We start from the raw sequence: 45,516 nt of genomic DNA on the forward strand, positions 1-45,516 counted from the left end.
ATGGAAGCGCTAAGGGTTGATGCGCGTGAGCGGGATGTCATTGTCACATCCGAAGAAGAACTTCAGGACAAGTCGGGCAGATACTATTTCGAGGTGGCAGAAACCCTGCGTCCGGGGCAGGTATATGTCAGCAAGCTCGACCTGAATGTTGAAAATGGCGAGATAGAACAGCCCCTGCGTCCGACCGCACGACTTGTCGCGCCAATTACAACCGACGAACAAACCATTGTCGGGTATTTCGTCGTCAATCTGGATATGGCCACACCCCTTGCAACATTTGGTGTGGCAAGGGGGGGTGACACCAGAACGGAGCTTTTGAACCCCGAAGGATATTGGCTTGCCGGGGCGCAGAACGATCTTAATTGGGGCTTCATGCTTGAAGCAGGGACGACGCTTGCCCGGTCAAATCCGGATCTTTGGCGTCGTATCGCGTCGGTCGAGGCACAAGCCGGTTTCGAATTTGAAGACCGTCTTTATGAGGTTGAAACCCTACCGGTTGAAAAGCTGCTTTCGAGTGTTTCCGAGGGAATTGTCCTGGCCGAAGAGCCGCGTTTGCACTTGATTTCAAGTGCGCCATCTTACCAGGCCTGGTCGGGAAACATAACGGTCATGCTTGGTTTTGTGACCTTCATGCTGGCATTGATTTTCGCGGTGTCGGCCGGGATCGGTTTCCTGATGTTGCGTCGTCGCCAGGCCGTAAAGCTTCAGGCCCTGTTGACACGGGATCTGATGGTTCAGGGTCGCCATGCGGCCCTTGGCCGGATTGTTGCCGGTGTTTCACATGAGATGCGCACACCGCTTGGCAATGCGCTGACGGTCAGCACAACCATGTCTGGGGACCTTGAAGAGCTGCAACAACGCCAGATGAAGGCAGGTGACGTTGATCAGGAACGCATGGAGATGATTGAAGCATTGTTGGATGGCAACAGGATCCTTCAAAAGAACATCCAGCGGACCAGAGATCTTTTGAAACACTTCAACCAGACAGCAACTGATCAAATTGTGCATACCCAGCGTGTTTTTGATCTGACCAAGGTCATCACCGATCTGGTCAGAACGCTGCGCAATCAGCTTGAAAAAACCGGTGTGCAGCTGAGCACGACTTTGCCCCAAACTGCGCAAATGAAAAGTTATAGCGACGCGGTCGATCAGGTAATCCTCAATCTGATCATGAATGCCCATCAGCATGCGTTTGTCGGGCGTGAAAAAGGTGTGATCAGTATCCGGGTCAGCGCGCGTGACGCGGAATATTACCTTTTGGAAGTTGCCGATGACGGGATTGGCATTTCTTCGGAAGATCAGGACAGGATTTTCGAGCCGTTCTATTCGATTAACGCGTCAAGCAGTGGCACGGGCATGGGGCTGGCGATCGTGATGAATGTTGTGCAAAACACGTTGGGGGGGCAGATCAAGGTTTATTCCATGCCAGGGGCTGGGACGGTTTTCCAGATTACCTTGCCAAAAACAGCCCCGACACGGGCGGTAAAACAGGAAAGTCCGTTTGCAGTTGAAGAAGAGCCAGCACTGACATCGCCAAATCCAACCGGGACGGTTTGATCCGTGATTGGTCAGGTGGCGGGAACTTCTTTTTTGACTGAGACGCGGCGTTGCTTTGCCTTGGCGATAACGCGCTTTTTGTTGCCGTCGCTCATGCCCATCCAGGCGCCAATTTCATCGCCGGTGCGATAACATCCCATGCAATAGCCCGATTTCGGGTCGAGCACGCAGGTGCCAATACAAGGGGATTTGACGGGCATGATGGTCGGCCTGTAAGCGGGAAAAAAAGATCTCAGATGCATAAAAAGCAGTTTCGCGCGCCCGGATCAAGGGGGGGATGATCCAGACACGCGAAACGAACCGGGGGGATGTCCGGTTATGGCTTAAATCACATCCTTTAAAGGCGATTGAACCATTCGCGGACCTGACGGTCGGCTTCTTCGCGTTCAATGCCATAAGCTTCCTGAATGCGTCCGACCAGCTTGTCCTGCTGGCCATCAATGGCATTGACGTCATCGTCGGTCAGGCGACCCCATCGTTTTTTGACGTCACCGGTAAGCTGTTTCCAACGTCCTTCGATTTGATCCCAATTCATGGTTATCTCCTGCTTTTGTTGACGTTTTGCTCGTTTGTTTGGCGTTTTGCCATCTGTGAGAGTCAACGACAGAGCCGCAGTCTTGTTCCAAATCAATTTGGGGGCGTGCCGATCAACAAAGCCCGGGGTGTGCTTGCCTTATCCTGCTCAGGGGGGTATAGCCCCATGCAGTTTCTGTTTATGGAGTTGTTTTCGCACTTGCCGGAGTTGGCGTTTTGGTGCGGCACGGAGGAAGATATGCGCGGCTATTTCGGGATTGGAATTGAAGGGGCAAGCAAGCCTTTGAATGTGGGCACCCTGTTTCGTTCTGCCCATGCCTTTGGCGCAAGCTTTGCGTTTACGGTGGATGCAGCCTTTCGTCAGGAACGCTCAAATATTACCGATACGTCAAAGTCGGGCGAACAGATGCCCTACTACCACTTCCCGGATCATGAACATCTGTTTCTGCCGCAAGGCTGCCGGATGGTCGGTGTTGAACTGACCCCCGATGCGATTGAACTACCAAGTTTCAAGCATCCGTCGCAAGCGGCCTATATCCTGGGGCCGGAACGCGGGAACCTGTCCGATGAAATGCAGGAAAAGTGCGATTTCATCATCAAGATCCCGATGAGTTTTTGTGTCAATGTGGCGATTGCCGCCAATATCGTGATGTATGATCGCGTGATCAATCTGGGCCGCTTTGCCCCGCGCCCGGTACGCGCCGGCGGCCCGACCGAACCCAAGCCCGAAACGCATTATGGTGGCTGGATTTCGCGCACGGGCGACAAACGCAAAGGCGATCCGGAAAAATTCCGTCAGGCCCCGCCGCCGGATTACTCCGTCATTGATGGTTCACTGGATGATGACGACGCCTGAGTAAGGCGATCGATACCTGAAAAAAAGAAGCAACGGCCGTGAGGGAGGAGCACGGCCGTTGCTGTGTGTGATCTGCGGGGATTGCTATGCCTTTGACAGGGGGGGCTTGGCACGCATCGCAGATCAGGGTGCAGGTATCGCTATCAGGCGGCCTTGGTGTCGTTTGCGGCCGCGCGCTTGTTTGTCGTGTTGTCCTGTTCTTCGGTTTCTTCGTCTGGGCGGTTGCCATGCGGGTTGCGCAGAAGGTTTGCGATCATGCGCATGCCGACATCGCCCTGCAGGGTCAAAAGGCTTTCAGGGTGGAACTGCACGGCACTGATCGGAAGTGACTTGTGGCGAATGCCCATGATCACCCCGTCGTCACTGCGCGCTGTTACCTTGATGTCGGCGGGCATTTCAGCGGCCTTGGCAAACAGGGAATGATAGCGCCCGACAACGATGTCATCAGGCAGGCCATCAAACAGCGGATCAGTTGTATCGAGTTTCACCTTTGACGGTTTGCCATGCATCGGTGTGACAAGTTGACCCAGCGAGCCGCCAAAGAATTCGACAATTCCCTGCAGACCCAGACAAACCCCGAATACCGGCAAGCCGGCGGCAAGCGCGCGTTCGATGCTGTCACGCAGGTGATAGTCATCCGGTCGCCCCGGACCAGGGGATAGGAACACCAGATCGGGTTTGAAATCCTCAAACGCCTGATCGGGGAAACCCGGACGCAGGGTCAGGGTTTCGGCCCCGGTGGCGCGGATATAGCTCGCTAGATTTTGTACAAAGCTGTCTTCGTGATCGATCAGAAGTACACGCTTGCCAATGCCCGAGATTGCTGGATCAAGGACAACCTCGTCCTTGGCATCGCGGGTGACAGCATCAATCATCGCCGATGCCTTCAGCACGGTTTCGGCTTCTTCGGCATCAGATTCACTATCAAACAAAAGCGTCGCGCCAGCGCGGACTTCGGCGACACCTTGTTTGAGGCGCACAGTGCGCAGGGTCAGGCCGGTATTCAGATCGCCATTGCACAGAACCGCACCAATCGCCCCGCCATACCATGCGCGTGAACTGCGTTCGACAGACTCGATATGTTTCATCGCGGCACGTTTCGGCGCGCCGGTAACGGTAACCGCCCAGCAATGGGTCAGGAAGGCATCAAGCGCATCAAACCCATCCCGCAGGCGGCCTTCGACGTGATCAACCGTGTGGATAAGGCGCGAATACATTTCGATCTGACGACGGCCGAGAATACGGATGCTGCCCGGTTTGCAGACGCGCGCCTTGTCGTTGCGATCGACATCGGTGCACATGGTAAGTTCTGATTCTTCCTTGGTCGAATTCAGCAATGTGCGGATGTTTTCGGCATCCTCGATCGCGTCACGTCCGCGCGCAATGGTGCCCGAAATCGGGCAGGTTTCGATGCGCTGTCCCTTGACCCGGACATACATTTCCGGCGACGCGCCAATCAGATGTTCGCCGCCCCCCAGATTGATCAAAAAGCCATACGGGGCCGGGTTGCGACGTTTCAGGCGGCGGAAAATTTCCGATGGTTTGGTATCGCAGGCAGTGCGGAAGACGCGGCTCGGCACGACTTCAAACAACTCACCACGTGCAAAGCGGTGTTTGGCGTCCTCGACAATGGAAGCGTATTCGCCTTGCTTCATGTCGTTTGCGATTTCAGCATTGTTGCCGCGTGACGGCGGGTGGGGTTGGGAAATGCGTTCCAGCCCGGCGGTGCTGCGGCCATCGGGGGCGATGAATTCATAATCGATCCGGGTCGCAACACGTGACGCATGGTCGACTGTGGCCATCTGATCGGGCAGATAAAGGTGGATGTCCTTATGATCCGCCGGGCGATCCTGTTTCAGGTTGATCTGTTCGAAATGAAGGGCGATGTCATAGCCAAACGCCCCATAAAGACCAAGGCGTTCATCCCCCTTGTGACCAAACAGATCGCGCAAAGCCCGGACAACGGAAAACAGGCTGGGCTGCTGACTGCGTTCTTCTTCGGGGAACCAGGAGGCGGGTTTTTTGATCACGCCATAAAGCCCGTCTTCGCCATTGGTCAGGCTTTCGACATGCGGGTGGTTTTCAAGGGTTTCGGAAATGACATCCAGCAACACCTGCCCGCGCCCATTGAGGGCATGTACGGCAAAGCCGCGTTCACGCCCGACAATTTCCAGCGGCGGGGCATCAAAGCCCATATCCCAACGTGAATAGCGCCCCGGGAACTCATAGCTTGAAGACAGCAACACGCCCTTGGTGCCATCAAGGGCATCAATCAGGCCTTCGGTCGCATTTTCGTACGGCATTTCTGTCATGCGGCGAATAATGGAAACACCGCCATCGGTGGTGTAGCGGTATTCGCTGCTGTCGGTCGAAATGCCGGTTTCGGTGGTCGGGGTCGTCACGTTTGTTACTCCTGTTTGGTGCCGGGCACTGCAGGAGCGGTGTGATCGTCAGAGAAGGAAAGAGGTCTGAAAACACAAAGCCGCCTGCAAGAATGAGGCGGCCGGTATGTTTAGGGCATGATTTTTGGCCGCCCGCTTAAGCGAGCCACCACCAACGATTTGCAATAAGGGTCGGGTTCATGCCGTTTGTTTTCATGCCCCAACCATGTGCCCAAAAAACACGGGCGTCAAGACTTTTGCGGCGAGGGTGTGGTTTCGGCGTCGCGCAGCTCAAGATGAAGCGGCTGATGACAATGCGGACAGGTCAGGATTTCGTCGCTTTCATTGCGGTGGACATCGCGGATGTCCTCAATGATCCATTGCGCCTGTTCTTCACTGATGCCGAGCTCTTCCTGATGGGAGCGCAACTTGTGACGGACCCGTTCGGTCAGGCGTTTGCCCAGCAACTGACGGGTGGCCTGATGGCGGTATTCGCTTTCGCGGCGGCGCAGTTCGGCGTTAAAGGCCGAGGCGAGAATACCGGCAGGCACCGCCACAATCCCGATCCCGGTCAACGAGATCACGCTGGCGAGGAACTTGCCAAATGGCGTAACCGGCACAACATCGCCATAGCCCACCGTGGCAAGGGTGATGACGCTCCAATACAGGGCATCAAGAAGGTTGCCAAAATCCTCGGGTTGGGCCTGATGTTCGGCGATATAGATGGCCCCGGCACTAAAGACCAGCATACAGGCAAGGGCGGCACTGGCGGCGCCAAAAATGCCAAGCTGCTGGCGAAAGACCAGCATCATCAATTCAAGCCCGGTCGAATAACGGGTGAATTTCAAAAGCCGCAACAGCCGCACGATGCGGATAAAGCGCAGATCGATGCTGGTAAAGAACCACAGGAAGATCGGCAGGATAGCCAAAAGATCAATCAACGCCATCGGGGTCAGTATATAGCGCAGCCGGGCAAACGGCCCGTTAAAGCGCGGATTGTCCGGGGCCGACCAGACCCGCAGGCCGTATTCGATTGCAAAAATCAGCGTGCAGATGATTTCGATGGCGGCAAACAGAATGAAATAGCGTTCGGCAAAGGCTTCGACCGAATCAAAGATCACCGAGACGACATTGATGATGATCGCACTGGCCAGAACCAGATGCACCAGAAGCGAAAAGCGCGAGCCCCGGTCAACACCGTGCAGAAGTTTCTGGGTTCTTGATCGAAGAGTCGGTTTCATGGTGCGCGCTCGGTCCGGGCAATGGGGTGCACTATTACACAGTTGCCCGGTGAGTTTTGCGCCAATCATTTCAGAAAAGGTTAAACCAGTCGACCGGAGCCAATCCGGGTGATCAGTAACCCTTTGCCGCGTGGATGAAGTCAGCAATTTTGCGGGCATCCTTGACACCCTTGCTACGCTCCACGCCTGATGACACATCGACCCATGGTGCGCCGGAAATCTTCACCGCTTCGGCGACGTTGCTGGGATCAAGACCGCCTGCCAGCATCCAGTTGCTTTGGAAGTTCTGGCCGGTCAAAAGCGTCCAGTCAAAGGACACGGCATTGCCACCGGGCAGGACGCTGTCCTTGGGCGGTTTGGCATCAAACAGCAGGAAATCGGCAACGCCGTCATAGTTTTTCTTGGCGTTTTCGATATCATCGGCGGTGCTGACCGAAATGGCCTTCATGACCTTAAGGCCAAAGCGTTCCTTGACCGCAGCCACGCGCTGCGGGCTTTCCTTGCCATGAAGCTGAATGACATCAAGGTTGCCAGCGGTGATCGCATTTTCCAGCGCCTCGTCACCGGCCTCAACAAACAGGCCGACCTTATAGATGCTGTTGGGGACGCGTTCGGTCAGTGTCTTGGCACCCTTGAGCGATATATGACGCGGGCTGGGTGGGAAGAAGACATATCCAAGGGCGTCAGCCCCGGCACTCATGGCAGCAATCGCGGCATCTTCGCTGTTAATTCCACAGATTTTGACCATGCAGCTCATCGGGGCATCCTGTTCTTGTCTTCGCTCTAATCTTGGCAACAAGGGCTTGTTGCATCTGATTGACTTATCAGAAATGACCACGATCCAACAGGATATTTGCGTTTTGGCGTGGCTTTCCACTGGCAGGATAATCATTGCTGCGCTATTTTCCCGCCCATGAGCAAGAACACAGACCCTGCCGCGGGCGAAACCGGCGAAAACACAACCCATTTTGGTTTTCGTGATGTTCCCGAAAGCCAGAAGGCATCCATGGTGCGCGAGGTGTTCGACACTGTCGCCTCCAAGTATGACCTGATGAACGATCTGATGAGCGGTGGGGTGCATCGCTTGTGGAAAGACAGCTTCATCAACGAGCTCAAGCCGCGTCCGGGAATGAAGCTTCTCGACGTTGCCGGGGGCACCGGGGATATTGCGTTTCGCTTCCTGAAAAATGGCGGTGGGTCGGTCACGGTATGCGACATCAATTACGAGATGCTCCATGTCGGACGCGACCGCGCGGTCGATCACGGGCTTCTGAAAAACATCAACTGGACCGTTGGCGATGCGCAGAAATTGCCGCTGCCTGATCAGTCGGTTGATGCCTACACGATTGCCTTTGGTATCCGCAATGTGACGCGCATCGACGAAGCGCTTTCGGAAGCTTATCGTGTGCTGCGTCCGGGCGGAAAATTCCAGTGTCTTGAGTTTTCCAAGGTGGTCGTGCCGGGCTTTGACAAGCTGTATGACACCTATTCATTCAAGCTTTTGCCGGAAATCGGCCGCTTCATTGCGGGCAATCGCGATGCCTATCAGTATCTGGCCGAAAGCATTCGCCAGTTCCCCGATCAGGAAACCTTCGCATCGATGATCCGGGCTGCCGGGTTTGAACGTGTAAAATACCGCAACCTGTCTGGCGGGATTGCGGCCATTCATTCCGGTTGGCGGATATAAGGGCGTTTGACGCATGATCCGTTTTGTTCGTAACAGTTTCCGCCTGCTTGCCATGGCGCGCACCTTGGCGCGCTACGATGCACTGTTTCCGCTCGCCCTTGTGCCGGGCGGGAAGTTTGTCGCGTTTCTGGCCCGCCTGACGGCACCCTTTTCACGCCGATCTGATCAGCCGCCTGGAAAACGCCTTGCCCGCGCGCTTGAGGAACTTGGTCCGGCCTTCATCAAACTGGGGCAAACGCTTGCGACCCGGTCCGATCTGATTGGCGATGATGTCGCAGCCGACCTTTCATCGCTTCAGGATCGCCTGCCGCCCTTTTCAGCCAAGGTTGCCAAACGCATCATCACCGAACAGTTAGCAGAGCCGTTTGACGTTCTGTTTGCCGAGTTCGATGAAAAACCGGTGGCGGCCGCATCCATCGCACAGGTGCATTTCGCCACCACGACCGATGGACGTGAAGTGGCGGTCAAGGTCCTGCGCCCCGATATTCGGTATCGCTTTGCGCGGGACATGGACCTGTTTTACTGGATTGCGGAGATTGTCGAGCTGACGCAACCGCGTTTGCGCCGCCTGAAACCGATTGAAACGGTCAAGGCGCTTGAAGACAGCGTGCATCTTGAGATGGATTTGCGGTTTGAGGCCGCAGCCGCATCGGAATTTCGCGATAATTTCAAAGATGATCCGACCTATTACATCCCGCAGATTGATTGGGAACGTACCGCCGAACATGTGATGACCATGGAACGGGTCAAGGGGGTGCGGATTGATAATGTCGAGGCGCTTGATCGCATGGGCATTGATCGATCCGACTTGCTTGCCAAGGCAGCCGGCGCGTTTTTCCAGCAAGTCTTCCGCGACGGTTTTTTCCATGCCGACATGCATCCGGGTAACCTGTTTGTCGATGAAAATGGCCGGGTCAGTCTGGTTGATTTCGGCATTATGGGCCGGGTGGACAAGCAAACGCGGCTTTACTTGGCCGAGATGCTTCTGGGCTTTTTGACGCGTGATTATCACCGCGTGGCCGAGGTTCATTTTGAAGCGGGCTACGTGCCACGCAATCAGTCGCTTGAAAACTTCCAGCAGGCCTGTCGTTCGATTGGCGAGCCGATCCTGGGCAAGGAACTGGCCGACATTTCCGTCGGGCGGTTGTTGGGGCAGCTTTTCCAGATCACCGAACAGTTTGGCATGGAAACCCAGCCACAGCTTCTGATGCTGCAGAAAACCATGATCGTTGCCGAGGGGCTTTCACGTATCCTTAGCCCGAACGAGAATATGTGGGAATTGTCGCGTCCGCTGATCGAAGACTGGATGCGCGAAAACCTTGGCCCGGAAGCCAAGGTCAAGGAAGCAACCCTTCAGGCCGGCACCATGTTGCGCCGTCTGCCCCGTGTGCTTGAAGCCGCCGAGCAGGCCTCATCGGTCCTGACCGAGCACGGCTTGCGTCTGCATCCTGAAACGGTTGCCGCGATGCGTGGTAAGGCGAGCAGCGGGCAAGGAAAATCAGGTGGCGTGTCACGCCAGACACTGGTTCTGTGGGTGGCGATCGCGGCACTGGCCGTTGCGGTGTACCTGAAATAACCCAATCACCTTACCGGGAAGGTCATGATGGCGGCTGTCGGTAAAACCATTGAAATCAGCCTGGATCGGTCGCGACTTGATCTTGAATATTGTTATGACTTCATCGCCAATTCCTATTGGTCGGGTGGGCGTACACGCGGTGAATTTGACCGGTCTGTGGAAATGTCATTTCCGGTTGGGGCCTATTGCGAGGGGCGTCAGGTCGGCTTTGCCCGTGTGATCAGTGATCAGATCGCCATTGCCTATGTTGCCGATGTCTTTGTGGATCGCGAGTATCGACGCATGGGGATTGCAGCAAAGATGCTGGATGCCTTGCATGCCCATCCTGATCTGGCCCGGGTAAAGCGATGGATGCTGGCAACACGCGACATGCAGCCACTGTATCGCCAGCACGGGTATCAAGACCTGGATGACAAGATCATGATGCGCCTCGATGAATACGCGCAAAAACGCGATCCGTTACGCTAAGATTTCGCCATTTCCAGCCTGCTTTCAAGCAACAGTGTGACCGCGTCACTGCCCATTTCCAAATGTCCGTGATCGGGTTTGATGGTGGCCCCGGCATCAAGCAATGCGGTCACAACCGCGATATAATCGCCGTTTTCCCGAGCCGGGCAATGTGATGACCCGTGAATCGCGGTGCCCAGCGTATCACCGCCAAACATATTGATCAGATCAAGCTTCGCACCCGCACGGATATACAGATCGACAATTTCGGGATGTCCCCACCATGCGCCTAAATGGATTGGCGGGCTGTCACTTTCGCCCTTGAAATTGATATCAAAGCCAAGCTCGACCATCAGGGCCAAAATCGGCAGGGATTCGGCGCGCATGGCAAGTTCGGTTTGCCGTGACAGGTCATCTTTCGACAGGGACGTTACAAGATTTGGCTGATCTTCCAGCAACGTATATGCGCCAGCCCTGTCGTTGGCACAGATAGCAGCCATTAGTTCTGCTGCCGGGTCAAGCGCGGTGATAAGCCCAAGACGTTCAAGAAGCCTGGCGGCATCCTGATTGCCGCAACTTTTGGCCAGTGCATAGGGGCTGCGCCCGTTGAAGGGCTGGGTTGCATCAGCCCCGGCGGTGATCAGTAATTCGCAAACCTTGGCGGATCGGCCGCGGATGATTGCGTGATGCAGGGCATTGCGTACATCCATCGGTTCAGTCGTTGGATGCTGGTATAACGGTGCATTGGGATCTGCGCCGTGATCGAGAAAAAGCTTCACACCATCGATGGTTTCGCGATCAAGCAGGCGATAAAACGCATTGGTATGCCCGACTTTTGCGCCATAACGGAACAATAACCGAACCCCGTCGAGGTCGGGCAATTCCGTTGCGTGATACAGGCTTTCATTGTCATTGGGGGATACGCCGCGATCCAGCAATGCTGCAGCCAATTTCAAGTTTCCAGCATGACCAATTGCACCATACAGCAAAGACAATCCGTGATCTGATTCAGGCTCTGCAGGCACCATTGTTTCAAGTGAGGCGCCGTGATCAACAAGCAGATCAAGTATTCTGATCTGGGTATCTGAAATATTGTGAGGGGCGGTGTCACTCAGATGCCACTTTGAGAAACACAAAAGCGAGATGACGGGATAATTTTCAATCGTCGCCTGGGCCGCCTCGGGCTGCTGTCTTAGATAGGCGTGAAGGTGTTCTTCACGGCCAAATGCCGCCATCAGACCGGGATGCGTGTCCATCAAGTCATGATCGAGTTCCAATAGCCGCTGAATCATCAGGAAATTGCCGTTGATCACCGCACGGACGAGGGATGATACGCGCTTTTGATGATTCATTGCTGCGGTTTCGATTGCCATTTTCAGGCGTGGCCAGCTCGGTGCACCAGACTCGATCGCGATGACGTGCAGGCAGTCCGCGTGATTTGCTTGATGTGGTGATTTGCGTTCGCCAAAAATTGAAGTATAGCGCTCCAGGGCCGTGATATCAGCATCTGCCAAGGCACGCTTTAGCTGTTTGGCATCGCGTTTGGCATGTTCGATATCGGTGCGGGGGCGCATCGGATGGTTTGTATTCGCTGGCTGGGTAGACTGTGCCATATCGTCATTCTCCCGTAACACCCATAAGTCCACCAGTTGGGCGGGATCAGACGTTGATCACTTTCATGTATCGGTTGGTCGAGCCTTTCCGTGGACGGGAGGCATACCGCAATGCCTGATTACAGGCTACGTGAGCCTTTCACGAAAGACAAGAAACGATAAGCAAGACAAGGTCCTGAGCGTAGTGGCACTGAATGCGCGAAAACCAACAAGAATAGTCTGCTTGATATAGTGAATATTTCATCCCCATAAACCACATGAAGAAATCCACTTATTGGTAAGGGTTTTTTGCTAAATTAGGACCTTTGCAAATAGGGCTGCGTCTTGCCGGAACGTGCGGTAAGGGGATGGTCCGTCTTTTGAAATGCCTTTATGGGGCGATGGCTTTTGTCTGATGCGGGCAGAAGCACAGGGGAACGCGCATGGCGAAAGCGGCAACAACACGCAAGAAACGATCGGCAAAGAAGACCTCGAAATCTTCGGCGAAAACCAAACCGATCGATCAGGATGATACGACGCGCACAGCCAGTGATGCCGCCCCGAAACCAGATGATGTTGCAGCGTCAACCACCAGTGCAGCAGCGCAGCAAAGTGCCGATGTCGCCGTGCAGCGTCGTCAGGTGATCAGTGATCTGTTTCAGCGCGGTCTTGCCGCCCATCAGGCGGGCCAGATTGATGACGCTGTGCGTCTATACAGCACTGCGCTCCGCCAAAACCCCAATCAGCCGGATGTCTGGAACAATCTTGGCGTTGCGCTTCGTCGCAGCAAAAAGTTCGATGCGGCGCTGATTGCCTATCGCCGGGCGGCGGACCTTCGGCCGGAAAATGCCGGAATGTGGTCGAATATGGGGAACTGCCTGCGCGAAATGATGCGCTTTGACGAGGCGCTTGTTGCGCACAAAAAGGCCCTTGAGCTTGATGACACGATCAAGTCGCACACGTTTAATGCCGGGCTTGTCTATCGCGATATGAACCGTTTTGATGAGGCGCTTGACTATTTTGAGCGTGCGCTTGCGATTGATCCGGATTATGTCGATGCGAATTGGGACAAGTCATTGGCGCATCTCGCCCTTGGCAATTATGCCGAGGGCTGGGCGGGGTATGAAACGCGTCGCAAGCTTGCCGATAATCCGATCCGCCCGCTTGAAACAGCACCCGAATGGGATGGCAAAATGGATCTGCGCGGCAAGCGTGTGTTGCTGCGCGCCGAGCAGGGCTTTGGCGACATGATCCAGTTTGCCCGGTTTGTGCCGCTGGTGGCCAAAAAAGCCGGGCATGTCGTCCTTGAATGCCGCAAGGAACTGATCCCGATCATGAAAACGGTCTCGGGTGTCGGCACGGTGGTCGAGAAGGGCCGCGCACTTCCGGAATTCGATGTGCATGTGCCGCTTTTGAGCCTGCCGCATGTGTTGGGCATTGGCGCCAAGGAGCTTCAGAAGCTTTCGACCGATAGTTACCTTACGCCGCCGCAGGGTAAACGCGCGCGACTGGCACCCCCGCCGGGCACGGCGCTGAAGGTCGGACTGATGTGGGCCGGAAAACTTAACCCGCGCGATCGATCCTGTCCGCTTGAAACCCTTCTGCCGATTTTGTCGGCCAAGGGGGCCGCGTTTTACAGTTTCCAGATCGACGAGCGCCGAGCTGATATCGACAAGCTGGGCCTGCATGCCTTTGTCACCGATCTCGGCGATCACATTCATGATTTTGGCGACAGTGCCGCACTGATGCGCGAGATGGATCTGGTGATCACAATCGACAGCTCCCCCGCCCATCTTGCCGGTGCGCTTGGCGTGCCGGTCTGGATGCTGCAACTTTACACCGCCGATTGGCGCTGGATGGTGGATCGGTCCGACAGCCCCTGGTACCCGACCATGCGTATCTATCGACAGGAAAAGCCTGCCGATTGGTCGGCCCCGGTTGAAAAACTGGGGCGGGACTTTTCCACAATCCTGCAAGCACGGCTGAATGCCAACTAAAAACGAAAGCGCCAGCGAATACTTGCCTTCGTGTCCAACTCGGCGTAGTTAAGCGGCTTGATTTTGTGGAATGCGGGTCTGGATGATGGCGCCTTGGGGTGATGCCTTTGGGTAATATCCGGGGCACATTCATTTGGCGAACCGATCTGGCGCAGGAGAATTCTTGTGAGCGAAGCTGCTTATAACAAAGGTTTCCCGGTTTCCTGGGAACAGATGCATCGCGATGCCCGTGCACTGGCATGGCGACTTTTGGAACAGGGCCCGTATAAGGGAATCGTGGCAATTACCCGTGGTGGTCTTGTGCCCGCCGCCATCATTGCCCGCGAACTTGATATTCGCCTGATTGATACGGTCTGTGTTCGCAGCTACTCTGACAAAACGCGTGGCGATCTGGAATGGCTGAAAGACATCGAGGGTGACGGCACCGACATGCTGATCATTGATGATCTGGTCGATACCGGCAAAACCGCCAAGGCTGTGCGCGAGAAACTGCCAAAGGCGCATTTCGCAACGGTTTACGCCAAGCCGCTTGGCCGCGAAATCGTCGACAGCTTTGTGACCGAAGTGTCCCAGGATACGTGGATTTACTTCCCGTGGGATATGGAACTGTCGGTCAACGCCCCGATCTCTGAACGCGTTCGCTAATCGGCCTGGGGAAGTTTTCCGTATCCCTTGTAAGGCCGATTGCCAGACAAGGAGATTTCAGGATGCCCCGACCTTCACGCCCGGACTTCCATCGTATGTTGCAGCAAGCGCGCCGATGGGCCGGGCGTTTGTGTTTTGGCACGGTTGCCACTATTGGTTTAAGCGCGGTCAGCCTTCCTTCCCACGCCCAGCAGGTGTCCGAGCGCATTATGCGGGCACAGTCTCTATTGAGTACTGAAAGCGGCTATCGCCTGTCTGTCTTTGCAGAAGTCCGCAATGCGCGGACCATGGCGGTGGCGCCTGAACTCGGCGGTATTTTTGTCGGTACGCGCGGGCCCAATCTTTATTTCGTGCGTGACGCAGACGGCGATGGCGTCGCCGAGGACGTCAATCGGATCGCCGATGATTTCAAACTCGCCAACGGGATTGCCTATAAGCCCGGAATGCTGTTTGTCGCCGATCAGCATCGTATTGTCGCATATGACCTTGCCAATTTTGACGGCGAGACCCTTGGCCGCCCGCGCATCCTGTTTACCAATCTGCCCGATGAAAGCCACCATGGCTGGCGTTATGCCGCCTTGTCACCGGATGGCAATCGGCTGTTCGTTGCCGTCGGGGCCCCATGCAATATCTGTAAGGTCAGCGGCCTTGAAGGCACAATTATCTCCATTCCCACCACTGGTGGTGCGCCACAGGTCTATGCCAGCGGTATCCGTAACTCGGTGGGGCTGACATTCCATCCGGAAACCGAAGAGCTGTGGTTTACCGATAATGGTGGCGACATGCTTGGCGATAACATCCCGCGCGAGGAACTTAATCGCGCCAGCCAGGCCGGCCAGTTCTTTGGCTATCCGTGGTATGCGGGGAATGATACCAGAAGCCCGCAATTCTCCGATGAAACCGTCCCGGAAACGGTTACTTTCCCGGAATTTACCTTTAACGCCCACAATGCGCCGCTTGGTTTTACCTTTGATGGCGATGATGCGCTGGTGGCTTTGCATGGTTCCTGGAACCGCACGATCCCGGATGGCTACAAGGTGGTGCGGGTCGAATTTATCAATGGCACGCCAGTCACAGAAAACCCGTTCCTTGACGGATTTTTGCGCAGCAACGGTGAAGTGATCGGCCGACCCGTGGATGTGAAACACTATATCGACGGGTCGATCCTGATTTCCGATGATTATGCCAGTGCGATCTGGCGTCTGGTGCCGGAAGGCTGATTTATCCGGGGATTTGATCGGGTGATTAATTGGGTGGATCAATATGTGATCCGCTTGCGCTGATTGGAAAAGCGGGCTATAAAACGCGCGCTTCGCGGGTGTAGTTCAATGGTAGAACGGCAGCTTCCCAAGCTGCATACGAGGGTTCGATTCCCTTCACCCGCTCCAAGCCTTTCCCAAAAATCACGATAGACGATGACCGATATAATTGTCGGTTGTGCATGTGCTTATAAAATATTTGCGAATGATTATTAAAATCGTGTATGAGAGCGATTGAAGCTGTTGGGCATACGAAACTTCCACCGGCAGCTTCAAACGGGGGATCATCGTGTCAGAATCAGCCGGGCAGGCTTCAGCAAGCTTGGAAGCGGTCGTTGAGAAATATTATGACGACTTGCTAAAGTTCATTGGTAAACGGTGCGGCTCCGAAACCGTGGCCGAAGAAATTGTGCAAGAGACTTGGGTCCGAGCCAAAAGCGCGCCTGTGCTTATTCCCGAAAACCCGCGCGCTTATGTGTTTCGAATTGCACGCAACCTTTTAGCGGATCATTATCGGCGAAACTCGATAAGCCCCGAGCCAATGGGGCAGTTGTTCACTCATTCTGCGTGGTCATCTCATAAGGACGATGGGCCGGGACGTATTGAAATTGATCAAGCTCCCTCGCAAGAAGACGTTGCAGCCGCCCATCAGGAACTGCGCATCATTTCGCAAACGGTTGAGACCCTTCCGACAAAATGTCGTCAGGTTTTTTTGATGTATCGCGGAGAAGAACTTTCAATGCGCGAGATTTCTGAAAAACTTGATGTATCTGTGAAGACGGTTGAAAACCATATTCGCAGGGCGATGTTGGAATGTCGTCGCAGTCTTCACAAAGCACACTCGGGTAACTAACAGTGTATTTTCGATTTTCGAGACCAGTCAGTTTGTCAGGTTTCAACGGGCGCGTGTCTGACCCGTTATACCCCTGTGTGGTGCGGTTCCGGTCTTCTGATGTTCTGGAGGCGATTGAATGACAGATCGCCAGAACATGTCGCCTGAACCGGTATCTGAGGAACTGTTCGACGAAGCGGTGATTTGGCACACCCGGTTGCACGAAGCCAAGGAAAACGCTGATTGTGATCAGCGGAATGACTTGCTTGCGCAGTTTGAACTTTGGCAGGCGCAATCCCCAGAGAACGTGCGCGCCTTTGCCGAGGTCGAACTGCTTTGGGGCAAACTGGCTGATCCGGTTAAGCTACAAGCAGAGCAGGCGCAATCAAGCGATGATCACAAGAGAGCCAAGAACCAATATTCTCAAAAGCGGCGCGGATATATACGCCCCGTCATGGTGGCGGCAATGGCGGCTTGTTTGGTGCTTTTTGTCGGGTTTGGAACGGAAACCTATCCAACCGTGAAGGGGATGTTTGATGACAACTTCATTCACGCGCAGCATTCGGTTGTCACCAAATCACTTCCGGATGGCAGTGTCATCAAATTGAACGCAGAAAGCGCCGTGTCGGTTGATTTTGAACCAGATACACGCGGGGTGGATCTGCTTTCTGGTGAAGCGTGGTTCGAAGTTGCCCATGACACACAGCGCCCGTTTGTCGTCCGTACGAAATTTGGGATTGTGACAGCACTGGGCACTGCATTCAACATTTCGTCACACAATGATCAGGTGACGGTCAGTCTCGAAGAAGGCAAGGTCGCTGTGGACTGGTCTGCTACTGAGGCAGATGAGCTCGGCACGAATGACAACAAGCATGTGACGTTGATTGCAGGTGAAGCCATGACGCTCTCATCCAATGGTATCGGACATCCTGCGCATTTTGATCGCATGGCAACTGCCGCATGGCGAAAAGGCAAGATGGTCTTCTATCAAACCCCGTTGTCCGATGTGATCGACGTCCTCAATACCTATCACGAGGGACACATTATGGCTGTGAATCCTGAGCTGAGAGACATGTCTGTCAGTGGTGTCTTCCGGACAGACGATATCGATCAGGTGATTGATGCGATTGAAGGGACATTGCCTGTCCGGGTCGTGAAAATTAGTAACTACATGATATTGCTAATTTAATTTCCAAATCGTTCCCGCCTCTCCAGTCGGATTGTTTTCGCGATTGAAAAAAATGTTTCCCGTCCGCTAGGGGACTTGTCGATCTCTTGCGTCTTTATATGCATGACGAAAATGCGACCTATTCGCATGTGTGTATTTGAAGACTTGGGGGACTGACGTGGTCAGCATAAAAAACATGAAATTCGGGCGGCAACTGATGATCGGGGTATCGTTGCTGGCCTTTCAAAACGGGCTTGCACAAGGTGCTTTCGCGCAAGATGTCAGTCAACAGGCACAAAGCCCGATACTGTTCCAATTTGATATTTCAGCACAGCCACTGCCACAGGCTTTGACGGCATTTTCCGATGTCACCGGGATACAGATTCTTTATACCGAACAATCGATCTACGGGCATGATGCGCCTGCATTGGCTGGTGAATATTCCGCAGATGAGGCGCTTGGGGCGTTGCTGAGCGGCAGCAATGTCGATTTCAGCTACACATCAGAAAACTCGATTACGTTGCGTCGGAACTCGGCCAGTGGTGATATGGGTGAGGTAACACTCGACACGGTCGAGATCATTGGTACGCGGCAATCGCGATACGACAGTCGTTACGCAGAAACCGGCACCATGATCCCCAAGGATGTGACAGACATCCCGCGTACCGTAGAAGTCATCCCCGAGCAATTGCTGCTTGATCAACATGCGCAAGAGCTTGACGAGGTGTATCGTTTGTCGCCAAACGTGGTGAATATGGATGGCTATGGCGGGAGCCGAGAAGACTTTCTTATTCGTGGTTTTCGACGCCGTGACGATATTTATCGCAACGGAGTACGGCTTAAAACTAACGGTCGTATGAACCCGTCCACAGTGGAAAACGTTCAGATCGTTAAGGGTCCAGTGGCCGAAATTGGTCAGATGACCCCAGGCGGACTTGTCAACGTCATTACCAAAAAGCCGGAATACGATCAGCGGGCACACGCGGTTACGAACTTTAACGAACATGGTCAGAAACAGGTGCTGGCCGATGTGACCGGTCCGATTGGACAAAATGATGCGTTTGCCTACCGGATTACGGCCTCCGCTGAGGATAGTGAAAATTTCCGTGATGCGAGTATTGAGCGGCAGTTCTTGAACAGTGCTGTATCGTGGATGTCTGATAGCGGTTCATTGGTTGATTTCAGTTATGAATACACCCATGACGAACGACCGGTTGACCGTGGTGTGGTGACGGTTCCCGGAAGTGGCAGCAGTCGCGAAATTGCCGATGTGTCGCTTGACACGCGATTTGATCAGGCGAACCTGAATAACCGTGATGTGACCACTCACATCTGGGAACTTGATAACTCTGTGCCTGTTTTTGATGACGCGTGGTATCTCGAAAGCAAGCTGTTCTATGCCTATGAACAAGTAGACGAGCTTAGAAACGAGGTGACCAATGTGTCGAGCACGGGTGTTTTGACACGTCGCGTTCAGGGAAATGATGACCGTGAACTCAGCACGGCATTTGGGCGGATGCAGCTTCGCGGCGAGGCAGACCTTTGGCGGCCTGTGGAACTGGTCTCCGGGGTCGAGTTGCGCCACCAGTACGAAACCTGGACCAACTTTTCCGGTCAGGATCAGGTTGGTGGCACCATTTCGAACCCGTCTTCCTTTACGTTGGTTGACAATACGTCTTCAAATCTGCGTTCCAAGCTATATACCGAAGTTGAGCAAATCTCTTATGGGCCCTACGTACAAGGTGATCTTCACCTTACGGATGAGGTTGCGCTGACACTTGGTGCACGCTACGAGATTTATGATAACGAGAAGAGCCAGGAGAACAAACTTGACGGGGCATTGTCTGGTGCAGATCCCAAACGGGATGGTAAACTGACGAAATCGGCAGGGCTTCTATGGAAACCGCTTGATTCCCTGTCTCTATATGCTTCATATGCGGAGACTTTCCAGTCACAGAACATTTATTCAGGTAATGCAGGGACCATCTCTGTCTTTGCACCTGAAGAAGGGCGTCAATATGAAATTGGGGCTAAGTGGTCAGGATGGAATGACCGATTACTGTTAACCGGTGCGCTGTTTGATATTAAGCAGGACAACGTCGTGGACACAGTGAATGGTACGCCACAACTGACGGGTGTTGTCCGTTCGCGCGGTTTCGAAAGTTCTGTTACGGCGACACCAATCAAGGGTCTTAACCTGCGCGGGACTATTGGCCTTCTTGATGCAGAAATTGTCAGTGCAAACGATGAGAATGGTAATCGACCGGCCAATACGCCCGAGATGACTGCAAACCTGTGGGCCAGCTATGAGTTCCAGGACGCCGCCAGTGACTACAAGGGGCTTGGGTTTGGCGGTGGACTGACCCATGTGGGAAATCGCTATGGCGACAATGACCATAGCTTTGAACTGGATGACTATACCGTTTTTGATCTTGGGGTTTGGTATTATCTGCCGATAAAAAATCAATCGCGGGTGCGTTTTGACCTAGGGATGAAAAACGTCACCGACGAGGAATATTACGTTGCTTCTGGCGGGACGTATCGTGTCAGCGTCGGCAACCCACAGACCGTATTTGGTAGCGTCAGAGTCGAATTCTGATGCGGCAAATTCTAAAGGTGCCAGTCAAACCGATCGGGTTTGACTGGCACAGTTGGATCGGTGTTTATCTGGGCCTGATGATGTTTTCGATTTGCTGGAGCGGCGCCTTTGCCGCTTTGTCATCGGAAATCGACTGGCTTTTGATGCCCGGTGCCCGTGTCAGCGCCCATGACGGCAGTTTTGATTTTCCTGCGGCTTTTGCGGCCGTGAGAAGCACGTATCAGGATACCAAAATCGAACTGGCAGAGGCCCCCGCAAACCAGATTTCAGCCGCAAGGTTTACCGTCAAAGAATCTGGTGGTGCGCGGTACTACGTCTACGTGGATCCGGTGACATTTGAGATAACCGGACGCCAGTCCATCTTCACGGTTCAAAGGTTTTTTCGCGAGTTCCACGAAGCTTTTTTCGGGCTTTATGGTGTCGGCAAGTTTCTCGTTTGTCTGTTTGCCGTTCCACTGTTTCTGTCGATGCTGTCGGCGTTCTATTTCTATAAGCGTTGGTGGCGGCGGTTCTTCCAGCTGCGTGTGGGCAAAACGAATATCAGCCTGTGGAGCAGCCTGCATAAACTTGCCGGCCTATGGAGCCTTTGGTTCGTTGTGATTATGGCGATCACCGGTGCCTGGTATTTATTTGAAGAAGCGCGTTACAAACTCGGCGATGAAAAGTTTGCGCTTGTAGATTCCTACCCGCTAGCTGTTCATCAGTTACCCCGCCCCGATAAGACAGGGCAGGGACCCATGGGCATTAGTGAGCTGCTGGCGATTGCCCGGGCCGCACGCCCTGATATGCAGATCAAAACGATCCAGCCTGATCGTGGTGGGTACTTTTATGTTATCGGACAAGCAGACGATCTTCTGGTCCGTGATCGCGCGAACAAACTGTTTATCAACCCGATGAATGGTGCGGTGGAATTCAACCAGCATGCCGAAGACCTGAATGCCTATTGGCGGTGGTCGGAAACGGCCGATATTTTACATTTCGGGTCGTTCGCAGGTCTTGGTAGCAAGATCATCTGGTTTATTTTTGGCCTTCTCTTGGCGGGGTTGTCGCTGTCAGGTGCCTGGCTTTATGTGAATAAGCATCGAGACAAAAGACAAGGCAGATGGCGGTACGCCGATATTGCGGCTTGTGTTGCTTTGGTTATTCCGGTCTCGGCAATGCCGATTGTCTGGGTTTATTTGCACCGTGTTGGCGGCAAGGTCGACGGCCATTATGTAATGGCCGAGCTGACGGGTGGAGTGACGGTCTTTATCACCGGCTGGGCGGTCATAACGCTTATGATCGAGATACTCTGGGTGCTCGGTATTTTCTCGATCAGGCGCGGGAAGATTGGAGATAGCCGGAGAGTTGCCTCACGGAGCCGCGTATGAATAACCCTTCATGCGTGCTTCCTCGTCACTGCAAATTTCGCTGTCAGCTTTGGCGGTGAGCGCGGAAAAGCGCGGATCGAGGGTGCTGAGGTAGTTGCCCTTGTCATCAGCGGTGAACAGGCAGCGTCCGGTTTCGCCGTCAAGGCGTTTGCCGGCCCGCCAGTCTGCCGGGGCAATCATATCACCGCCATGGATGCCGATGCCGGCATTGTCCGCATCGCGTGACAGGCGATCATACCGATGGGAATAGCCCGCAATTGGTAATGCTTCGCCGTCGCTGATCATGGCGGCTGCTATATCGCGTTCGCCGATGCCACATTCCATGACCGGGAAATCATCCGTCTTGCCCGCGCGTTCCTGATCACCGGGCCAGCAATGGACATCAAACGGGGCCATGGCGAAATATTTGCGCAATTGCATGGCCGAAGACATGCCGCAATCCCAGAAACTGCCGTTATGCAGGCACTGCTGACCGAGTTCAGGGGCATCCATGCCAGCAATATCAACGACCTTTCCGGCGATCATGATGGTGTCGCCATCAATGACATGCACATCACGCCCCTTGGCGACGAGACCGCCCGTATCAGAAAGCTCGGATGCATTGTCTGCAGCATGAACAGGGTTGCTGTGCCAATGCAGGCCAAAGGCAACGATCACAGGGATGGCAAGAAGGATGATCAGGCGGGCAATGCGTTTCACACGGACCTCAATGAAATGCAGGGATAGATGAATGACACTACGGTCATGGCAAAAGAACAAGCAAAAAGAACGGCAAAATGATGACGCGTTCCACGGGGACCGCGTGCTGGTGTGGCATTGGCATCACGGGTGCCATGCACAATAACCGGATGCATTGACGACCATTTGGAGCTACAAGCGGATTTATTCTTTGCTGTCAGGGAAGCTTGTTTGTTCCGTCTGCAACCCATCTTTTTCGTTGTCGGGGTGATGGTCATTATCATCGGTATATCGATGATGGTGCCGTCGGCTGTTGATCTTTATTACGGCAATCCGGACTGGAAAATTTTTGCGCAGGCCTCGATCACGACAATCGGGCTTGGCGGTATGGCGTGTCTTGCCTGTCGATCCGATATCGGGCCGCGGGTGACGGCACGGCAGGGGTATGTTCTGACCGTGGTGTCATGGATTGCGATCAGCCTGACCGGGTCCTTGCCGCTTTGGTATTCGTCGCTTGAAATCAGTTTCTGTGATGCGGTTTTTGAAACCGTATCGGGCCTGACAACGACCGGATCGACGATCCTGTCGGGGCTTGATCATTTGCCGCCGGGCTTGCTGATCTGGCGGTCGATCATGCAATGGCTTGGCGGGATCGGGATCATTGTGACGGCCCTTGCCCTGTTGCCGATGATGCGGGTTGGCGGCATGCAGCTTTTCCAGATGGAAAGTTCCGACCGGTCGGAAAAACTCAGCGGGCGCATGCGCGACATGTGCCTGCAGATCGTTCTGATATATACCGTGCTGACGGTCGTGTGTGTCGTGCTGTACCGTATTTTCGGCATGCGGTGGTTTGATGCCATCAATTACGGCATGACGACCCTGTCCACGGGCGGTTATGCAACGTCAGACCTGTCCTTTGCCAAGTTTGACACCAGCCTGTCGCTGCACTGGATCGCCATCCTGTTCATGTTTATCGGGGGCCTGCCCTTTACCGCCTATGCTGTTTCCTTACGCAAACGTGCGATCAAGGCGGTTATTGGCAATCAACAGATCAGATTGTTCTGCCTGATTATTGCGGGCTTCACGCTGCTGTTGACGGTGCGGCTGGTGCAGATTTCGGATGACAGCATCATCCGGTCACTGACCATGGCGGCGTTTAACCTCGTTTCTGTTATCACGACGACCGGTTTTGCGTCGGGTGATTATCTGTTGTGGGGCCCGGCCGCGGTCATGCTGTTTTTCTTTGCGACCTTTATTGGGGGCTGTTCGGGATCGACCTCGGGCGGGTTCAAGATGTTTCGCCTGTATGTGGTATTCACCGGACTTCGCACCCATTTCATGCGCCTGCGCAGCCCGTCTGCCGTGGTGGTCAACCGCATTGACCGGCATGAAATTACGTCTGACATCTATAACGCAGTGACGGTTTATGTCTTCTTGCTGACCATCAGCTATATCGCGGTGACGATTGCGCTGGGACTGACCGGGCTTGATCTGATTACCTCGATGAGTGCGGCGGCGACATCGCTTGCCAATGTCGGGCCGGGGCTTGGCAACATCATCGGCCCGGCGGGCAATTTCCAGTCGCTGCCGGATTCGGCGAAATGGATCCTTGATGTTGCGATGGTTCTCGGGCGCCTCGAATTTGAGACCTTGCTGGTTCTTCTGATGCCATCCTTCTGGCGCGACTGACCTTTTTGCTTTTTCCACCCATTGCAGGCCAATTGTGACGGTTGCCACAGACCATCCTTCCGGCATCGGGCAATTTTCAAATACTCAAGCCAGCACGGACCGAATCTTGTCCGTGTCTGGACAGTCCGTCTCTTGACGGTTCAGCCCGTCCTTTGACATCTGCTTGGCGGTGGTACGGTCAAAGGGCGGGTTTCTCCCACATAAGTGAAACAAGCTTTGGAACAATCGGTTGCGGGCCACGTTATGGCACTAGAAAACCGCGCATGGGTGCGATGCGGCAAGGTGGATTTGCGTTGTTTCGATAAATCCCTATAATGCGCGGCCCGCGAATGATCGCGGCAGTCGGATATGACAACAATTTTTTTGCGAGGTTAGACAACTATTATGAGTGCCGAAAATCTCCATGTCGGTGTGATCGGCGCAACCGGTGCGGTTGGCGTCGAGCTGATCAACGTAATGTTTGATCGCAAGTTCCCTGTGGGTGAACTCACCCTGTTCGCTTCCGAGCGTTCAGCGGGCAAGACCGTGGAGACTAAATTCGGCACTAAGACCGTCGCGCTGTTTTCCGTTGAAGAAGCCAAGCAGTGCGACATTGTCTTCCTTGCTGTTTCGGGTGATTTCGCCAAGGAATATGCTCCTCAGATCGCCGAAGGCGCGGTTGTGATTGATAACTCCTCGGCGTTCCGTCTGAATGACGATGTTCCACTGATCGTGCCGGAAATCAATGGCGACCTTGCCAAGACCGCAAAACTGATCGCGAACCCGAACTGCACCACGGCGATTGCCGCCGTTGCACTTTGGCCGCTGCATCAGGCATTTGGCCTGAAGAAAGTGATCGTTTCGACCTATCAGGCCGCATCAGGTGCCGGTCAGCCCGGTATGAACGAACTGCGCGCAGGTCTGGCGGCCGGTCTTGAAGGCAAGCCGGTACCGGCTGAGGTGTTCTCATCCCCGCTGGCCTTTAACGTTATTCCGCATATCGATAGCTTCCAGGATAACGGTTATACCCGCGAAGAGATGAAGGTGACCTGGGAAACGCGCAAAATCTTTGGCGCGCCGGATCTGCCGGTATCGTGCACCGCGGTTCGCATCCCGACAGAGCGCACCCATTCCGAAGCGATCGTGGTTGAGACCGAAAAGGTCGTTACCCCGGATGCCGCCCGCGAAGTGCTGGCAAAGGCCAAGGGTGTCAAACTTGTCGATGATCCGGCAAACAACAAATACCCGATGCCGATGACTGCGACCGAACAGTACGATGTCGAAGTTGGCCGCATTCGCACCAACCTGATCTTTGGGGATCACGGTCTGGAGCTGTTTGTTGCCGGTGACCAGCTGTTGAAGGGTGCTGCCCTTAACGCTGTTCAGATTGCCGAGGCATCCATCGCCGACTGATCGCGATCCGTCCGGATTGTATAGAAAACACCCCCGACAGAGTGTTCTGTCGGGGGTGTTTTTGTTCGCGAAGGTTTGTTGTGCTGGTCTGTGGATCAGGACAGCGAGATGTGATCACGACCCGACGCCTTGGCGGTATAAAGCGCGTTATCCACACGTGCCATCAAGGTATCCAGGTCTTCGCCGTCACGATATTCCGTGACGCCGGCGCTGATCGTGACTGGGATATGATCGCGGCCAAAGCGGACCGGGGCATTGCGCACATCATCGGCAAGATCCCGCGCCTTGGCCAGGGCTTCCTTGCGATCTTTGCCGGGGAACAGGATGACAAACTCATCTCCACCCCAGCGGCAGATTACGTCTGCTTCCTGCACGTTCTGGCGGATCATGGTCAGAACTTCGCGAAGGGCAGCATCCCCGCCCGGATGGCCATAACCGTCATTGATTTCCTTGAAACCATCAATGTCAAAGCACATGACCGACAGGGCTGTTTTCTGACGCTTGGCGTTCTGTGCTGCCTGAGCAAAGAGCATGTCAAAGACCTGGCGGTTAAAGGTGCCGGTCAGTTTGTCCCGCGAGGCCAACTCTTCGAGACGTTTTTGATAATTGCGCACAGTCAGAAAGGCGACGAGCCCGACGATAACCGTGATCAGAAGCGAGATCGCAATATTGATAAACAGCGTGTTTTGCAGGCGCGCATCGGAAGAATAGTCGCTTTGTTCGACAATCAAGAGCCAGCCAAATTCGGGCACCAGACGGCTGTTGACGAAATAGGTGTGTCCGCCATCTTCGTAGCTGATCGATGCGCCTGGCGATGTCAGGATTTTGGTTGCCTGATTGCGCATGCCCGGGCGTTCCTGCAGGCTGTGCGCATCGCCAAAGCCGCTGCCGCGCAGGGTGACGTGGCCTTCTGTGTCGATGAAATAGATCGTTCGGCCATAGCGCGCCTGATAGGTCTCAATCAGGTTGGTCACGGAACTGACGGCAAGACCGACACCGGTAATACCGATGACATTGCCGTCATAGTCACGCACCTGATAATTGACGAAAATCGACATGCGCGAACGATCAACCGTGTCCTGATCGATGTTGATTTCATAGGGCTGCTTGCTGTCGCGCGCCCGGAAATACCAGCCATCTGCCGGATCATCTTCACTGACCTGCTTGATCACGCCGGTCGGGTGATAGTAGTTCCGGGTTTCCTCGGAGATAAAATAGGACGTGATGGTGTCATAGCGTGACTGGATCTCGGCAAGATACTTGGTGATCCGTTCCTGATCTGTCTCACCCGACAGCACCCAGTCACGAAAGAAGGTGTCATGGGCCATCAGCGAAGAAATAAAGATCGGCTGCAGCAGATCGCGCTGAATCTCCGAATAGATGTTGTCGCTGGTGAGCGGCAGTGTGCTCTCGGAGATTTGTTCTTCAAGGGAATCGCGCGCGACATAAAAGCTCACAAAGCTTGTTGTCAGAAACCCGACAGCAAGCAAAACGCACAGAACAATCGCGAAGTATAATTTCTTTCCCCGCACGGGAAGCTCCCCAATAGACAGTCACAGGTGGCAATCGATGATTGGATACATCGTTTATGGCCCGCCTAATCTAGGGGAAACTGCGTCATGTTGCACGACACAAAATCAACTACCCACCGGTTTGTATGGGGCAGTTGCTGTTGGGGAAGTCTATCGAAACCGGGGCGCGATTTGGAACCTTTCTGACCCGTCGCCCAACATGTCGAAATCGCGGGAATTCTTGGCGTATGTGCGGGACTGTCGGGGGATTGTCAGGGGCCGTGTAGCGTTTCTAGTTGGCGAATGAGGCCCGGGCGGCGATTGCGAATATTGGCTGTTTTTATGGGAAAATTGCTTGTTTCGTCAGGGTGTTCGCGTGAGTAAAGTCCGAAAAGGACTGGACATTGTGGCGTCATGTGCCAAGAATTTCGCTGCTTGTGATGAATGGGGTACATGTTGACCGGTTTTTCGGGTATGCAGTGCCTCCCAGAACAGAACATCAGACGCACCATATGCCGTTTTTCCGGGGGGATTGCACGGCGTATGTGCCAAGAGGCGTTTCATTGATCGATTTCCGTCCCATTCTTTTCATCGTTGGCATTCTGCTGTGTACGTTGTCGATCGGCATGTTTATCCCGGCACTGGTTGACCTGTATTACGGTCAACGCGACTGGATCGTGTTCTCGGCGGCGTCCTTTGTGTCGCTGTTTGTCGGCGGCGCATTGATCATGATGAACCGCATGGATAATCTTAAGATCAACTCCCGCCAGGCCTTTATTCTGACGACGTTAAGCTGGCTGGTTTTGACTGCGGCATCGGCATTGCCATTTGCCTTTTCCGATCTGGATATGTCCTATACCGACGCGTTCTTTGAGGCGATGTCGGGCATCTCGACGACCGGGTCGACGGTGATGGTCGGCCTTGATAGTGCGCCGCAGGGGATCTTGTTGTGGCGGGCATTGTTGCAGTGGCTGGGCGGGATCGGGATCATTGTGATGGCGATTGCCGTCATGCCGATGCTGCGCGTTGGCGGTATGCAACTTTTCCGCATGGAAAACTCGGACAAGTCTGACAAGGCGTTCCCGCGTGCGACCCAGATCGCCATGGGCATTGCGATACTTTATCTGGGCTTTACCGCCCTTTGGGCGATCATGTTGTGGTCGGCGGGCATGACACCGTTTGATGCGATTGCCCACGCAATGACGACGATTGCGACCGGCGGATTTTCGACAAAGGATGCGTCGATCGGGCATTACGACAATGCGACCATCGATGTCATCATTACGCTGGGGATGGCGACAGGGGCGCTTCCATTCATTCTGTATCTGCAAATGCTGCGTGGACAGGGGAAACCGCTGTTTCGGGACAGTCAGGTGCGCTGGTTCATTACAATTGCCGTGACGATCATTGTCGGTCTCGCACTGTGGCATTCCAAAACCAATGGTGTCGACTTCCTGTATGCGCTGCGCTTCACGTCGTTCAATATCATGTCGGTCATGACCGGTACGGGCTATGCCACAACGGATTACGGGCTTTGGGGCCCGTTTGCAGTGACGGTATTCTTTTTTGTCATGTTTATTGGCGGCTGTGCGGGCTCGACAACTTGCGGGGTGAAAATCTTCCGTCTTCAGGTTTTGTACGAGATCGCCAAGATTCAGCTGTCACACATGCTGCGCCCGCATGGTGTTTTCATTGCATACTACAACCGCAAACCGCTGTCCGAAGATGTCACGGAATCGGTGCTGAGCTTCTTCTTCCTGTTTGTTTTCTGCTTTGTGGTGCTTGCGGCGGCCCTTGGCGCGATGGGGCTCGATTTCATTACCGCGGTGTCGAGTGCCGGTACGGCAATTGCCAATGTTGGGCCGGGTCTGGGACCAATTGTCGGGCCGTCGGGGAACTTCGCAACCCTGCCGGACGGGGCCAAGTGGCTGATGTCGATCGGGATGCTGATTGGCCGTCTCGAGGTCTTTACGGTTCTGGTCCTGCTGTTCCCGGCCTTCTGGCGGGACTAAACAAAACTCAAAACGATTAGCGCGAAAATTTCAAGCACCTGCAGGCGACGCTTGCAGGTGCTTTTTCATGTGGTTGACATTATAGGACAATTGACCTAATTCTAGAAATAGGACAAACGTCCTAAATCAGGTTGAATTGTGCGGATAGATCAAAACATGGCAGCAGAAACACGGGATCGAATTATCGAGGCAGCGGACCTGCTATTTTATCAGCAAGGGTTTGAAGCCACGTCATTTGCAGATATTGCGGCCAGTGTCGGCATATCGCGTGGCAATTTCTATCACCACTTCAAAACCAAGGATGACATCCTTGATAGCGTGATCAACCGGCGTCTTGCCACTACCGAGCAGATGCTTGATCGATGGGAAGTGACCGGATCAGACCCCGCTGAACGCATTCGAAGCTTCATTCATATCTTGATTGTTAATGGCGAGAAGATCCGGAAATTCGGCTGCCCGGTGGGGACGTTGTCGTCAGAATTGGCGAAGTTGAACCATGCCGCGAAAAGCGATGCCGCCGAACTGTTTACTCTGTTTCGCAGCTGGTTATGTCGCCAGTTCGAACGGTTGGGCTTTGGCGAAAGATCGGATGAACTGGCCATGCATGTCCTTGGCCGAAGCCAGGGTGTCGCGACCCTTGCCAATGCGTTTGACGATGATGGTTTCTTGCATCACGAGGTCGATCTGATGTGTGCCTGGCTTGACGATCAGATTGCCAGACTTGCCACCACCAACAACTCAATCAGGGAGTAGAGGATGTTTACGATTTTTTTGAAGTTTGCTGAAAATCGCGAAAAGGCCCTGGAATTCATGGACGCGCACAAAGCATGGATCAAGCAAGGCTTTGATGATGGTGTGTTTCTGATGGTCGGGAGCCTGCAACCCAATATGGGCGGTGCCGTTCTGGCGCATGGTGTGTCACGAGATGCGATTGAAGCCCGTGTGAATGATGACCCATTCGTTGCTGAAGGCATCGTTACAGCCGAGATTTATGAAATCTCGCCCGCGCGCACGGATCAACGCCTTAATTTTCTGATGGCTTGAACCATGAGCAAAACATCAATCGGAACGGACGGAAAATGTCGGTGCGCATGGTGTGATGCTGCGCCCGAATTTAACGCCTATCACGACACGGAATGGGGCTTTCCGGTTACCGATGACATCCGGCTGTTTGAGAAAATCTGTCTTGAAGGGTTTCAGTCGGGATTAAGCTGGCGCACGATCCTGAGCAAGCGGGAAAATTTCCGCAAAGCCTTTGCCGGGTTTGATTTCCATAAGGTTGCGGAATTTGATGATGTGGATGTTGAGCGCCTGCTTGCGGATGCCGGGATCATCCGACATCGCGGCAAGATCGAAGCATCGATTAATAATGCCAAACGGGCCTGCGAGATGGTCGCACGGGAAGGGTCACTTGCCGCATATTTTTGGCGCTTTGAACCGAAACCAGACGAAGTTGACCCTCCACAGTCAGCGTCGACATCGCCAACGTCAGTTGCACTTTCCAAGGATCTCAAAAAACGGGGATGGAAGTTTGTCGGGCCGACGACCGTGTTTGCCTTCATGCAGGCGATGGGCCTGATCAATGATCACGCGCAAGGTTGTTTTTTACGACAACAGATTGACGATATTCGTCAGTCGATGGTGCGGTCAACCTGAAACACAGCGATAAAAAACACCCCTTTCCCGGATGTGGGCAAGGGGTTTTGAGGGCGGGGACCGGTGCGGATCCCCTGATGATAATCCGGCAAGGATTATGGGGCTTTGTCGTTCCGTATTTCTTGAAGTCCAGCCAAGGGGACAGCTACAACAGGGTATCGGGCGGCTTCAAAATCAATACGGTACGGCAGTAAATCAGGTGGCGACACCGAACCTTGGGTCAGGAGCGGATCGGGGATCGGGATCAGGCCCGGCATCGCCATAACCCAAAGTGACAAATGCCAATCAAAAGATAAAATCGAATATCAAATAAAATTCGATAGAAAAAATCTATGATTTGGGTGCGTTGCGATGGTGCGATGCCGCAGAAATCAACTGTTGATCGGTAATTTGACTGTGAAAACAGCGCCGTCTGGTCCTGTTGCAGTGAGGCGAAGTTCACCGTTATGGGTGCTGATCAGTTCGCGCGCGATGGCAAGACCAAGTCCCGTACCGCCTTCGCGTCCACTGCCAGCAAACGGTACGAACAGGTTCTTGATCGCCTTTTCAGGCAGTCCCGGTCCGTTATCGGTGATGATAACGTCAATGAAATTGTGCGTTTTTCCCGGTTCGGTGCGGCTTTCCGTACCGTTTTCTGGTTCAGGCTGAATTTTGTGGGTGATGGTTACAACAGTGGCCCCGGCTTCGATCGGGTTGCGCATCAGGTTGCTAAAGGCGCGAAACAGCATGTCGTAATCGGCTTCAAGCATGACATCGTCGGGAAGGTCGATCTCGATACGGGTTGGGCAGGGTTCATCGTCCTTGCGCGCATCACCCATAACACCATCAAGAAGCTGCTCGCATTTTTGCAGCAAGATCTGATCACGGATTTCTTCAATCAGCTCAATCAGGGTAAAGGTCGCCAAATCACGTGGCGGCGGGGTTTCACGCGCAAATGACAGGGTTTGTTCACTGATATAAACCGCGCGTTCCATCGATGATAACAGGCGTGGCACAACAGCGCGGACTTCGTCATCTTCGCTTTTGGCAAGTTGTTCTGTCATCAGCATCGAGGTGGCCAACGCATTGCGCAAATCGTGACTGATCTTGGTGGCTGCCGTGCCAAGGGCGGCAAGGCGGCGGCGCTGATTAAGCATCGCCTGAATGTCTTGCTGCATCATCGCCAGTTCCTGGCGCGCCACACCAATCTCGTCATCACGTTCGCCCGGCGTGATCAGGGCAGCTTTGTCCTGCGGGTCTTCGCGAAAACGAATCATGTCATGGGTCAATGTCCGCATCGGGCGGACCAGCAGACGGTTAAGCGCGAAATAGACCAGGCCTGCGGTAAAGAACGAGATCATCAGCGACAGGCCGAACACCCGCCAGCCGAAATTGCGCATGGCCTCAGTGAGGCGATCTTCGTGAACAAGGACTTCGATCTCGAAATCTGGCGCCATGGATGGCATGCCAACCACGCGCAATACCCGATTTTCGGTCTGGCTAAGGGTTGATAACCCCTCCATCAGCGCCATCGGGATCGAGAAATCTGTCAGCTGAACCTCCTTGTCGACCTTGGCGGGCATGTCATCACGCTGAAGCAGCAATTTGCGATCTTCACGCCGCAGAATGACCGCCTCAATCCCGGCATTGGACAGAAGTTCACGTTCAAGATCATCGGGGATCATCTGATCAGGCGTGGCTTCAAGGGCGAGGGCCGCGAGATAGCCTGAATCAAGATGCGCCTTGAGCCAGTCAATGCGAAAGCGTGCGACAGAGGGGGCAAAAACAAACACCTCTGCCAGCATCACAAAACTTACCGTCAGCACCAGAAGGCGCGCGGAAAGCGATTTGGCCCAGGGGGGCAATTTGAGATGCCGGTTATTCATTTTTGGATGTTAGGCCAATAAGGCGAAAAAAGTACAGCAATACAGATGCTTGTTTTCATGCGCGATCCAGGCAAGCCGGTTATCCGAACTTCAGCAGGAACCGCACCAGATTGCGCGTTTTTTCGCTAAACAGACTGGGCGTGTACCAAGCGCCAGCGACGCGTTTGGACAGTTCACCAAGGGTCGGATAGGGCGCTATCATCCCGGCAATTGCGCCGATCTTCATTTTCTTGCTGATGGCAAGCGACCAGACGCCGATCAGCTCGCCTGCCTGCCGCCCGACAATGGCAGCGCCAAGAATTCGGCCTTTCGGCGTGGTGATGACCTTGATGAAGCCTTCGGTTTCGGCTTCTGCGCGGGCGCGATCGTTTTCCGCGTAGTCCCATGTCACAACGCGGATATCATCGCCGAACTTCTCGCGCGCTGTTGTTTCGGTCAGGCCGACCTGTGCCAGTTCCGGGTTGGTATAGGTTACCCATGGCACGCCACTGTGATCGACCTTGGCCGGAAGGCGGAAAAGCGCGTTACGGATCACGATGCCCGCGTCATACCCCGCCATGTGGGTAAATTGCAGCCCGCCGGTGACATCACCAATCGCAAACACCTTGCGGTTTGAGGTGCGCAGACGGGCATCAACCGAAATACCGCGGTCGCTGTGCTCAATGCCGGCATCTGACAAGCCAAGGTTTTCCACATTGGGTTTGCGGCCGGTTGCCAGCAAAAGGTGGCTGCCTTCAAGGGTGATCTCGATGCCCTGATGTTCGATCACGACCCTGATCTGATCATTTACATCAAGGACTTCCTTGGTTTTGGCACCTTCATAAAGACTGATGCCATCGGCCTTGATGCGGTCACGCACCACAGCCACCAGATCCGGATCATCCTTGGGCAGGATGGTGCCCATTTCAATCACGGTCACCTTTGCGCCGAGCTGTTGATGGGCCTGCGCCATTTCCAAGCCGATAGGGCCGCCACCAATAATGATCAGATGATCCGGGCGGCTACGGTTTTCAAAAATGGTTTCGTTGGTGAAATAGCAAACGCTTTCCAGTCCCGGGATGGGCGGAACAGCCGCGCGCGAACCCGTGGCAATGACAAAGCGTTTGGCCCTGATTGTGGTGTCGTCGGCAACGACTTCGCGCGGGCCGATAAAGCGGGCTTCGGCCTGAATAACGGTGCAGCCGAGGTCTTCGAATCGCTCAACCGAATCATGCGGGGCAATGCCCGCAATGACGGAATGCACATGATCGATTGCGCGGCCAAAATCGACATCGACTTGGCCAGTAGCAACACCAAACCGGGATGCACGGCGCGTATTTTCCGCGGCATGACCGGCCGCCAAAAGCGCCTTGGACGGAACGCAACCTGTATTAAGGCAATCACCCCCCATCTTGCCCTTTTCGATCAGGACAACCTTTGCGCCCATCTGGACCGCACCCGCCGCGACAGACAGACCACCGGAGCCGGCGCCAATCACGCAGATATCGGTATCGATGATTTTACTCATGTGAGTTGGCCCCGCTTTTACGTTGGCGCAGTTTCTTATAGGCGACTGGCAACAGGGCCAGCACGGCCAGTCCAATGATCGGGGTCAGGATACGCGGTTCAAAGATGATGCCAAGATCAGGTGTCTTGCCCTGATCAAACAAGGCACCAAGCCCATCGCCGATAGACGCATAGACAAAGGTGCCCGGAATAATGCCGATCATGGTTCCCAAAACAAAGGAGCGCAATTTGACGCCAAGAAGGGCGGGCACAAGATTGACCAGCCAGAACGGGAAAATCGGGATCAGGCGCAACACCATCAGATAGCTGAATGCGTTTTCAGCAAAGCCTTCTTCCATCTTGCGAACGGCGTTACCGGCCTTGGCCCGCATCAGATCATAAAACGCATAGCGCGCGGCCAGATAAACAATTGTCGCGCCAATGGTGGCCCCGACCACAACATAGGTCGTCGCAAGAGGCGATCCGAACAGAAAGCCACCGGTAATGGTCAGGATCGATCCGATCGGCAGAGACAGCGCGACCGAAACAACATAAAGCCCCATAAAGACCAGAACGCTTGAAACCGGATTGTCGGCAACAAAACCCTGCAACAGGTCGCGGTTTTCACGCAGTGAATCAAATGACAGCACATCAAGGATGCCGCTCGCCCATGCCAGAACCAGCCCGCAAATCAGGATTATCACCGGCAAAAGCTTGCGCCAGAGCGGCTTGGGCGCGCCTTTGGTTTCTGCCGGGAATTCTGGTTTCTGGTCGGACAAGTGTGACACCATTGAACTGGTTTTAGTCATTTATTTCAGGCTCTTGCAAGTCGTGTGTTCGCTACGATGTGCAAATCCCGAAAAACAGGATCGCATTATTTGATCCAACATTAGAGAGAAATTTCAAAACTTGCTTATGAACTGCTTTCACCATTCCGTGAGCTGCGATTGTGTTATCCGATGCGTAAGCGCATCCGGATATGCGCAAAAATCCTGAGGGTGTGGCGCTTGACGTAGGGGAAAACTGGTCGTATCGTCAGCGCATCGTGGGATTTGTCGACCGGCTTGCGGCCACGTAAAAAATCGCTAAAGAGGGGTGTTCTGGCTTCGGCCCTGACCCATTCACGCCGGTCAGGGTTTTTTTGTGTCCGGATCACACCAATATCCGGGCATGTAGGAGCAAGACGATGACGACCGAAAAAAAGGCTTCCGATAACTGGCGCGCGGCGACCCGTTCTGTACGTGGCGGCACAGCGCGCAGCGGCTTTTGCGAGACTTCCGAAGCCATCTTTATGAATTCCGGCTATGTGTATGACACCGCCGCCGAGGCAGAGGCCTCCTTTGATGGCAGTGGCCCGGAACGTTATGTCTATTCCCGTTTTGCCAATCCGACCGTTGGGATGTTCGAAGAGCGCCTTGCCCTGATCGAGGGCGCGCAATATTGCCGTGCGACGGCATCGGGCATGTCAGCGGTGTGGAATGCATTGGCAGCCAGCACCAAGGCTGGTGGTCGTGTGGTTGGATCGCGCGCCTTGTTCGGTTCGTGTGAATTTATCCTGACCACGCTACTGCCGCGGTTCGGGGTTGAAACCGAACTGGTGGATGGCACCGACAAAGACGCATGGGAAAAGGCGCTGTCGAAACCAGCAGACGCGGTTTTCCTTGAAACCCCGTCGAACCCGACGCTTGAGGTTCTTGATATCGCCTTTATCTCCGAGCTGGCGCACAAGGCCGGTGCAAAGGTGATTGTCGATAACGTGTTTGCCACCCCGATCCTGCAAAAGCCGATGGAACTGGGGGCTGATATTGTCGTCTATTCTGCGACCAAACACATCGATGGTCAGGGCCGCTGCCTTGGCGGTGCGATCCTGTTTAACGACAAGGAATGGCATGACGAACACCTGACCACGTTCCTGCGTCATACTGGGCCAAGCATGAGCGCATTCAATGCCTGGGTGCTGCTCAAAGGGCTTGAAACGCTAAGCCTGCGTGTTGATCAGCACATCCGCAATGCAACTGCATTGGCCGAATTCCTTACGGAACAGCCACAGGTGTCACGCGTTCTTTATCCGGGACTGGAAAGTCACCCGCAGCACGAATTGGCAATGCGTCAGATGTCTGGCCGTGGTGGTGGATTGATTGCGATTGAGCTTGCCGGGGGCAAGGCGGCGGCATTTTCGCTGCTTGATAACCTCAAGCTGATTGATATTTCCAACAACCTTGGCGATGCAAAAAGTCTGGCAACCCATCCCTGGACCACGACCCATCAGCGTGTGCCAGCCGAAGACAAGGTTGCGATGGGTATTACCGAAGGCATGCTGCGTCTATCTGTCGGTCTGGAAGATATTGATGACCTCAAGGAAGACCTGTTGGCAGCCCTTGCCGTTTAAAAGCTTGGTACAACAGTAATCCTGACATCGATCTGGCCCGTACATTGTGCGGGCCCTTTCGTATTCGCCCCGATCTTATGCCGGTTTGTTTTGACAGGCGACTGGTAGTTTCGGGACGGATTGTTTAGGGTCAGGACCTATTAATTTGATTGGAATGGCATACGTTATATATGTGGGATCCAAGGAAAAGCCCGCCGAGCGGGTGGGAACCCCGCGCAAGGGGTTTGACGCAGGAGCTTGCAAATATAACGTCTGTCCTGCGGATCGATCAGATTTGCACGGCCTACTTTGTCGCAAAAACTTGAAAGATGTATATCTTCCGGCGTTTTTGCTTCGCGTATCCGAACAAATCTGATCGACCATTCGAACCAAATTAATAGGTCCTGACCCTGCATAAAGGTCCATCAATCGCAATCTTGGCTGATGCAAATTGACTGGAACACCCTTGGCCCGGAGATATGCATGTATTCGACCGTAACCCACGACATCAAGGTATCGGTAAAGCCGATGTTCCTCGAGGACGAATCTGATCCGGAAACCCATCGTTATGTTTGGGCCTATCGTATCGAGATTGAAAATCTTGGATCAAAAACCGTTCAGTTGCTGAACCGTCATTGGCAGATTACGGATTCGCGCGGCGAAACCCAGGAGGTCAAAGGCCCGGGCGTTGTTGGCGAACAGCCTGTTCTGGCGTGCGGTGAAAGTTTCAATTACACAAGTGGCGCGCCATTGACCACGCCAAGCGGCTTCATGGTCGGGACTTTCGAGATGACGGATATGGACGGCAATCATTTTGATATTGCGATTCCGGCCTTTTCGCTCGACAGTCCGCATGGGCAACACACTGTGAACTGATCGGATCAGCCAACAGTATCAGTTAAAGCGGGTCAGGAGCCCCACCAAGGCAGGCGTTAATCCTGCAGAATATGACAAAAGGATTTGGTATGTGCAGCGAACATAACCCGGTGAAGCGTCCGACACGCGAAGAAGCAGAAGAAGCGGTCCGGACACTTCTGCGTTGGGCCGGGGACGATCCCGACCGCGAAGGTCTGCGCGGAACCCCTGATCGTGTGGCACGCTCTTATGGCGAATTCTTTGCTGGCTATCAGCAGGACCCGGCAGAAATCCTGCGCCGGACGTTCGAAGAAACCGACGGCTATGACGAGATGGTCGTTCTGCGCGACATTCGCGTCGAATCCTATTGCGAACATCACATGGTGCCGATCATCGGGGTTGCCCATGTCGCCTATTTGCCGCGCCGCCGTGTTGTCGGTATTTCCAAGCTGGCCCGCGTGGTTGAGGTCTATGCCAAACGCCTGCAGATTCAGGAAAAGATGACGGCACAGGTCGCCAACACCATTCAGGAAGAACTCGATCCGCTTGGTGTTGCGGTGGTGATCGATGCCAACCACCAATGCATGAGTACACGCGGTGTGCACAAAACCGGTGTTTCCATGGTGACCAGCCGGATGCTGGGGGCGTTCCGCGATGATCCGATCACGCGTCGCGAATTCTTTGCCATGATCGGTCGCTAACACCAATCTGATCCTGCCATAGAAAAAGGCCGCAGCAGATGCTGCGGCCTTTTTTCATGAACGATGCCGTTTGCGTTCGAGCTAGTCCTTGAAATCGCTATGGCAGGATTTGCAGGTCCGCATCATCTGACCAAGGGCGGCCTTGAAGTCGTCTTCCGAACCGCCATTGGATGCAACGGTTTTAAGGTGACCGGCCTTGGCATTCAGTTCGTTGGAAAGATCGGTGAATGTTGACCAGTCATCCCAAATGTCAGAAAGGGCTTCGGACGGATGTTCGTTGCTGCCTTCGGGGAAAAGGGCGGTAAAGGTTTCGCCGGAATGGCCTTCAATAATGGCGGCGGATTTTGCGACCTGTTCCGGGTCATATGGTAGGGCACCCTTCATCATCGGCACCATGATTTTGACCTGCTGGCCGATGGCCTTCATGCCATCCATGCGTTCCTTCACCACACCGGTCGCGCCTTCATGGGCGATGGCGGCAATACTGACCGTCATGGTGAGCGCCACAGCGGCTCCAACTAGAATTCTCAACTCTCTCATCCCCTTTTATGTGCGTATTTCTCTCATCAACTCTTAGGCAGTTGTCGGATGCTATTGACCAAATCGGGCAAGGATGTGGTCAACGGAACCGACATAATGTCCCCCAAACAGGCGAACATGAACCAATAGCGGGTAAAGGTTATACAAATCACGGCGTTCCTCAAAGAAGCCGGGCGAAATTGGCAGTATTTCGTTGTAGCGCCCAAAGAATTCTGGTGTCAGATCGCCAAATAACGTCCCGAACGCCAGTTCGATTTCCGGGTCGCCATAATAAATCGCCGGGTCAATCAGGCCTGCCAGCTTGTCGGACTGACACAGGATATTGCCACCCCACAGATCGCCATGCAGCAAGGAGGGCTTGCTGTCTTTTGGTAAATAGCGATCAAGACGCTCAATCAACCGATCAATGCGCGCGGCCATGCTGCCGGGCAGTTTACCCTCGTGCAGTGCCAGTTGTGCCATGTGGTGCAACCGGTGCTCGGCAAAGAAGGTGATCCAGTTTTCTTCAGGGGTATTGGGTTGGGGTAAGCCGCCGATCAGGGTGTCAAACTCAAGTTCGAATGCGGTGGAGGTGACTTGATGCTGGGCGGCGAGTTTTTCTGCCAGATCAAGCTGTACAGATCGGCTCATGCGGTTGTCATTGGCGATATAGGTCATCACCAGGCATGTATCGTCCGCATAAACAACGTCCGGGCAGTTGATCGGCGAATGTGCCCTGAAATAGCGCAGCATATCCGCCTCGATCGCAAGGCCGGCGTCGCTACGATTGCTTTGCTTGATCATCAGTTCGCGGCCATCATCAAGATCAGCCCGCATGACATCAGCAACGCACCCGCCCGAAAGCGGGGTGACGGATCGCAGGGCCGATCCCGTGTGGCGTTTGATCAGATCTGCGAGCGCGGTTTTATCCATGACAATCCCTGGTCATAAACGCGACCTAGACGCCGTGCTTTTCACGAATGTCGGATAGAAGCTTGTTTGATGCTTCCTCGATCATGTCAAAGACATCGACAAATCCGTTGGCACCGCCGTAATACGGGTCCGGCACGCTTTGCCCGGCCAGTGTCGGATGGTAATCAAGAAACAGCTCAATGCGATTTTGATGGGTGTTGGGTGCCTGACGGCGCATATCGCGCAAATGTCCGTGATCCATCGCCAGCACATAATCAAATTGCAGATAGTCATCGGGTTTGATCTTGCGCGATCGGATGTCGCTCAGATCAATGCCACGACTTTTGGCCATTTCGCGGGATCGCGGATCGGGCAATTCGCCAACGTGATAGGCCGACAGGCCGCAGCTATCAACGCGGATGTGATCTTCGAGCCCGGCTTCGCGGACCAGCTTGCGAAAAACACCATCGGCGGTGGGCGAACGACAGATATTGCCGGTACAGACGAAAAGAACCTTGATCACGTTATCAATCCGTATTGTCTGGGAATGTCAGAAGGTGCTTTCAACAGTGACATGGCGACACCTTTCGGGCAATGCCCCGTCATGCAGCTGCGCATGCCGTTAAGTACGGATTCTCGCGAAATCCGGTAAATGTAACAGCTTCGTGACATTTTGGGTTCGGCGCTGACAGTCATATCAATAGTTTGTATGATCGCGCCAAGTTTCATCCTTTTGGCGCGTTTTGATGCAGGAATTTGTCTCTTTTGGTTTGCATGTTGCCCTGATCCGGCAACTGGCATGGTTGCCGCGGGGCTATGACCTTGTGCCGGCTGGCACGGTTGTGACTTCTGCCAAGTTGCGCAGCATCATGCTGGCCCTTGAAGAGGTCAATGGTCCGGCTGTCCTTGTGCGTCTGGGGCGCTATTTGGCGGCCAAGGAACAGGAAGCCATCCTGACCATGTTGCGCCATTCGGCAACGCCTGCGGTGATTGCGGATCGCTGGCGCCGTCTGGAAGGCTATTCTCATGCCCGCGCGCGAAGCGAATTTGCCGTGACCGGGAAATCCATGACCATCCATCGTGGCGTTGTCCGGGGGCAGCCACCCGCACGGGTGGAAAACCTGTTGTTGCTTGGGTTCCTGATCGGCTTGCTTGAGGCAGCCGGGGCAGAAGACATGGACGCGACCATTTTGCCCAGTCACGGGCCGGCCGTCCGCGTCATGCGCAAGGGTCGCATCATCGACAAGCTTGCCTTTTCCGGGCGCGGTTTGCGGTTCCGGATCAACTGGGGCAGTTTCGAACAGGTATCATCATCCTATCCGTTCATGGCCAATATGCCGGGAACCGCTCCTTCGATCGGGGCACAGCGCCCGGTGGTGCAGCAACTTTGCACCGTGCTTGAACATGATATCGGACGCAGCTGGACGATTGACGAAGTGGCGGCTGCACTCGACACATCCGGCCGCACCTTGCAGCGCCGCCTGCAGCAGGCCAACAGCCGGTTCTCCGACCTTTTGCGTCTGGTGCGGGTACGTGAAGCCTGTCGCTTGCTCTATGGCACCAACCTGTCGGTCGGCGAGATCGGCTTTTGGTGCGGTTTTACCGATAATGCCCATTTCTCGCGCGATTTCAGACGTTTGTTATCGATGCCGCCTTCGGTCTATCGCGAAGCCAGCATCGGCCATGCCGGCCTGACACGGGCCTGACCCATCAGATACATTCAGTTTGGCTCTGCCTGGCTTGATCGTGGCATGATTGACCTGCCCGGTTTCCTTGGGTATCAGCAGCGCAATGCATGATCTTAATGTGATCATCGTGCCCCCTTCGCATCCAAGAGGCTGCCATGACCGATTCCGTCCAATCTGCAAACGAGTATTCCGGTTTTCTGCCGCCGCGTTTTCGCAATCGGCCGGATGCAGATGATGTGACGGTCAAGACCTGGGCGGTGGGGGATATGCTAACCGATCACACCAATCCAGAAATACCAGCACCGCTGTCGCTGTTTTTTGATCTGGTGGTCCCGGCGGGGAATCGGGCCAACGCAAACGGCTTTGCCATGCTGTGGCTGGATTGCCATCCGCACGAAGAACCGGGCTGGCGCTTATCCATCGGGCATGTGGGATCGCAAGACAATCTGGAAATGGCGGTGGCCAAACCACTTGCCCGACTGGTGGACGCCATGCCGATGTCGGTTTTCGAATGCGAAGACTGGCATCTGACAAGGCCGCTCTGGCGCAAACGGGCAGAGCCGATGAAGCTTGTTTTCTGGGGCGACTTTGCCAAGCATGCGCGTGCCATTCTGGGTCACAGCGACGGCGCATCCTTCTATCAGCCGCTGGGTGCGGGCCTTCGGGTGGATAATGTTGCGGCCCAGTTGCCGCTGCTGGAAGACATGCTGGGCGATCCGTTCCTGCAAAACGGGATGGGGTTTGAAGATGCCCTGCGCCTTGGCATTGCATTGGGGCGGGCGCATTTGATTGAAAGCTGGATCGAGGCTGGTGGTTCGGAAAAGGAACCCTATTTCCGACCAATGAAAATCTGGCATCAGGCGTGGCTGGCGAATGCGCTGATCGACCCGGCGGTGGCAAGCCTTGCCATGTCGGGCAAACCGCCCATGCCGGCTCTTGATTTTGCACCCGACAGCACACCGGCGTCCCGCCGGGCCGCACTTGACGATCTGTCCTCCTGGCTGACGACAGTGTTCTTTACCGACGAACACCCGGCGCTCCGCAATGCCTTTGTCGCCGGGGTACAAAATGCCGTCTGGCTGGATAGCGACCTGCAACAATATGTCCAGCCGCAACAGCGCACCGAGATTTTGCAAGGTCTGATGCCCTATTGCCGCTGGTTCCTCGCCATGGCGCTTTATAACCATCTGGGCAATCTGGCGGCCGGGACAGCACGCGATGATCAAGTCGCATTTTATGCCAGCATGGTCGATGCGCTGCCGGAACTGGCCCCACTTGGGGAGTTCGCAACCCAGCGCGATATCGAACAGCACATCATCCGGATTGATGCCCCGCGTGCGGCATCGGCGTTTGATACGCTGGTCCTGCCTTTCTGCGATCTGTTGATGCCGCGCCGTCAGTTCGACGCCACACGTTCGTGATCACAAGGCCAATACCAAAAACAAAAAGCGCCACCGCATTTAGCCGGTGGCGCTTTTTCGTTTCGATATTGGGCGCGGCTTATAGCTGCTCGGGATGTTCGGGAATGTCACGCGATGACATGATCAGGAACCGGACCGCCAGGCCACTGACCGCGACAAGGCTTGCAATCGCAATACCCCAGAACAACCCCGGCACACCCATCTCCAGCACAAATGACAGATAATACCCGATCGGGATCATGACAAAGATGTAGGAAACCAGATGCAATATCGTCGGTGCCCATTTGTCCCCGGCACCGCGAAGGGCATTGATCGCAGCGTTCTGCCCACCATCCGTCGGGAAAATGATCGGCATCAGGATCAGGACGGAAACCGTCGTCGCGATAACGGCAACATCCTGTGTAAACAGATGCGCGACCGCATTTGGAAACAGATAAAGCGGAATGCTCAGCACGAACATCACAGCCATGGTGGTCAAAAGACCAATCCATCCGGCAAGCGCCATGTCCGGTCGATCCCGCCTGCCATAGGCAATACCAACCCGAACCGAGGTTGCTGACGCCAGACCAAGGGCGACCATAAACATCAAAGCCAAAAGCGTCATGCTGATGCCATAGCTCGCCGCGGCAATGACACCAAGGCGTCCGGCGAAAAGCTGCATGGCGGCAAAGGCACCGGTTTCCATGCCCTGACTGGCGCCTGCGGCATATCCCAGATGCCGCGCATCGCGTGATCCGCGCCACCACCCGGCAAAGCCGTTGCGGATGCCATAAAGATGATGGCTTTTCATCAACAGGATATAACCCAGCAGACTAAGCGCCATGAACCAGCGGATGACACTCGATGTCCAGGCAGCCCCCTCTGCACCGAGTTCCGGGAAACCAAAGGCGCCGTAGACAAGCCCGTAATCCAGAACAAGGTTGATCAGATTGGCGACAATCATCATCACCATGCCGGGCATCGGGCGCTGCAATCCTTCAAGGAAGAAGGCGCACGTAATGTAAATAAGGGCGGCCGGCATGCCGATGGACAGGATCACTGCCAGATCGCCGGCGTGATCGGTGATCTCGGCTGGTTGACCGGTTATGGCAAATAGCCAGTCCGACTGCATGGTCAGGATTGTAAACAGGATGCTGACCAGAATGGCATAGGGCATGGCATTGCGCCAAACCGTCCCGGCTGCCATCAGGTTATCGCGGCCCTTGGCATGCGATGTCATCACCATGACCCCGGTCAGAAGCCCGATGCCTGTGACCATCAAGGATGTGAAGGGCGCATGCGCGATATTGAGGTAGGCCAGTGCCGCACTGTCATAGTTGCCAACCACGATGGTATCGACGACCGCCATGATCAGCATGCCAAGACGGGCAATCGTGACCGGCAGGGCCAGCCTGAACAATTCGCTCAGATGGCGCTTTACCCGGTTATCGGGATAAAGCGGGGTTGGCGAAGTCGCCGGATCAATTGGTGGTGGTGGCGCCGCGGCACCATCTTGTGGGGCAATTGTCATTGGATCGTTTCCTGCATTTTTATCTGGCAATCAGAGATCGGGATCGTGGTGGCGTACCGACCCCTGATACCGTGTTGCCCCGTTTTGCTTTATATGGGGTCTATCTGTTGGCGGCGAACGGGCGCCTTGGAATCGCCATCAGCAATTTGGCCGGATCATCGGTAATCACGGATGTGGCTCCCCAGGAAAACAGTTCCTTGGCGCGTTCGACATCATTGATCGTATAGCAAACCAGCGGCACACCGGCATCGACAATCTCTGCGGCATTCACCGGTGTCAGGGCCTTGTGATCAATATGGATGGCCGATGCGCCAAGGCGGGCGTATTCGGCCTTCCAGTTTTCCGGCAGGGTTTCAAGCAACCAGCCGCATGGCAGGTCGGGCATGTGCTTGCGCATATGCGCAACGGCCACGTCATCAAAACTTGAAATCAGAATCGGTGGCACGGTTTTGGACGTGCCAAGTTCCTTGATGACTTCTTCACACAGACGGACCGGATCGCACCCCGACGGTTTGATCTCAAGGTTGGCGCCCATATCCATGAAATAAAGGGTCTCAAGCGTATCGGACAGGGTCGGAATACGTTCACCTTTATACATGTCTGAAAACCACCCGCCGGCATCAAGCCCGCGCAGGGTTTCGAAATCGCTGTGATGAATGGGCCCCGTGCCGTTGGTGGTGCGTTCAAGCGTATCGTCATGAATAAGGACGCAGTTGTCGTCAGAACTCAGCGTGACATCGCATTCGATCCATTTGGCACCGCGTGCACCGGCAACGCGAAAGGCGGCAATGGTATTTTCCGGGGCTTCAATCGAAGCACCACGATGGGCGACAATGTGCGGGATCTCGATCACGGATACGGGCCTTTTATATATGTGGGGCTGCAACACCGAAAACAGTTGGCAAGTAAGCCATCGGTTGGTGTGGTGGTGCAAATAAACTCAATGCGATTCTCTTACGCGACTTGGATTGTGTGAAAAAGCGAAAATCTTGTTGCGATTTGAACGCTTCCATTTTCGTTTTCGCCGCGAAGTCATTGGACTCCATATTGTAATCAAAGGCACAGAGTCGGTTTTTGCCTTGGTTCCCGGTGTTATGCGTTGATGTGGGTCGAGCTATGCAAGGATCTGTTTTCTACGTGAAACCCCCGAAAGCCAAGGGTTTGTGCGGACCGTTTCGGGGGTGAAAAAAACAATCGCCGAAAATCTCCATAAATCTCGAAAAAAGGTGTTTACAGGTTCGGATTGGGGCCCTATAACCCGCCTCCACCGACGGGGTGCGGCGCTAACGAATGCGGCGACGCGGAACGGCGGTTTGGGGCTTCGGCCTTTGAGTTCTTTGACATTGTAGATCAGAAGGAAGGGATGCGCGGGCAGCGTTATGGCGTAAGTCTGTGCATCCTGGAGACGACGGATCAGTTTGAATTTATTCAGATTGATTTGTGGTAACCACCAAAATGTGCAGACGTTAATTTTGAAGAGTTTGTCTTAGAGACAAGCTTGGATTGAACATGA

39 protein-coding genes, 1 tRNA gene and 1 riboswitch (1 of these 41 cut by a window edge) are annotated in these 45,516 nt (G+C 54.4%); of the genes, 24 read left to right on the plus strand and 16 right to left on the minus strand.

Annotation, left to right across the window (positions count from 1 at the left end):
- On the plus strand, positions 1–1,557 hold the 3' portion of the coding sequence (locus tag ACXAIA_RS17860; protein ID WP_475350542.1) for a sensor histidine kinase. The gene continues 405 nt to the left of window position 1, outside the view; 1,557 of the gene's 1,962 nt are visible here — the last part of the coding sequence; its start codon lies off the left edge, out of view; the stop codon is at positions 1,555–1,557.
- An 11-nt stretch (positions 1,558–1,568) separates the two neighbouring features.
- Here the strand turns inward: ACXAIA_RS17860 and ACXAIA_RS17865 are convergent, their stop codons facing one another.
- Positions 1,569–1,757, minus strand: a complete 189-nt coding sequence (locus ACXAIA_RS17865; RefSeq protein ID WP_475350543.1) for a DUF1289 domain-containing protein — start codon at positions 1,755–1,757, stop codon at positions 1,569–1,571.
- Between the two features lie 137 nt (positions 1,758–1,894).
- Positions 1,895–2,092: a CsbD family protein gene (locus tag ACXAIA_RS17870; protein ID WP_475343838.1), complete on the minus strand. Its 198-nt coding sequence runs from the start codon at positions 2,090–2,092 to the stop codon at positions 1,895–1,897.
- A gap of 237 nt (positions 2,093–2,329) precedes the next feature.
- Here ACXAIA_RS17870 and ACXAIA_RS17875 point away from each other — a divergent pair, with 237 nt between their 5' ends.
- Positions 2,330–2,947: an RNA methyltransferase gene (locus ACXAIA_RS17875; protein WP_475350576.1), complete on the plus strand. Its 618-nt coding sequence runs from the start codon at positions 2,330–2,332 to the stop codon at positions 2,945–2,947.
- A 143-nt stretch (positions 2,948–3,090) separates the two neighbouring features.
- Here ACXAIA_RS17875 and ACXAIA_RS17880 read toward each other — a convergent pair whose 3' ends face one another.
- The 3 genes from ACXAIA_RS17880 to ACXAIA_RS17890 form a co-directional block, all read right to left on the minus strand.
- Positions 3,091–5,349 (minus strand): anthranilate synthase component I, encoded by a 2,259-nt coding sequence (locus ACXAIA_RS17880; protein ID WP_475350544.1) that lies wholly within the window; start codon positions 5,347–5,349, stop codon positions 3,091–3,093.
- Between the two features lie 227 nt (positions 5,350–5,576).
- Complete coding sequence (locus ACXAIA_RS17885; RefSeq protein WP_475350545.1) at positions 5,577–6,569, minus strand: ion transporter; 993 nt, start codon at positions 6,567–6,569, stop codon at positions 5,577–5,579.
- Positions 6,570–6,681: 112 nt separating this feature from the next.
- Complete coding sequence (locus ACXAIA_RS17890) at positions 6,682–7,326, minus strand: phosphoribosylanthranilate isomerase (RefSeq protein ID WP_475350546.1); 645 nt, start codon at positions 7,324–7,326, stop codon at positions 6,682–6,684.
- A gap of 156 nt (positions 7,327–7,482) precedes the next feature.
- Between ACXAIA_RS17890 and ubiE the strand changes: the two genes are divergently transcribed.
- The 3 genes from ubiE to ACXAIA_RS17905 are packed head-to-tail and all read left to right on the plus strand — an operon-like array spanning position 7,483 to position 10,300.
- Positions 7,483–8,256: a bifunctional demethylmenaquinone methyltransferase/2-methoxy-6-polyprenyl-1,4-benzoquinol methylase UbiE gene (ubiE, locus tag ACXAIA_RS17895; RefSeq protein ID WP_475350547.1), complete on the plus strand. Its 774-nt coding sequence runs from the start codon at positions 7,483–7,485 to the stop codon at positions 8,254–8,256.
- Positions 8,257–8,269: 13 nt separating this feature from the next.
- On the plus strand, positions 8,270–9,832 hold the full coding sequence (gene ubiB, locus ACXAIA_RS17900) for a 2-polyprenylphenol 6-hydroxylase (protein WP_475350548.1): 1,563 nt from the start codon (positions 8,270–8,272) through the stop codon (positions 9,830–9,832).
- Positions 9,833–9,856: 24 nt separating this feature from the next.
- A complete protein-coding gene (locus ACXAIA_RS17905) occupies positions 9,857–10,300 on the plus strand; it encodes a GNAT family N-acetyltransferase (protein WP_475350549.1) in 444 nt (147 codons plus the stop codon).
- On the opposite strand, the gene ACXAIA_RS17910 is transcribed toward ACXAIA_RS17905, so the two are convergent.
- The gene (locus ACXAIA_RS17910; RefSeq protein ID WP_475350551.1) at positions 10,297–11,892 is read right to left on the minus strand and encodes an ankyrin repeat domain-containing protein; all 1,596 of its coding nucleotides are present in this window, start codon (positions 11,890–11,892) and stop codon (positions 10,297–10,299) included. The two genes, ACXAIA_RS17905 and ACXAIA_RS17910, sit on opposite strands and share 4 nt — an antisense overlap.
- A gap of 422 nt (positions 11,893–12,314) precedes the next feature.
- Between ACXAIA_RS17910 and ACXAIA_RS17915 the strand changes: the two genes are divergently transcribed.
- The 8 genes from ACXAIA_RS17915 to ACXAIA_RS17950 all read left to right on the plus strand — a co-directional run bounded on the left by ACXAIA_RS17915 (position 12,315) and on the right by ACXAIA_RS17950 (position 21,741).
- Positions 12,315–13,868 (plus strand): tetratricopeptide repeat protein, encoded by a 1,554-nt coding sequence (locus ACXAIA_RS17915; RefSeq protein WP_475350552.1) that lies wholly within the window; start codon positions 12,315–12,317, stop codon positions 13,866–13,868.
- 165 nt (positions 13,869–14,033) lie between these two features.
- Positions 14,034–14,513 carry a xanthine phosphoribosyltransferase gene (gene gpt / locus ACXAIA_RS17920; RefSeq protein ID WP_475350553.1) on the plus strand — a complete coding sequence of 160 codons (480 nt, stop codon included), beginning with the start codon at positions 14,034–14,036 and terminating at the stop codon, positions 14,511–14,513.
- A gap of 62 nt (positions 14,514–14,575) precedes the next feature.
- The gene (locus ACXAIA_RS17925; RefSeq protein ID WP_475350554.1) at positions 14,576–15,733 is read left to right on the plus strand and encodes a PQQ-dependent sugar dehydrogenase; all 1,158 of its coding nucleotides are present in this window, start codon (positions 14,576–14,578) and stop codon (positions 15,731–15,733) included.
- Positions 15,734–15,827: 94 nt separating this feature from the next.
- Positions 15,828–15,901 (plus strand) — tRNA-Gly (locus ACXAIA_RS17930).
- 160 nt (positions 15,902–16,061) lie between these two features.
- Entirely contained in the window at positions 16,062–16,625 is a 564-nt protein-coding gene (locus tag ACXAIA_RS17935; protein WP_475343866.1) for an RNA polymerase sigma factor, read from the plus strand.
- A 118-nt stretch (positions 16,626–16,743) separates the two neighbouring features.
- Complete coding sequence (locus ACXAIA_RS17940; RefSeq protein WP_475350555.1) at positions 16,744–17,793, plus strand: FecR family protein; 1,050 nt, start codon at positions 16,744–16,746, stop codon at positions 17,791–17,793.
- 157 nt (positions 17,794–17,950) lie between these two features.
- On the plus strand, positions 17,951–20,371 hold the full coding sequence (locus ACXAIA_RS17945; protein ID WP_475350556.1) for a TonB-dependent siderophore receptor: 2,421 nt from the start codon (positions 17,951–17,953) through the stop codon (positions 20,369–20,371).
- Complete coding sequence (locus ACXAIA_RS17950; RefSeq protein WP_475350557.1) at positions 20,371–21,741, plus strand: PepSY-associated TM helix domain-containing protein; 1,371 nt, start codon at positions 20,371–20,373, stop codon at positions 21,739–21,741. Before ACXAIA_RS17945 ends, ACXAIA_RS17950 begins: the two co-directional genes overlap by 1 nt.
- On the opposite strand, the gene ACXAIA_RS17955 is transcribed toward ACXAIA_RS17950, so the two are convergent.
- Complete coding sequence (locus tag ACXAIA_RS17955) at positions 21,724–22,440, minus strand: thermonuclease family protein (RefSeq protein ID WP_475350558.1); 717 nt, start codon at positions 22,438–22,440, stop codon at positions 21,724–21,726. The genes ACXAIA_RS17950 and ACXAIA_RS17955 overlap by 18 nt on opposite strands.
- Positions 22,441–22,650: 210 nt before the next feature.
- Here ACXAIA_RS17955 and ACXAIA_RS17960 point away from each other — a divergent pair, with 210 nt between their 5' ends.
- Both ACXAIA_RS17960 and ACXAIA_RS17965 read left to right on the plus strand, forming a co-directional pair.
- Positions 22,651–24,108, plus strand: coding sequence for a TrkH family potassium uptake protein (locus ACXAIA_RS17960; RefSeq protein ID WP_475350559.1), 1,458 nt, complete (start codon positions 22,651–22,653; stop codon positions 24,106–24,108).
- Between the two features lie 384 nt (positions 24,109–24,492).
- Positions 24,493–25,500, plus strand: coding sequence for an aspartate-semialdehyde dehydrogenase (locus ACXAIA_RS17965; protein ID WP_475350560.1), 1,008 nt, complete (start codon positions 24,493–24,495; stop codon positions 25,498–25,500).
- Positions 25,501–25,595: 95 nt separating this feature from the next.
- Here ACXAIA_RS17965 and ACXAIA_RS17970 read toward each other — a convergent pair whose 3' ends face one another.
- Positions 25,596–27,032, minus strand: a complete 1,437-nt coding sequence (locus tag ACXAIA_RS17970; RefSeq protein ID WP_475350561.1) for a sensor domain-containing diguanylate cyclase — start codon at positions 27,030–27,032, stop codon at positions 25,596–25,598.
- A 542-nt stretch (positions 27,033–27,574) separates the two neighbouring features.
- On the opposite strand from ACXAIA_RS17970, the gene ACXAIA_RS17975 reads away from it, so the two are divergent.
- The 4 genes from ACXAIA_RS17975 to ACXAIA_RS17990 all read left to right on the plus strand — a co-directional run bounded on the left by ACXAIA_RS17975 (position 27,575) and on the right by ACXAIA_RS17990 (position 30,679).
- The gene (locus ACXAIA_RS17975; protein WP_475350562.1) at positions 27,575–29,023 is read left to right on the plus strand and encodes a TrkH family potassium uptake protein; all 1,449 of its coding nucleotides are present in this window, start codon (positions 27,575–27,577) and stop codon (positions 29,021–29,023) included.
- Positions 29,024–29,179: 156 nt separating this feature from the next.
- Positions 29,180–29,776, plus strand: coding sequence for a TetR/AcrR family transcriptional regulator (locus tag ACXAIA_RS17980; protein WP_475350563.1), 597 nt, complete (start codon positions 29,180–29,182; stop codon positions 29,774–29,776).
- 3 nt (positions 29,777–29,779) lie between these two features.
- The gene (locus tag ACXAIA_RS17985) at positions 29,780–30,067 is read left to right on the plus strand and encodes a YciI family protein (RefSeq protein WP_475350564.1); all 288 of its coding nucleotides are present in this window, start codon (positions 29,780–29,782) and stop codon (positions 30,065–30,067) included.
- A gap of 3 nt (positions 30,068–30,070) precedes the next feature.
- Positions 30,071–30,679, plus strand: coding sequence for a DNA-3-methyladenine glycosylase I (locus tag ACXAIA_RS17990; RefSeq protein WP_475350565.1), 609 nt, complete (start codon positions 30,071–30,073; stop codon positions 30,677–30,679).
- 371 nt (positions 30,680–31,050) lie between these two features.
- Here the strand turns inward: ACXAIA_RS17990 and ACXAIA_RS17995 are convergent, their stop codons facing one another.
- The 3 genes from ACXAIA_RS17995 to ACXAIA_RS18005 form a co-directional block, all read right to left on the minus strand.
- Positions 31,051–32,544, minus strand: coding sequence for an ATP-binding protein (locus ACXAIA_RS17995; protein ID WP_475350566.1), 1,494 nt, complete (start codon positions 32,542–32,544; stop codon positions 31,051–31,053).
- A gap of 79 nt (positions 32,545–32,623) precedes the next feature.
- Positions 32,624–34,051: a dihydrolipoyl dehydrogenase family protein gene (locus ACXAIA_RS18000; RefSeq protein ID WP_475350567.1), complete on the minus strand. Its 1,428-nt coding sequence runs from the start codon at positions 34,049–34,051 to the stop codon at positions 32,624–32,626.
- A complete protein-coding gene (locus ACXAIA_RS18005; RefSeq protein WP_475350568.1) occupies positions 34,044–34,838 on the minus strand; it encodes a TVP38/TMEM64 family protein in 795 nt (264 codons plus the stop codon). The genes ACXAIA_RS18000 and ACXAIA_RS18005 overlap by 8 nt, the downstream gene beginning before the upstream one ends.
- 226 nt (positions 34,839–35,064) lie before the next feature.
- Positions 35,065–35,139, plus strand: a riboswitch (SAM riboswitch).
- A gap of 76 nt (positions 35,140–35,215) precedes the next feature.
- Here ACXAIA_RS18005 and metZ point away from each other — a divergent pair.
- From metZ to folE, 3 genes are all read left to right on the plus strand, one after another.
- A complete protein-coding gene (gene metZ, locus ACXAIA_RS18010) occupies positions 35,216–36,418 on the plus strand; it encodes an O-succinylhomoserine sulfhydrylase (protein ID WP_475350569.1) in 1,203 nt (400 codons plus the stop codon).
- Positions 36,419–36,880: 462 nt separating this feature from the next.
- A complete protein-coding gene (apaG, locus tag ACXAIA_RS18015) occupies positions 36,881–37,273 on the plus strand; it encodes a Co2+/Mg2+ efflux protein ApaG (RefSeq protein ID WP_475343899.1) in 393 nt (130 codons plus the stop codon).
- Positions 37,274–37,362: 89 nt separating this feature from the next.
- Complete coding sequence (folE, locus tag ACXAIA_RS18020; RefSeq protein ID WP_008889129.1) at positions 37,363–37,953, plus strand: GTP cyclohydrolase I FolE; 591 nt, start codon at positions 37,363–37,365, stop codon at positions 37,951–37,953.
- An 81-nt stretch (positions 37,954–38,034) separates the two neighbouring features.
- Here folE and ACXAIA_RS18025 read toward each other — a convergent pair whose 3' ends face one another.
- From ACXAIA_RS18025 to ACXAIA_RS18035, 3 genes are read right to left on the minus strand one after another with little or no spacing between them, the layout of a single operon-like run.
- On the minus strand, positions 38,035–38,484 hold the full coding sequence (locus ACXAIA_RS18025) for a c-type cytochrome (RefSeq protein WP_475350570.1): 450 nt from the start codon (positions 38,482–38,484) through the stop codon (positions 38,035–38,037).
- A gap of 60 nt (positions 38,485–38,544) precedes the next feature.
- Positions 38,545–39,405, minus strand: a complete 861-nt coding sequence (locus ACXAIA_RS18030; protein ID WP_475350571.1) for a fructosamine kinase family protein — start codon at positions 39,403–39,405, stop codon at positions 38,545–38,547.
- 25 nt (positions 39,406–39,430) lie between these two features.
- Positions 39,431–39,907, minus strand: coding sequence for a low molecular weight protein-tyrosine-phosphatase (locus ACXAIA_RS18035; protein WP_475350572.1), 477 nt, complete (start codon positions 39,905–39,907; stop codon positions 39,431–39,433).
- A 223-nt stretch (positions 39,908–40,130) separates the two neighbouring features.
- On the opposite strand from ACXAIA_RS18035, the gene ACXAIA_RS18040 reads away from it, so the two are divergent.
- Together ACXAIA_RS18040 and ACXAIA_RS18045 are read left to right on the plus strand one after the other, a co-directional pair.
- Positions 40,131–41,090 (plus strand): helix-turn-helix transcriptional regulator, encoded by a 960-nt coding sequence (locus ACXAIA_RS18040; RefSeq protein ID WP_475343909.1) that lies wholly within the window; start codon positions 40,131–40,133, stop codon positions 41,088–41,090.
- Positions 41,091–41,227: 137 nt separating this feature from the next.
- Positions 41,228–42,493: a hypothetical protein gene (locus ACXAIA_RS18045; RefSeq protein ID WP_475350573.1), complete on the plus strand. Its 1,266-nt coding sequence runs from the start codon at positions 41,228–41,230 to the stop codon at positions 42,491–42,493.
- Positions 42,494–42,572: 79 nt separating this feature from the next.
- On the opposite strand, the gene ACXAIA_RS18050 is transcribed toward ACXAIA_RS18045, so the two are convergent.
- Both ACXAIA_RS18050 and ACXAIA_RS18055 read right to left on the minus strand, forming a co-directional pair.
- The gene (locus ACXAIA_RS18050; protein ID WP_475350574.1) at positions 42,573–44,003 is read right to left on the minus strand and encodes an MATE family efflux transporter; all 1,431 of its coding nucleotides are present in this window, start codon (positions 44,001–44,003) and stop codon (positions 42,573–42,575) included.
- A gap of 100 nt (positions 44,004–44,103) precedes the next feature.
- Entirely contained in the window at positions 44,104–44,856 is a 753-nt protein-coding gene (locus tag ACXAIA_RS18055; protein ID WP_475350575.1) for a glycerophosphodiester phosphodiesterase family protein, read from the minus strand.
- Positions 44,857–45,516: the final 660 nt, after the last annotated feature.

This window comes from Thalassospira sp. ABL2_045 (assembly GCF_056161285.1).

Bases quoted from the DNA above. Each gene is read 5' to 3' on its own strand.
- ACXAIA_RS17905 (WP_475350549.1), top strand. From the start codon at position 9,857: ATGATGGCGGCTGTCGGTAAAACCATTGAAATCAGCCTGGATCGGTCG.
- ACXAIA_RS18000 (WP_475350567.1), bottom strand. From the start codon at position 34,051: ATGAGTAAAATCATCGATACCGATATCTGCGTGATTGGCGCCGGCTCC.
- ACXAIA_RS18045 (WP_475350573.1), top strand. From the start codon at position 41,228: ATGACCGATTCCGTCCAATCTGCAAACGAGTATTCCGGTTTTCTGCCG.
- ACXAIA_RS17865 (WP_475350543.1), bottom strand. From the start codon at position 1,757: ATGCCCGTCAAATCCCCTTGTATTGGCACCTGCGTGCTCGACCCGAAA.
- ACXAIA_RS17995 (WP_475350566.1), bottom strand. From the start codon at position 32,544: ATGAATAACCGGCATCTCAAATTGCCCCCCTGGGCCAAATCGCTTTCC.
- ACXAIA_RS17950 (WP_475350557.1), top strand. From the start codon at position 20,371: ATGCGGCAAATTCTAAAGGTGCCAGTCAAACCGATCGGGTTTGACTGG.
- ACXAIA_RS17965 (WP_475350560.1), top strand. From the start codon at position 24,493: ATGAGTGCCGAAAATCTCCATGTCGGTGTGATCGGCGCAACCGGTGCG.
- ACXAIA_RS18040 (WP_475343909.1), top strand. From the start codon at position 40,131: ATGCAGGAATTTGTCTCTTTTGGTTTGCATGTTGCCCTGATCCGGCAA.
- ACXAIA_RS17875 (WP_475350576.1), top strand. From the start codon at position 2,330: ATGCGCGGCTATTTCGGGATTGGAATTGAAGGGGCAAGCAAGCCTTTG.
- ACXAIA_RS17910 (WP_475350551.1), bottom strand. From the start codon at position 11,892: ATGGCACAGTCTACCCAGCCAGCGAATACAAACCATCCGATGCGCCCC.
- ACXAIA_RS17870 (WP_475343838.1), bottom strand. From the start codon at position 2,092: ATGAATTGGGATCAAATCGAAGGACGTTGGAAACAGCTTACCGGTGAC.
- metZ (WP_475350569.1), top strand. From the start codon at position 35,216: ATGACGACCGAAAAAAAGGCTTCCGATAACTGGCGCGCGGCGACCCGT.
- ACXAIA_RS17915 (WP_475350552.1), top strand. From the start codon at position 12,315: ATGGCGAAAGCGGCAACAACACGCAAGAAACGATCGGCAAAGAAGACC.
- ACXAIA_RS17925 (WP_475350554.1), top strand. From the start codon at position 14,576: ATGCCCCGACCTTCACGCCCGGACTTCCATCGTATGTTGCAGCAAGCG.
- folE (WP_008889129.1), top strand. From the start codon at position 37,363: ATGTGCAGCGAACATAACCCGGTGAAGCGTCCGACACGCGAAGAAGCA.
- ACXAIA_RS18030 (WP_475350571.1), bottom strand. From the start codon at position 39,405: ATGGATAAAACCGCGCTCGCAGATCTGATCAAACGCCACACGGGATCG.
- ACXAIA_RS17985 (WP_475350564.1), top strand. From the start codon at position 29,780: ATGTTTACGATTTTTTTGAAGTTTGCTGAAAATCGCGAAAAGGCCCTG.
- ACXAIA_RS18050 (WP_475350574.1), bottom strand. From the start codon at position 44,003: ATGACAATTGCCCCACAAGATGGTGCCGCGGCGCCACCACCACCAATT.
- ACXAIA_RS17940 (WP_475350555.1), top strand. From the start codon at position 16,744: ATGACAGATCGCCAGAACATGTCGCCTGAACCGGTATCTGAGGAACTG.
- ACXAIA_RS17890 (WP_475350546.1), bottom strand. From the start codon at position 7,326: ATGAGCTGCATGGTCAAAATCTGTGGAATTAACAGCGAAGATGCCGCG.
- ACXAIA_RS18005 (WP_475350568.1), bottom strand. From the start codon at position 34,838: ATGACTAAAACCAGTTCAATGGTGTCACACTTGTCCGACCAGAAACCA.
- ubiE (WP_475350547.1), top strand. From the start codon at position 7,483: ATGAGCAAGAACACAGACCCTGCCGCGGGCGAAACCGGCGAAAACACA.
- ACXAIA_RS17980 (WP_475350563.1), top strand. From the start codon at position 29,180: ATGGCAGCAGAAACACGGGATCGAATTATCGAGGCAGCGGACCTGCTA.
- ACXAIA_RS17990 (WP_475350565.1), top strand. From the start codon at position 30,071: ATGAGCAAAACATCAATCGGAACGGACGGAAAATGTCGGTGCGCATGG.
- ubiB (WP_475350548.1), top strand. From the start codon at position 8,270: ATGATCCGTTTTGTTCGTAACAGTTTCCGCCTGCTTGCCATGGCGCGC.
- apaG (WP_475343899.1), top strand. From the start codon at position 36,881: ATGTATTCGACCGTAACCCACGACATCAAGGTATCGGTAAAGCCGATG.
- ACXAIA_RS17885 (WP_475350545.1), bottom strand. From the start codon at position 6,569: ATGAAACCGACTCTTCGATCAAGAACCCAGAAACTTCTGCACGGTGTT.